This window comes from Myroides sp. NP-2, from assembly GCF_014145665.1.
Classification (GTDB): domain Bacteria; phylum Bacteroidota; class Bacteroidia; order Flavobacteriales; family Flavobacteriaceae; genus Flavobacterium.
This window is the reverse complement of sequence record NZ_JACHTD010000004.1, coordinates 172,576-230,246: the sequence shown is the minus strand read 5'-3', so window position 1 is coordinate 230,246 and position 57,671 is coordinate 172,576. Positions and strand designations below refer to the sequence as shown.

Genomic DNA, 57,671 nt, shown 5'->3' with positions numbered 1-57,671 from the left:
ATCGCACCATTGGTAGAGATTAATATTTTGTTGTAGGATTCACCAAAAAAGCAAAAATCAAATCCAAGCTCAATGCTGTTCGACCATTCATCATCTATGGTTAGGTCGACCATATCTCCTCCCACAAAAGGAAAAGGCGGATTATAGTCGATAGCAACTACGTCATAGGCATTGGTTTTCTTGCTAGTAAAGTAATTTGCACTTTATTTTTTGGTTACAGGTCCTTGCTCACAAATTAGATAGGTGTCGCTTTCGTGATTAGGCATTCCCTCAATTCCTCCTTCCAATTCAATACAAACAGGCGGTACAAAATAAGAATACAAAATAGGTCCGACCCATATTGCTTTATCCTCTTCGTCTACACCCTCACAAATAGCGCGAACATAGTAAACAAAGTACTGTCCTTCTTCCACATTTTCGAGTACTAAGGATGGTTCTCCTTCAACAAGTATACCGGTAGTAGTTGCATCAGGTCCTGGACTTCCTTGCTGTGTTGTAAACACCTCCCATTTGGTTTCGCTTCCTTGTGGTGTCCAAGACAAACGCATATTGTTGGTATAGCTCACTCGCTCGGCTCTGGGATTTTTTACACTGAGACAGGTCGAGGTAGCTAATCTAATATGATCAATTGCAGCAGGAGGTTGAGTTCCGTTTTGGTCGTCATTGATCCATTCAAAAACCAAGCGAATAGTTTCCCCTTGATTTTCGCGAACATCGACAACAGCAGTTGCTGTATTCCATCTGGAAGAATTGACATAATAGGATTGGCCTACTACGCTATTATCAGCATTTACAGGCAATAGTTCTCCTCCAGTTGGAATTGTTGTAATCGGAATTTTGAGTACGCGAAAATAATCTTTGGGATTATTTCTTGAAATTTCACCTGCAACCAACCAATCAAAAGACAGGGTTAATTCTTCGGCATCTGATGGAATAACAATATCGCGATACACATGAGAAATGGACATTTTTTGTGTGTCATAATTGTATGCTTGTCCTTGATTATTTGAAATATAAAGTGATCGAGTCCCTTGATTTGCTATGGCGGTTCCCCTCACCCAAGCGTTGGTTTGTCCTACATCAACACTCCAATCCATTCCCTCTTCAAAACCATCCGTATAGGGAAGTTCAACTGGGACCTGAGATGTAATAAAATTAATCGGATCAATCCAAAAACTAGCATTTCCTTCACTACAAGCAGAACGCACCCAAATATAGTAACGCGTATTTGCTTGTAAATCAGTCAAGGTAAATGGGCTGTTGACATTTGCATAAGTAGGTACTGTAGTTTCTGTTGGCACAGCTAGTGTGGTGGTGAGATAGACATCGTAAGCAGTAACGCCCACTGCAGGATCCCAACTAATTTCAGCGCTATTTTGTGTTATTTCGGTTGCGGCTGTTGCAAAAGGCTGTGGGCAATTGGTTGTTTTCACCACGAGATTATCAAGGGCTGCTGGTGGTTGATTTCCGCCATACTCTGCATTGACCCATTCAAAAACTAAACGCGCATTTTGTCCTGAGAAGGTTTGAATATCAGCGCGAATTTCTGAAGTCACAAAATCTCTAGCATCCGTAAAGCTTTGCTCTTGTCCCAATTGAATCTGACGCTCACCTCCTCTTAATTCACGACCAGCTAATGGAACGTAAGAAGTAGGCACAAGCCAAACTCTAAAATGGTCAATTCCCACTTCTCCAACATTCCTCCAATCAAATGCTACAGATAGATCTACTACACCATCGGGGATAATAAGGTCTTTATAAACATGAGACAGCTGTCGTTGAGTAAGAGTATAGTGATTACTCACCCCCTCATCATCAGAAATATACAGGGCATGGGTTCCCCCATGGTTAATTGCTTCTCCAATAATCCATTGATTGACTTCATCATTGCTCTTTCCCCACTGCGGATTATTTTCAAAATCTTCAGTATACGGCAGGGCAACGGGCAGCAGTGTAGTTCTAAAGGATATAGGTCCTGCCCATGCTGAAACAGCTAGGCCAGTTGCTGTTGTACATCTACTGCGCACATAAAGATCATACGCTGTATCGCTCTTTAAATCTTGTATGTTATAGTCGGACTGCTCAACCACTATACCTGTTTCGGGTAGCTCGTCTCCCATTGGTACAATAGCAAGCTCCCATTGCTGTGTTGCCTCAGCAGTCCAAGTTACGGTTGCCGAATTTTCATCCACCTCCTCTACACGGATATTGTGCGGTGTTTCACAAGTCGGTATATCTTCAATTCTCACCTTAGCAATTGCGACTTGTCCGCCTTGAGTACCTCCTGTCGGGATATGCCAAGCCACTGTAATATCACCAGTTAGCGGAATTCCTTCCTCATCTACAAGGGGAACAACCTCTTCAATAAAAGGTATCGTATTATAATCCGCAACAGGAACTAAAGTATGGGTAAATGCTGTGATTGCATTGCCTGAATTAGAATACATTACGCGAAACGGATCTCCTTCCCTATCTGAACCTGCTTTATATGAATATACAAGCTGTTGATTTCCTGTCAGTTTTACTGTAGGTGCAACCAACCAATCGTCGTTTTCTCCACTGCTATTCCCGCGGTCAATTATAGCAACAGGAAGTGCATAATCGGGGTTCAACCCACCATCTACCTGAATTTCAGTAAATTCCCAAGTTCCGTGTTCTTCATTATTTGCGACAATTGACCAACAATCTCGGGTTGCCGATTCGAAGGAAAAATTTTCTACAAAAGGCAGTTGATCAATAGTTCCACAATCGATAGCTACAATTGATAAGTTTCGCACTGCTGCTGGAACTGTACCAAACCCCTCTCCTTGGTTGACCCATTCCAATACGATCTTAACGGGTTGACCTGCTAAAGCCCCTAGTTCAACTAGGGCATTTTCGCGTTGAACCATCCAACTATTTTCAAAATAAGGAAAGGAAGTAATCGTCATTCCTTGGCTATTCTCAGCTGTAATAGGTACATTGGCTGTTGGCACAAACGCTTGAGGAACGAGCCATACCTTGAGGTAATCTCTTCCATTAAATTCAAATGTAGTTTCGTCAAAAACACCATATCCCCCACTAACCCAGTCAAAATTCACTCGAATTTTGTTTACACCAATAGGCAGTTGAATACTTTTATACGCGTGGGAAACAGCAGCTTCATCATTGGTATAAGTAAATGCACTCTCCTCATTGCTTACATATAAACCAAGGTTGGGTTCGCCTTCCGCTAAAAATGCTGTAGGAAAGCCTACAAACCACTGATTTACAAGGGAATTAGAAAATACCCACCCCTCAGCATTATTTTCAAAATTATCTTCTAGAATAAAGGAACTTCTAAGCAACAGATTGGTTGTAAGTGAAGAAGTAGATTGAGTGACTTGAGGATGCTCTTGCTCTTGGGCCCACGACGTAAAAGAAGTAAAAGCTAAAGCAAAAATTGGTAAAACTACAAGTGCAAGACCTATCCAACGTATTCTTTTATTTAACATAATACATTTATTGTAATTAATACATATATAATACAAAAATATATAAAAGAAAAAGTATAAAAAACACGTAGTTTTAACACATTTAAACAAATGGTAAATATTTACCGATTAAAAAATAATTAATGAAACTATTGTTGGAAATTAAAAGAGAAATAAAAGATTGCGATTGATATTTAACACTCCTTCTTTTCGTTATAATACAATCATATTCAGCCATTTATTAAAAGTGTAAAGCTTGGATAGCAAAAAGTTGATTAGATGCGATTTTTTTCCTTCTCACAGGTCAAGTAAATAAAAAAGCTTGCGGGTATCCGCAAGCTTTATATACTGTATTAGATATTCTGTTTTGGCGTTGGATGAGCCTTCACTGCGTTACGGTTTGTTATTCGGCTTTTGACAAGATATTTCTTCAACAAAAAAACTATATTTTCGAAAAATCACCACTCACCATTAATAACTCAACTGCACCCAACCTGTTTTCAATTTACCGTGAGATACAATCACATAATAGTAGGTACCACTTGGCAATTGATTTCCAGCCTTATCTTTTCCGACAAATTGGTTGGTATAACCAAGACCGTGTGAATAGACTTCTGTACCGTTTCGGTTAAAAATCTGGATTTTAGCTACTCCGTGATTACTCAAGTCAAAGGAATCGTTTAGACCATCTCCATTGGGTGAAAAACCTTTAGGAACAGGACAATCTTCGAAATCAACGGTAAAACTACTTTCATCATAGCAGTACACGTCTTTATTTCCATTTCGCGTCACCATATAAATCGTCATAGGAACGATTACCTCATAGTTAGGTTCTAATTCGATTCCCATTTCATTTGGTTCGGTATAATACTTTGTTCCCTCTGGCAGAATAGGCAATCTAAATGCCTCACAAGCAAAGACTTTATCTTCGATGATAGGAGCAAAAACCTCTGGTAAAATCTCAATGCTCAGGGTAGATTCTCCATAACAGCCCTTTTCATCCTCTTTGTACACGTAAAGTGTATGTTGACCTACTTCGCTATAGCGCGCTCCTGCCTCATATTTAATACCGCCCCCGTAAGGTTCCGTATAGTAGGCTTCTCCCGCTGCTAGTGCAGGTAAAAGGGCTTCTTTACACTTGAAAATCGGTTGTATTTGCGTTGCTCCTAGCTGTTCGTTTATCCCAAGGGTAAAGGAAATGACTTTAGAACAGTGCGTCAGCTTATTGGTGATCTTCATAAAGATCGTATCAACATTTGGCGTCTGTGTTTCATATGTTGCATTTAGTTCATTTTCATCCGCATCGGCATCCGCTTGCGACTTGTAGTAGGCTACCTCATACTCTTCCGAATCTAAACCTGCTAAGACCACAGGGACATTCTCGTTTAAGTCATAGGTAAACGTAGATCCTGGTTTCTTGGCACAATCAAACAACGTCTTAGGCGTTGCAAATTCCATCGGCTCTTTTAAGAAAGCAAAGTCTTTCTTAATGACCATTTCTTCACCATTACAGTGTGCATACTTAATTACCCCACTATAGGTAACGGATTCCTCAATTGTAACTGCGATATCGGTTTGTGTAGAAAAAGGCTCGCCATTTTTCAACCACTCAAAACTAGCGATTGAAGGACCAGCTGGAGTAAAGCGCCAAGCTTCATTTTGCGCTACCCAATCCCCTGTATTTCTTCCAGGAGGTACATAAGCAACTGTACCATCTTGATTTTGAATACCAATTATGCCATTTGCATCATTGTGTCTGAACTCAGCATCTGGATCTATTACAGGTCTATTTTTTACATAAACTTCAATAATATTGGTGATTTCATACAACACAATTTGAGAGGTTTGCGTGCTTCCTTCGATATCATCTGGATCATAGCGCTGATCGTATAGCCCCAAATGATAGATATTAAACACTAAGGCACGGCAAGGATATTCTCCAATAATCTGGTAATTGATTGAAAAATCATCGGGTGAAGCCCCTGAGGTTGGATCGGGATTCAGATCTTGCATCACACCAAAAATAGCGTTTACAAAAGGAGCGTCGGCACCTTGAGCTTCAAAGGGCAATTCCTCATCGAAAGACCAGCTAGAACCTGAATTTGGTTCATAGCGTCCATCGGCTACTTCACCTTCAATACTAAAGCTGATGGCGCCGTTGGTATTGATCAATACTTTGTCATAGCTATTGCCAAAGAAGCAGAAATCAAAGCCTAAATCAATAATTTCAGACCAGTAATCATCAACCGTTAAATCTACTGCACCACCGCCAAAGAACGGGAATGGAGGGTCGTAATCAATTTGCTCTACCTCATATTGAGTGGTGGCTTTAATGTCGTAGTAGTCGGCTTTTAGTTCAATAGGATATGGATCTTCGCTACAAATAATATACTCCCCATCAACGGAAATATCAAGATCTATATCTTCAAGCGAAATACTCGCACATCCCGAAGGATAGAAAATACCGTAATCTACAGGGCCTATCCACCATCCTGAATTCGTATCCGAACAAATAGGACGTACAAATACTTTATAGAAATCACCTACTGGTACATTTTCAATGATGTAAGAAGGATCGCCTTCTACGACAATTCCCGTATCGCTAAGCGTTGGAAAAGGTTGACCACTTTCGATAATGAACACCTCCCATTTGGTTTGACCAGCTGCAGGGGTCCAAGTCACTTCAAAGTTTTCTGTATTTTCTATTCGAATCACTTGTACATCTTCGACATCCTGACAATTGTACTCTTTGATGGCTACATTGTCAACGATAGCAGGGGGTTGTCTTTCGCTAAAATCATTCTGAATCCACTCAAACACCAAGCGCATGTTTTGTCCGGCCCAAGGGGCAGCAGGAATAATATAGCGCTGTTGGGTAAAGTTTCTCTGTTGGAAAAACGGATTTGTAGGATCAATTTCAATGCGATTGGCAGCAGGCGTAATTAACGTACCCGCCGTAGGTGTAAAAGAGGCAGGAACAAGCCACACTCTCATGTAATCACTAGGTATTTCATCCCAAGTATCCCAGTCTATGGTTGTTTCACCATAAGCTTTCCACGTAAAAGAAAGTTCTAATTCTTGGGAGTTTGCAGGAATGATAACGTCTTTAAATGCGTGAATAGCTGCGCTTACCTCTCCATAATAGGTATTAGTAAGACCTTCGTCTTTGGTTACGTACAACGATCTGCTTCCAGAAGCGCTACTAGCATTTCCAGTTACCCATTTATGTTGCTCTTCAGTAGTGGTTTGGAAGTACACATCCCCTTCAAAATCTTCGATATACGGCAAAGAAACCGGTGGAATTTTTGGTATATTCACGGCTAGAGGGCCGATCCACATACTTTTTGTATCCTCGTCACAAGAGGTTCTCAGCCAAACGTAGTAAAAAGAGCCTTGGTTGACCTCCGTAAACACAAATGAGTTTCCTTCTGCTGTATGAGTGGGTATATCCGTATCCACAGCCACGGGTAATGGATTGGTTTTAATTATCAACTCGTAATCCTCTACATCGGTAACGGCTGTCCAACCAACGGTAAATTCGGTAGCTGTTGCACTTATTAAGTTTAAGTTTTGCGGTCGACTACAAAGCACTCTTCTCAAGTCGATATTGTCAATTGCCGCTGGAGGTTGAGTACCACTACTACCGTCATTAGTCCATTCAAAAACGAGGCGCAGTGTACTGCCTGCAAAAGGTGTCCCATCAAAAAAGATCACTTCATTGGCGAAGGTATTATTCATTTTATAATCGGATGCGCCAATAGGAAATACGCCATCTGCAAATTCATCAATAGGTTCATTAGGGAGGATTTGATAATCGGTAGATACAGCCCAAACCCTAAAATAATCACTAGGCCAAAATTGACCTTCGCCCATACAACGCCAGTCAAAACTCAATTGAAGTTCATTTACATCAGCCTCGATGTCAAAATCTTGATATGCGTAGGATTGAGTAGAAGTCCAATCGTCATCGTCTGTGGTATATTGATAAGTTACGCCAAGGTCATTGCTAATATACATGGCATGCGTACCGCCGTTATTCACTGCAGTACCAATATTCCATTTGTTGTCTTTTGTTCCGATGAAAACAAAGTTAGTCTCCCCTTCAAAATCTTCAGTAAAAGGCAAAGCAACGGGAATCATATTCGTTCTAAATCGAATAGGGCCTGTCCAATCAGAATGGGTCGTTCCCTCTTCCCCATCGCATATAGCGCGAACGTATATGTCGTATACTGTATTGCTGTTCAATTCGGTAAAAGTAAATGATGTCTCGTCTACCGAAGTACCCGAAGTAGGCATAGGGCTTCCTTCAGCTTGAGCAACCACTTCCCACTGTTCTTCTTGATACCCTTGTTCCCAATTCACTTGCACCCCAACAGCAGTGGGAGTAGACAGTTGAATATTTACAGGAGCAGGACAAGTCGGAACATCCTCAACAATTACATTGTCAATATATAAGCGCCAACCATCTACACCTCCAGGAGGAACGTGCCACGCGATAGTAACATCACCGTCAAAGAAATTGCCATTGGCATCTTTGAGGTAGATAATTTGCTCTTTATAGGTCACATTGTCGTACGCTTGTAGGGGTAATAATTCGTGTTCAAAGTTCTCAACCGCCGTACCCGATGTAGAGAGCATCACGCGAAAATCATTGGGTTCATCACTAGCTTCCACTTTGTAGTGATAGCGCAAGCGTTGATTGGCTGTTAAGGTGATGGTAGGCGAAATCATCCAATCGTCATTTTCACCATCTAAGCCATCTGTTGTCATTACAGCTACTTGATCGCCGACATAAGGCGTTGTAGTATCGTTCAAATCCCAGGTACTACCATCCTCATTATTGTTGATGACGGTCCAACAGGGTTTTGTTTCCGAATCACTTGCAAAGGTCTCGACAAAGGGCAATTGGGTAATGACTGCGCAATCTTCATCCTCAAAGAGTGCTTGCGTACGTACATTTCCCCCTATTGCTTCCTCACCAAAGAAAGGGAATGTTTGAATGACATAGCGTTGCATTTTACTAGCCCAATTGGACAATGCGGGAGATGCAAACACAAGAGATGGTATGACTAGTGCAGTCACTAAGACTCCACGTATTCGCGATTTCATTCTTTTCATAACTTTATGTTTATTTTCTACTGAATTTTAAAACTAAGTTAATATGTTTTCCAGTAAAAACAACACCAAAATCACATAGGAGTAACTAATTTAGCATCATTATGAATTAATAATCATATTTTTATCAAAAATTAAACGATATATTTTAAATTTAAATTCTTTAAATAAGTATAAAAATTTAATTTTTAACATAACAATAACAGTACGATTTTACCACTATATGGCACATTTGGCGGAAAAACATCTTAATATACTAAATAGGTTTCCCTGATTGCATATATTTTTCACATATTGAAAAAGAAAACAGAGGGACTAATTCGTATTAATAGTTACATTTGTTTTAAACGACAAAAAATGACAGAACAACAGCACGGCCAAACAGGCGTACAACGTAAACTTAAAGCTCGTCATCTCACCATGATTGCCATTGGAGGATGTATTGGAACAGGGCTATTTATGGCAAGTGGAGAAGCTATTCAACAAGCAGGTCCAGGAGGGGCTGTATTGGCCTATGGAGCCATTGGTGTAATGGTTTATTTCTTGATGACTTCTTTAGGGGAAATGGCAACCTATCTACCCGTATCTGGTTCATTTAGCACCTATGCTTCTCGATTTGTCGACCCATCATTGGGCTATGCTTTGGGGTGGAATTATTGGTTTAACTGGGTCATTACAGTAGCTGTAGACGTTTCTATTGCCGCATTGGTCATCTCGTATTGGGAACCGATGAATATTCTTCCGCCTTGGGCTTGGAGCTTGTGTTTCTTTTTTGTCATTTTAGGTCTGAATACCTTATCCGTCAAGGCCTATGGCGAATCCGAATACTGGTTTGCCTTTATAAAGGTGGTCACCGTTATCGTCTTTTTAGCTGTAGGATTGCTGACTATTTTTGGGATCCTCGGTGGAGAATACATCGGCTTTACCAACTTTACCCTAGGGGACGCCCCTTTCCTAGGCGATGGGTTTTCTGGCAAGTTTTTGACTGTACTAGGAGTCTTCCTCATTGCGGGATTCTCTTTTCAGGGTACTGAGCTAATCGGCATTACAGCAGGTGAGTCAGAACATCCAGAGAAAAACATCCCCAAAGCAATTAAACAAGTATTTTGGAGAATTCTCATTTTCTACATTCTGTCTATTTTTGTAATTGGATTAATCATTCCTTATACTAGTCCACAACTCTTGGGCGCCGATATTACGGAAATTGCCAAATCGCCCTTTACACTAGTCTTTGAAAAAGCACACTGGGCTTTTGCTGCCGCCTTGATGAATGCGGTTATTTTAACCTCAATCTTATCAGCTGGAAATTCGGGTATGTACGCTTCTACGCGTATGCTTTATGCCATGGGAAAAGACGGTATGGCACATCGCTCTTTTGGCCGAACGAATAAACAAGGAGTACCCATCCTAGCCCTATTGGCAACAGCATTGATTGTACTACTCATTTTTATTATTCAATCCGTTACACCTCAAGCCGTTGACTTTATTCTTGCTGCTTCAGGACTTACCGGCTTCATCGCTTGGTTGGGAATTGCCATTAGCCATTACCGCTTCCGAAGAGCCTACGTCGCTCAAGGATATGACACCCAAAAACTAGTCTACCGCGCCAAACTCTTCCCCTTTGGTCCTATCTTCGCTTTCGTCCTCTGCTTATTTGTAATCATCGGACAGGATAGCCAAATGATATTTGAAGGAATTGTCGATTGGAAAGGAATACTAATTACCTATATGGGTATTCCCTTTTTCTTGTTCTTCTACTTCTTCCACAAATTCAAGTATAAAACCAAAGTAATTCCACTTAAAGAAGTCGATTTAAGGCAATAACCTGTTCGTTCTGCGGTTTGTAGAGTACAAACCGCAGAACGAACAAGTAAACTATTAACCGTAAACTCAACCCTATTTCTCGTGATTGACAATAAGAAAGATCAACTCTTCTTTACTTTTTGATTCGCTAAACACCTCTTCGTGAAAGTGGGTCAACTTGTTTAGTAATTGATTCAACATCTTCTTTTCTGTCCCTTTTAAACTACCGTTAACGACTTGAGAAATCTTCTGTATGTCGTCCATATTGGTTTCTAGTTCTTGTCGACCTAGGGAGGTGATCTCAACAATTTTACTCCTTTTGTCTACTTCTGAATCTTTTTGACTAACAAAATTCAACTCAATCAGTCGATTGATAATTTGCATACCTGTTGCTTTTTCTTGGGTACTCTTGCGGATGAGTTCCATCTTGGTCATTTCACCATGCCTCCATAAATTCATTAAAAAGATATGATTATCTGGTAGGGCAAGAGGTGTATCTGTCAAAAGCGATCGCCAATACGTTTTGCTGTAATTGGCCAACTTAAAAAACGATAGCACAATATGTTGATCTGTATTTTCTGTGGATGCCTCTAAGCCAAGCTCTTGATCTTCTTCCTGTACTTTTTTATCTCGAATCCATTGTTTAAACCCCATTATGGTTGGTGCATAAATAGAAGTAAATTCTTCTTTCATCTCCTTTTCAAACTCAAAAAGAAGGTGCATAAAATCAATTAATAGTTTGTGGTTCATTTTAACAGTAAAGGATAAATAGTATAAAAATCAACAGGATTGCTTGTATCAAATATAATAATTTAAAATTCCCATCGATTTTAGTGTATTTTCAGCGTTTAAAAAAATCCCTCTTATTTTTAACAATACTTATTTCTTTTCACAGCGAAATAAGTAGTATTCTTTCTTTCTTGTTCTCAATATGAGAATATTTGCCTAATAGAATATTTTTGCTCATCCGTGCATTTAGAAGTAAATCTTCTAAGATAAATCTATTTTTAGCACTTTAAACGCATTGAAATACGGAATGATGTTGCCACTTCTCTATACGTCTAACACAACCACCACGACAAGCACACAAACTTATTGGTCAGAAAAGAGAAAAGCCCTACCTTAGTGACCATTAAAAATAATCACACAATAGAATGAAAAAAATACAACTACTTGCCCTAGCTTTTCTTACAGGTAATTTACTTTTTGCCCAGCGCAATCTTACCATGCAAGAAGCTACCTTAGGCCAGTACACTTCTTTTGCTCCAGAGCGATTAACCCAACCGAGCTGGAAGGATGCCCAAGCGTTCACTCACTTAAATGCTAAGCGAGACAGCTTGTTGATCCGTACACAAGCGGTAAATTGGACGCCTTCATTTTTGTTTAGTGTTGCTCATTTACAAGCTGCACTAACGTCTTCAATTTCTGAGGCGAGCTTTCAATTGACATCTTTTCCTAGTGATTTAGCTTGGAAAAACGAAAACACATTGACTTTTTCTGTCCTAGATACGGCTAGAAAGTTTCGATGGTTGTTTCACTACAACACCCAGGATCAACAAGTTAGCTTGATTCATAAAATTCCAGTACACGGACAAGAATACAGTTTATCGCGCAACAAAGAATATGTAGCGTGGTTAACGGATAACAATATTGAAATTGCAGACAAAAAAGGGCAGATCACAGCTGTTACACAAGATACAGATGCTGCTATTGTCAATGGTAGTTCGAATACACACCGCAATGAATTTGGCATAAACAAAGGCATGTGGTGGAGTCCAAAACAAGAGCAATTGTTGTACTACAGAAACGATCAGTCACAAGTTACAGATTATCCATTAGTACAATGGGATCCACGTGTAGCAGAGAACAAAAACATCAAATATCCGATGGCGGGTATGGAAAATGAACGTGTTTCTCTAGTGATTTACGACGTTTATACGCAGAACAAAATTACGTTAGCCACAGGCGATCAAGATCAGTTTTTAACGATGGTAACTTGGGATCCATCGGGGAATTACGTTTATGTAGGGGTGTTAAACCGCGAGCAGAATCACCTGAAGCTCAACAAGTATAACGCAGCAACAGGAGCGTTAGAAGCGACATTATTTGAAGAGAAATCAACGACTTATACAGAGCCTTCTCAAGGATTGGTTTTCAATCCTGAAGACAATAAATCTTTTGTTTATTTATCTGAAAAAGACGGATACCGCCAAATGTATTTGTATTCAACAACGGGTAAATTAATCAAGACCTTGGGTCATGAATCGGTGATTGTTTCTGATCTTATAGGATTTGATGCAGAGGGAAAAAACATATACTATACGGGAGTCACTAACCAAGGGTTAGATCGACAAGTTTTTAAAGTGAACCTCAAAAAAGGAAAGACAGAGCAGCTTACCTCTCGTTCAGGTACGCATGAGGCGTTGTTCAACACGGACAAAAGCATATTCCTCGATTCATTTAACAGCTATGACGTTCCCAATCGCGTGTCTTTGGTTCAAACTTCTAATCAAAAAGAGGTAGAAATACTACAGGCAAAGGATCCATACCAAGGGGTGATTACGATGCCTAAAACAGAAATTCTTAGCCTGACAGCAGCTGATGGAAAAACGCCATTAAATGCTCGTATGATCTACCCTACTAATTTCGATGCAACTAAAACATATCCTGTGATGGTATATGTTTATGGGGGTCCACATGCGCAATTAATTACCAATACATGGTTAGAAGGGTCTTCGTTATTCTTCCACTATATGGCACAACAAGGCTATATTGTTTTTACGGTAGACAACAGAGGTAGTTTTAACAGAGGAAAAGATTTTGAGCATGTAATTCACCGTCAATTGGGTCAAAATGAAATGGCTGATCAAATGGTTGGTGTGAAGTACTTACAAACACTTCCCTATGTCGATCAATCGAAAATCGGTGTGTATGGATGGAGTTATGGAGGTTTTATGACCACATCCTTATCGGTTAACTATCCTTCTGTATTTAAAGTAGGCGTTGCAGGTGGTCCTGTTATGGATTGGAAGATGTACGAAATTATGTATGGGGAGCGCTATATGGATACGCCAAAAGAAAATCCGGAAGGATATGAGCGCACTAGCTTGTTAAACAAAGCGTCAAAACTAGACAACAAATTATTACTTATTCACGGGGCACAGGATCCGGTTGTGGTTCAGCAACATTCTATGCTGTTTATAGAAGCGTGTATCAAAGCAAATAAACAAGTGGATTACTTCTTGTATCCAAACCACGAACACAATGTGAGAGGATTGGATCGCGTGCATTTAAACACTAAAATTGCGCAGTACTTCTTTGATTACTTGGCTAAACCAAGGCCATAAACGATCAAAATAAACAACTATATAAGAGGGTGTCCCAAAAGGGCACTCTTTTTTTTTACCGTCCTATGAACCCGTTATCGTCGGTACAACAACGCTGTACTTCCATAGTGACTGCATAGTGACTCTATAAAAAAGCCTTGTTTTACTAGAGTCACTATGGACTCACTATGGACTCAGTATGGACTCACCACGCACCATTCCACTCACCACGCACCATTCCACTCACCACTTACCATTCACCACTCACCACTTACCACTCACCACTCACCACTTACCACTCACCACTTACCACTTACCACTCACCACTCACCACTTACCACTCACCACTCACCACTCACCATTACCACTCACCACGCACCACTCACCATTCACCACTCACCATTCACCACTCACATCCTGTTCACTTTTATTTTTTACAAAATAGCCTGTATAAAAAAATTTATACAGGCTTGACAAACTAAAAAAACGCATCAATTCTTATTCATAGGAATAAGCAATTTTATTTTTATCGATTAACACAGAAACATCTCTAAGGAGGAGGCTTGCATGGCGACTAATTGTTGACTCGTATAGAGAAGCTGAAACACTGTTTCATCCTCTACGCGTCCGATTGACGCTTCAGCGGAGTCACTATACTCTTCCAACAATTCTTCCAAACTATCGACATCGGCGTAGTACAAGGCATTGAGCCACACAATGTGTCCCTTCCATTTTCCTTTAGTAATTTCTGCATATTGATTTCCTAGGTGATCTTGTGCGAAAACGAACAAGTAATCAGACAGCACGCAGTCTTCGTTGCGTTCAATAATATCAAGCGTCTCGTCTAAGCCATCGAGGGTGTACCAAACCACCACGCCTTCAAGAGCTTCTAAAGACTCTGACGTGATCCCTGATTGCATAAGGCTATGTCTTGTGTTGCCCTGGCTTTGTACCAACAACAACTTGCGCATCTCTTCGGAAAAGCCAAATCGCACTTGCAATTTATTAACCTCTTTTCCTGAGGGAATTGTCACCCCTACTTCTACAAAAAAACTATGCTTGTTATACTGTTCCATATGCTTTCTTTTGATATACTAAATTTCAGCAAAAAAACAACACCACCAACAGTCACCCAATAAGATAACTTTTTGGTAACACCACAGCAACACTGAACTAGAAGCTACTTATATATTATATTTTGGATTTGCTCGATAAAAGCAGAAGGAGACATTCCTTTGATTCGCTTAAAAGTAATGGTAAAACGACTGTGAGAGGCAAAACCGCATAAGTCTGCCAAATAGCTAATTTTGTACTTGAGCATTTCGGGATTTTTCTGGAGTAACTCAACAATATAATCAATGCGCAATGTATTGATATAGCTGGAAAAATCTTGTTGTTTATGGTGTTTAATGACGTAGGACAGATAGCGGTGATTAACGCCTATTTGACTAGCGAGTTTACTCAAAGAAATTTCGTGTTTTAAAAACCCCTTGTGATACTCAAAGGATGCAATTCCACTGAGGATGAGTTCTTCCATCTCTTTGGAAATATAGTTGTAATCGATGCCTATGTCGTTATTTTCGGGTGCCAACTCCCCTTTCCATTCTACTACTTCTACAACAGCAGTTGAAACAGGAACTGCCTGGGTTTTGGGATTTCGTTTAAGCAGCTGACGTCTGTGATATAGCGAATAGGATAAAAAAAGTAGGATGCCACCAACAATTGACAAGCTATAGTAGACGTAATTAGTATACGCTAAGGTGAGTTCCCCTTCTTTCTCATAATAAGACGCTACCAAGTAATTGGCAATTTTAGCTTGTACTTGGAGTTCTTGTTCGACGAGTTGGATATACTTTTCATTGTAGTTCACGTACATTTCTCTATCTTCTCTCTGTTTGGCATACTCTTTTAGCGTGGCAAAAACTTGTTTTTTTAGGGAGAGAAAACCAGATTGTTCGGCAACATCAATGGCGTTGTTCAAAAAAAGTAAGGATGTTTCATAATCTTGGCTTTTGAGATAGGATTCGCCTAAATTCCTGTAAATAAACCCCTTCAATGGGCTTTGTGGATTATTGGAGCCTTGTAATTCAGCTAGAGCGAGATTCAACGTTTTTACGGCAAGGTCTAAGTTTCCCAATTGAATATAGTTGTCCCCAATTAATTGATCCGTAGTTGCTAGATAAAAGAAGCGCTGTTGTGGGTGTTCTACTTTTTCAAATTCGCGTCTTCCTTGTGTTAACGCTGTGATGGCTTCACTAAATTGGGCACTGTTCATGTAGTAGTACGCCTGTTCTTGCAGTAAATTTCCATTTAATACAGCCAATTCTAACGGATCTTTGACTTTCTTAGACCAATGCTTGGCCTTTACCAAAGCGAGCTTACCTAAGCTCTCTATACCATTTTCTCGATACAAGGTGGACAAAGTGCCTTGTATTCTCGCTTTTAAAATTATGTGTTGGGCGTTTACTGCAAAGCTATCCGCCTTTTGGAGCGTTGCAATGGCCTTATCGCGCAGACCGTATTGCCGCAGTAAAGAGGCTTTTAATAGATAGACCTCTATTACTTGCGCAGGCGTACTTGTCAATTGCTCTAAATCAGAAATTTGCATTAAAACCTCTTGAGGCGTGGAAGTCAAAGCTACTGTTTTTACATGCGCATAGAGGCTATCAAATGAAGTGTTTTGAGTGTAGCCAGAAACCGTAATCAGAATACAAAATATTATTCTAAAGTTCATTAAATTGTAATTTTATACTCAATTCCATAAATAGGAAGTGCTTATATTTATTATAATAGAAATGTATATACCGTACTATCTTGCTATAGGTTCTGCGTTTCTCTGCGCTATGCAGGACGAGTTCTACATATAGAGCAACTCAAAAAAGCCTATGTAAAAACATAGGCTGAATATCAAACACAAATATAGTAACTCAAAAATCAAATTGGGGACCTGATTCTAATTTTAATAAACGATTTATTACCTATATTCTAAATGTGCTTTCAATCTGACTCATAAATTTGTTATTTACTAACAATAAAATACTTGCAGTCTTTTCATTTACAAATATTTAACATTTATTTCTTAAATTAAAAAAAAACTCTTTACGAATTGCGTAATACAACAAGGGTAACATAAACTAAAACACTGTATATCAAAAAATTAAAACACATTATTTTTTTAGTTCATTAGTGTTCATTCCTCTTACTTTTGCTGTTCTTATTCTTGGCATTGAAAACAAATGTCAGTGTATACTTTTCTTATTTGACGGTATTTAAGGGCACTATCTCTTGTTTGTTTATTCATTTTTAACACGAATATACACACCTACTCTATACTAATCGCAATAAATAATTCGTTATATAAAAAATACTACACAAATAATTGCTTATATTTAAGAGAAAAACAAAAATCCATTGCTATGAAAAATTTAGAATTAACCCCACCCATTGAATTGTTCTTGAATCTCGATGATCCTATCGTCCTTCAAGTATTCGCTATTTACAACCACAATTCGAAAATCGCTCCTTTATTTCTCACCCGAGATGAGTGCAATCACCTGAGTATGTTATACAACGAGCAGTTGTTAAAGGTGTTAGAGAAGAACAAGAACCAGATGCAAGCTTCAACGGGTTCAATTGAACATTTATACTTCAAACAAGAGGCTTTTATACGAGATGATGAAACCTTAAAAAACGTTGACTTACCTTCAGTAAACTATTTGCTCATTGAGCTCAAAAAGGAAGATCAACGAGTGAAACTATTAAAAAAAGTAACGGATAAGCAGTTGATTGAGGGAAGAAAACACAGCCTTAATGCTACGGCTTCCCCCATCATTAAGCAGCGAAACGTGTTGGATTTAACGCCAAAGATACACGCAATTTCTATTGGGGATTACACATTTATCACCTAATAAGTAGGCATTAGAATAAGGGCCTAGTGCCTTTATTCTAATTTCTATCGGCATAAACCGTCCAACTTTTTGAACCCTCATGGAATAAGATCTCTAGTTTGCGAGTATCCAACCGAATGTAGTTGGTGTCTATAGCATTTAAATTGATGAGAATTTTAGACTTATTTTCTTCAAATACCACTTTAGAAATGGTTGGTATTGAACCAGAAAACACAAAAGACGTTTTAGGGCCAATTTTAATCACGTCAATACTGGCGGTATCACATTGAATATTTTGATCCTGATCCTCAAATACAGCTACTCCTTGATATCGACCGACAAAAAAAGGAGCTTCGGTAATTTCTCGTCTTGATCCCCAATTGAATACAATTAAAAAGAGGAAAATACCAATTCCCAGCCAATCTAGTATTATATAAGTTCTCTTTGTGATACGCATTGTTTTATTTACTTTAATAAACAAACACAAATAGTGTACTAAATTTATCTTTTTATATAATTTTTAACGTTTTTTATCCAATTTAAAAGCATTGGGTATAATTATACTCGGACTTAAAAATAAATAAAATGCAAAAGCAAACGCTTTTTTTATAACTATATTTACATTATATTCGAGTTTCATACTAATAGTAGTAAAAAGTAGTTTTAAAATTATTTTTTTTACATATATCGATTACACCTAGTACGCAGTGGTCTTTTTATCTTTTATCATCGAGGGTAAAAAAGCAGGCGGTTTTACCTAAAACGAACAACAAATGCAAAAAAAAGAAGTCAAACCAAAAGAGAACAAAGAAGAATCAGCTAAAAAAGCTAGAAAAGTTTCTTCTGGTCCGATACGAGACAAGTCGAGAACCATGAACAAAATGATTGCAGCTGTAGGAAAAGTATTGCAAAAAAAGGGCTACACAGGACTGACAGCACCGAATATTGCAAAGGTTGCTGGTGTAGATAAGAAATTGGTATGGACGTATTTTGGTGGGGTAGATAATCTAGTAGAAGAATACATCAATCAAAAGGACTTTTTTAGAAGTACAGCCAATAAGGATTTACAGCAATTGTTGCAAAATCCAGACAAATTGACCAAAGACGATATCAACGATCTTTTACAAAATCAATTTGAAACGCTATTGAACGATCGTTCCTTACAGCGCATTATTCATTGGGAGATTGGCGAACACAATGAGACACTGAGAAAAATAGCGGATGCACGAGAAGAATTAGGTGAAAATTTATTTGCTAAGGTGATTCCTTACTTCGAGCATTCATCGGTTGATATCAGAGCGCGTTTAGCCCTTGTGATCAGCGGTATTTACTATCTTTCCTTACACGCAAAAAACAATGGAAGTAATTTTTGTGGCATTGACATCAATACAGAAGAAGGAAAAGCACAGATTTCTAACTCTATTCAGGAGCTAATCTTTGATGCCTATAGCAAGGTAAACAAATAGCATAAAGGATCTATATACGCGTATATAGATCCTTTATTTATGCTTATTCTTGGTCCATTGCCTTCTTGACTTCTTCTTGAATCGCTTCCCATTTTTTGGTAAGCTCTGCACTAATCTTAGCGCCTTTATTTTTTAGTTTCTTGAGTTTGAATCCATACAATACACTAAACACACCCAAGGTTAAAATGGAGAACGCCGTCCAATACACAATGGTAAAGGCACCCGCTTCGATATTAGTCATCATAAAAATTGCAAAAAGCAACCCTAAGATTCCAAACAGTACTAAAGAGGAAATTCCCTTTACACCATATCGGTTTAGCTCTACAGCCATGCTCAAACTACGCACAGAACGGAAGAGTAAAACACATCCTACATAGATAGGTAACACCTGGAGGGTAATTGCAGGTTGACTGAGTAAAATAAGACCCAAAACTACATCGACAATACCAGAGAATAAAATCCAACCCCAACCGTCTAATTCTTTTCTATTACTCAAGGCAAACGCTATTTCAGCAATCCCTGCGAAAAAGAAAAGCCAACTAAACAACAAGGCTAACGATAGATAAGACGCAATTGGCGTCATCATAATAAAAACTCCAGCTACAATAAACACTACCCCTAAAATGACAGGGAGATACCAGTGTTTTACATTTTGCTTGATACGATTTAAAATAATACTACTCATATATTCTTTTCTTTTAAAGATACAACTTTATCGCAGGATGTAAAGTTTTTTCACTTCTATTTCGTTATATTTTTTAAAAAAAGTAAATTATTAGCATTAATTTCTCTTAAATAGCCGTGAGATCAGTTTACAGTTGACGGTTTACAGTTGACGGTCATACAACAAAAAACCCCTCTATTTTACTAGATGGGGTTTAGCTTGTAGGCTGCTAAAACAGCCTCTATATCTCCTGTAAAAGGCACTACTCTTTTTTTGCTTTTGACTTAATGAAAATCATACAAATAGCCGTAGTGATCACGCCCATCATCAAGGACATTAAAAACCCTTGTTTGGCGTAATTGCCATAGTTAAAATAACTAGCGGCATCTTGTTCTGTTTCATAAAAGCCCAATTCTACCGATCGCTTGATGACGTTAGGAAAGAAATCAGGGGTGATAACATAAGAAGTAATCCATTGGGTAAGTGGGCTTAGAATTGCAATGACCAAAGACAGCACTACGCCTGAAAGCATTCCTTCACTATAGGTCATATCGCCATCATAGTAGTTTTTCTTTTTATCTTTCAATGCCAAAACCATTACAATAATAGCTGGAATCGCAAACAAATTGGTCAGGTACAAATGGTAATCGAGGTAGGTATCGTGCAAACCACCTATTTTTTCTACTAGCATCCACAGTAATCCTACGAGGGAAAAGATGATACCCCACTTTATTTCAATGCTGATTTTATTCATTGCTTCTTTCGGTCTAGTTGTTTTTACTTCTTGCTTTTTGTTCCCATTTCCAAGCGCTATCCAACATATCGTCTAACGTTTTTGTAGGTTTCCAACCTAGTATACGTTGAATTTTATCGGTATTAGCCCATGCTTTATCGACATCACCTGGGCGGCGATCTACTATTTTGTAGTTAATTTTCTTTCCGCTCACGCGTTCAAACGAATGAACCAGCTCCAAAACAGAGTAACCTTGGCCATTTCCAACGTTAAACGCTTCTACTTGTTCTTGATTTTTTCCTTGGATAAGGTATTCCATAGCGCGAACATGAGCGTCGGCTAGATCCACCACGTGAATATAGTCGCGGACACAGGTTCCGTCAGGGGTATCGTAATCTTGACCATAGATGGATAAATACTCGCGTATACCCACGGCTGTTTGTGTAATATAAGGGATTAAATTATAAGGAACACCCAACGGTGATTCTCCAATATGCCCAGATTCATGTGCGCCAATAGGGTTGAAATAACGCAATAAAACGGTTTGTAGTGGGTACACTTTTGACAAATCAGCAATGATTTCCTCTCCTATTTGTTTGGTATTGCCATAAGGAGAAAGTGCTGATTTAATAGATTCCTCTTCCGTGATGGGCATGATTTCCCCTTGTCCATATACGGTACAAGAAGAGCTAAATAAGAACTTATCAATCCCGTACTGTTGTAGGGCTGACAATACATTAATCAAAGAGAACAAATTATTTTCGTAGTACATTAGGGGCTTAGCCATACTCTCTCCTACCGCTTTAGAGGCAGCAAAATGAATAACTCCCGCTAGATCTGTCTGTTGATCAAAAAAAGCAAATACAGCTTGCTTGTCTCTCAGATCGATTTGGTGAAATTCAGGTTTACGTCCTGTAATTGCGTAAATACCGTCCATCACTTCTAAAGAAGCGTTGGACAAGTCATCGATAATAATAACTTCATATCCTTTTTGCTGTAGCGCTACAACCGTGTGAGAACCTATAAATCCTAGTCCACCTGTTACTAGTACTTTCATGTGATACATTTAATATAATGGATCAAAGATAACGGAATTTAATCATTTTTATTTTCAAATTTTGATAGAAAGGACAAATAATAGGCGTTCAATTAGCTTTTATGGACACGAAAAATAGGAGCTCCTGTGCTTTTGAACAGCAGCTAGTTGTATTGAGAGGTTTTTTGAGGAAGAGGCAAGCTGTAGCTGCTTGAGTTTAGATATGAAAGGCTACATCTGGCGGAATTGTGGTAATCAATAGTAGAAAAAAAAGGATTAAAAATCGCCATTGCCCAAATAAAGTGTTGTCCAAATCAACAAAGTGTGGAAGTTTGAGATTAAAAAGGGGCTCTCAGGCCAGTAAAATCGCGTGGCATGCATATTGCATTACGATTAGTGACATAAATAATGATTGGTAGACTGCTCGTCTATCTCCTTTATTTTAGGGATATCCAAAAGTCCCTCTTCCTTAAAAACTCAAAATTATGAAAGCAAACAACGTCCCCAACTTGATAGGTTCAGATCGTGAATCTACCCAAGATATGAATAAGAAAAAGCGTTTTAGTTTAACGGACTATTTCGTTTTGGCCCTTACATTTACTTTGTTATTTAGCAGTGTAATTATACTTTATCATTTTCAGCCCTATTTTGCCAATATTCAACTGAAGCGTTTAGAAGGTTTTGGCGGGCAGCTCTTCTTTAGTATTAGTATGGGTTTACTAGCGGTACAAATTTTGTTCTTGCTGTATATCTTCTATCAATACTTTAAGTACAAGCCGGTAGCACCGGTATCAGATGAAGAATTGCCAAGTTGTACGGTTCTTGTTCCGGCTTATAACGAAGGTCGTTTAGTTTACGATACCCTACTGAGTTTGGCGCAAAGTGATTATCCTGCGGATAAATTGGAGATTATTTCCTTTGATGATGGCAGTAAAGACGACACTTGGGAGTGGATGCAAAAAGCCAAAGCTGTATTGGGTTCTCGAGTGACCATCTACCAACAGCCCAAAAACATGGGGAAAAGACATGCCCTTTACCGCGGTTTTAAGCTGGGAAAAGGCGAGGTTTTTGTTACGGTTGACAGTGATTCAATAGTTAAGACAGACACCTTGAGACAGCTTGTTAGCCCCTTTGTAAACAATGAACTATGTGGGGCCGTTGGCGGTAATGTACTTGTTCTCAACACCGAAGAGGGGATTATTCCCAAGATGCTCAATGTGAGCTTTGTATTCAGTTTCGAATTTATTCGTTCGGCTCAAAGTGCGTTGAATACAGTGCTGTGTACGCCAGGTGCCTTAGCGGCTTACCGCAGAGAGGCGGTGATGAACTGTTTAGAGCAATGGATCACTCAAACCTTTATGGGGAATCCTTCCGATATTGGGGAAGATCGCGCCATGACGAATATGATACTAAAACAAGGCTATCACGTATTATTTCAAAAGAATGCATATGTCTTGACAGATACACCGAATAGCTTCAAAGGATTGTACAAAATGTTCATCCGTTGGGAGCGAAGCAATGTGCGAGAAAACATTATGATGAGTAAATTTGCCTTTACTAAGTTTAGAAAAGGTTCTACCCTTGGGCCGCGTATTTTACTGTTAAACCAGTGGCTTAAAGTAATCTTCGCCTATCCCATGATGATGTTGATGTTGTATCTCATCCTTAGTTATCCGATTATGTTTGTTAGCAGTGCTTTAGCGGGGATTTTAATTTTCTCCTCGATTCAAGTGATCTTCTATGCAAATAAGTACACAATAAAAGATTCATTTTGGGCTTATACGTATAGCATTTTTTATACGTTCACCCTATTTTGGATTACGCCCTATGCGATTGCAACAGCCAATCGACGTGGTTGGTTAACCCGAACACTTCCTACTAAATAGTAGATTACCATAATGTTGATAAAAACGAGTTATAGTTTCCTATAGCTCGTTTTTTATTTCATTTTCTTCTTTTAATCGAATAGCCAAAATTTCACCCGTTGCGCAAAGGATATCATTTGCAGTTAACGCAAGGTCAACCCATACCTTTCTTCCTTCTATGCTTCTCAATTTTCCTTTGATCACCAAGGTTTCTCCCATGGGTGTCATTGCCTTAAAGTCTACTTTTAAGGATGCAGTAACACAGCGCACTCCTAGTGGTTGTTCTAGCGGGAGCCCCTCTGCCATACAGATAAAGGCAGCAGCAGATCCTGTTCCATGGCAATCGAGCAAGGAGGCGATCAGTCCACCATACACACTTCCCGGCAAAGCAGTATATTGAGCCTCTGGCGTAAAGTGAGCTATGGTTTCTTCTTTTCCCTCTACATAGGTTTTCAGTTGATGTCCCCCAGAATTTAATGTACCACACCCATAACAATGGGCTAAGTTTTCTGGATACAATTCTTGAATTGCTTTTTTCATATTGCTGTATTTTTTAGTTGACGTATTGTTTTAGCCCTATATAGTGGGCAATCTAATTTCGCGCTTACACGAATTATGGCTTGGTTGTTTCTACAATGGCTTTATACAAGCTATAGGCTCGTTGAAAGTCTCCTTGTTCGACGTATTGATCGGCTTGTTGCATCACTAACTCTGCTTGTGTTGACATTCGCTCTGCCATAGTATTGGCTTGTTCTTTATAGGTTTGCTTACTCGTACGGAATCCAGCAATCTCGACTATACCCTCTGCATTTACATAAAGATATTCAAACTCATTGAGGTAAGCTAGGGCTAGGTCCCATTTTTGATCTTCAATAAAGGTATGTAGTCGATGTAAGAGTTCATGAGGATAACTCGCTTCGACCAGAGAAACTACAGAGGCTAAGTTCCAATCTTTGTACTTCTTTTGTTTAAACGTCATGTGATTGGGATATAGGTCCTCTCGGGTGGTATAGGTTTTCTCGACGTATTGCACAAAATCTTCTTGTAGATCCGCTGGTAGTTGAGTCAGTTGCGCTTTTAGTGCTCGTTTCTTAAACACGGGTTTACAACTCCCCCACACTTCGGGTTTGCACTGAAAAGTAAGGTGGACAACCGTCATGCGTTGATCAAACAAAATCAGGTATGACAACGGCATGGTAGCCCCGTGTTTCTGACTACAGTAAAACAACGGAATAAAAATAGCTTGCTTCCATTCAAAATTTTTAAACCAAACTGATTCGCTGTAAAACATCAACATGGAAGATTCAAAACGCGGATGTTCGTAAACAAAGGTGGTATCGACCAGATCATTTTTCAGTTTTAAGCTAATAGAAGAAGGCAAACCTACATAGTCAAATGCTCTTTTACTGTCGTAATTATTACAAGCCGCACTTACTTTAATGTAGAGGCTGCTGTCACCATCTTCATCTAACCACATTTTTACAGCTGTAACCTCATCTTGGTTGAGCGATTGGGCGAAAGACAACAACGGACATGCTATCCAAAACAACAAACTAGCGATTTTACTCCTGTTTCTCGAACTAAACTTTTGCATCATAGAAAACAAATTACTAACAATATAAAACGGTTGTAAACCAATAAGCGTATAAAAATATACTATTTTCAAATATTAACTTGAAGTTTTGTATTCTAATCAACGCTAATTTTATACAAAAAACACATATTCTATTAATAGTATAAAATATAAAATTTAAAATTTCTTAAAAAATCCCTTTAATAGGCAGTTTTTATTATAATAAATAACTTATATTAGAGCTCTATAAAATATAAGACTAAAAAAGTTATTCAATGAAAAGAAAAAAACGTATTTTACTGGTTGCCACCCTAGCACTGACAAGTACAGTTTTTGCACAAGGCAACGTTAGAACCATCAACAATCAATTCTCTTCTCTATTTAATAAATCTTCGAATTACCAAAATTATAAAATTGTAGATAAACAGAGCTTACTTGATCTTCAACAAAATGTAGAAGATTCGATTAGCAACTACAAAGGAAAGATCGCTGAGGGTCAGTCGCTTGTGTTACAGCATCAAAAAGAACTAGCCGATGTGAGTCAGAAATTGGAAACTGCGGAGCAAGAGTTAAAGACCTCCCTTGCCAAAGAGGAGAACTTTGAATTTTTGGGTATAGCGGCTAATAAAAATACGTTTCAGACTGTAATTTTGCTTCTTTTTGCTTTGCTATTGGCCATGGCAGGTGTTTTTTACTACCGCTTTAAAAAATCGAATGTAGATACGAAAGATGCACTGAACAAGTTACGGGATACGGATGAAGAATTTGAAGAGTTCCGCAAATTATCTTTAGAAAGAGAGCAAAAAATCAGAAGACAGCTCCAAGATGAGATCAATAAAAACAAAGCTGAATAGTCTGTGGCAATAGGTTATCAGCTAAAAAAAGTCGTAAAGCACTAACTTTACGACTTTTTTTTATGTTTTATTCTTCGTGAAATGCGATGATTGGCACGTGTTTGTGGTAACTTAATTTTTTGGTCATACTGGAAGTAAACAACTTGTCTAAGAAACTTCTATTGCGCTTCACCGATACTAAAAGATCGATATTTTCTCTGTCTAAGAAGGTGAAAATTTCTTTTTCTACGTCTTTTCCTTCTACTAAGGTAAATGTAATTGGATGTCCGTCGTAGTACTCTAACCAGCTTTCTACCACTTCTTGGTTTACTTTTTCCACGTCTTCAATCACGTGAATACACTTGATAATTGCATCGTAACCTTTTGCAATTTTCACTAGTTTATCCAGTACAATTTTATCGCTTGTATTGAATAAGGTAGAGAAAGCGATGGAATTAATTCCGTTGAAAACGGCGTCATGTGGTACACTTAAAACTGGGGCTTTTAGGGAATTGATTGCATTTATAGTGTTCGAACCTAATAATTTTCTATCCCAACCGGAATTTCCATTGGTTCCCATTACGACCAAATCAATCTCCTCTTCTTCTACTCTTTTCTTTAGGATGGTATTCAAGAATCCTTCTTCTAAAATAAAGTGCATAGGCACGTGATCTAAATTGTTTTCTTTGGCAATATCGCGAATGAATGGAACTTGATCTTTAAAGTTTTCAAAGTTGCTCAATTCGATTGATTTATAGACATCTTGAACCATGACAGGATTTGCAGTTGCAGAAATAACGGGCATTTCATATGCATGCAGTACATAAAGGGTTGCGTTTTGACTGTCTGCCATTTTCAATGCATAAATTAAAGCGTTATTTGCTGTTTCCGAAAAGTCCGTCGGGAATAGTATTTTTTTCATAGTAGCGTATATTTTGATTTCTATAAAGATAAACAATTAAGCTTAGGTTTTCAGTTTCTAATCGTCAAAAAAAAGGGTCTTTTTCTTTTCTTTTTTTCTACATCCTTCCTCTTCTACCCGCTCTACACTGGCAACTAGCTGTTGATTGCCCGGGCTAATCTTCCTTCTTGAGATTGGGCAATATGTATTATCTTTGTATCTTATTATAGATGTATACCATGATATTACAAGATACTATTGTCGCTTTAGCAACTCCTTCGGGTGCGGGTGCCATTGCCATCATACGCGTATCGGGAAAAGACGCCATTACCTTAGTTAACGGTATCTTTAAATCGATCAAAAACAAAGATTTAACCAAACAAAAGACGCATACTTTACACCTGGGACATGTGGTGGATGGGGATCGCATCCTCGATCAGGTGTTGATTTCCGTTTTTAAGGGTCCGAACTCCTATACGGGAGAGGATACTATTGAGATTTCATGCCACGGTTCGACTTTTATTCAACAACAGATCATCCAACTTTGTCTCCGCAAGGGAGCGAAAATGGCACAAGCGGGTGAATTTACGATGCGCGCTTTTTTAAATGGTAAACTCGACCTATCGCAAGCGGAAGCAGTGGCGGATCTAATTGCGTCGGACAACGAGGCAAGTCACCAAATTGCCATGCAACAAATGCGCGGGGGATTCTCCAACGAAATTGCCTTGCTACGTGAACAACTCCTCAACTTCGCTTCGCTTATCGAACTCGAACTCGACTTCTCGGAAGAAGATGTGGAATTCGCTGATCGTACCCAATTTAAAGCGCTTGTGGAACGCATCGAATTTGTACTGAAACGATTAATCGATTCTTTCGCCGTCGGAAATGTTATTAAAAACGGAATCCCTGTTGCTATTGTCGGTGAACCTAACGTGGGTAAATCTACCTTGCTAAACGCCCTCCTCAATGAGGAACGCGCCATCGTTTCTGATATCGCAGGTACTACACGCGATACGATTGAGGACGAGTTGGTGATCGACGGCATCGGGTTTCGATTCATCGATACCGCCGGAATTCGCGAGACGAAAGACGTAGTGGAAAGTATCGGTATTCAGAAGACCTTTGAGAAAATCGAAGCAGCTCAAGTCGTGATTTACCTCATCGACGGCGGAAAAGTAACGCATCAATCGATTGAACAAATTAATGTTGAACTGGAAAAACTCAAAAATAAATACCCTCTCAAACCTCTACTAGTCGTTTGTAACAAACAAGACTTGCTCTCTACGGAACAAATTGCCTTGTTTGAATCTAAAATAGACGACTTAATGTTCATGTCTGCCAAAGCTAATCTCGGTATCGAAGCGTTGAAACAAGCCCTGCTGAGCTTCGTCAATACAGGTGCACTGCGCAATAATGAGACGATTGTTACCAATGCACGCCACTACGACTCCCTCCTCAAAGCACTTGAGGAAATCGAAAAGGTGAAATGGGGACTGCAAACGAATTTATCCGCCGACCTCATGGCAATCGATATCCGCCAAGCACTCTACTTCTTTGGTGAAATCACTGGCCAGGTTACAAATGATGAACTACTGGGAAATATTTTTGCTAATTTTTGTATCGGTAAATAAGTTACGTTTCCGATGTTAAGATATACTTTCTTTTAGTTGACTATCAGTAAATTAATACTGATAGTCTTTGCTCTTAGGTTCTTTTGTTGTTATATTTGTCATTATTAAATCATCGCATATTATGCGTTTTTAAAATGACTCATCGATAAATGAAAGTTTTACTAAGAGAACGACTACTACCCAGTGGTAAGATCAACCTTTCTATTGAATATTATAAGGGTACGATACTACAACCTAATGGTAAACGCAAAACCGTTAGAGATTATGAAAACTTAAAACTCTTTTTACACGGCGAACCAAAAAATGCTAGTGAAAGAAAAGAGAATAAAGAAACTATGGCTCTTGCCAAACAGATTTTAGCCATTAGAGAAGCTGAAGTTTATCAAGGTCGTTATGAGTTGAAAAATTCGACTAAAGGTAAAAAACCTTTTTTAGATTACTTTCAAGAAAAAACTGAGGAGAAATCTGATAGTCCCAAAAACTACGGCAATTGGACAGCTACCCTAATTCATCTAAAGCGATGCATCTCCCCTAACACTATCTTTGATGATATTGATGAGAAGTTTATAAAACGAGTGCGTACTTATTTTGACAAGGAAGCCCGTACTAAGAGTGATCTCCCTTTATCACTAAACTCTAAATATTCCTACTTCAACAAGTTTAAGGCCTGCTTGCGTGCAGCCTTTGATGAGGGCTATTTAGCTCTAAATTATGCAGCTAAAATCAAGTCATTTGAACAGGCTGAGAGCCAACGAGAATATCTGACATTTAATGAAGTACAACAATTAGCCAATACGGAATGCAAGTATGAAGTTTTAAAACGCGCGTTCTTGTTTTCTTGTCTTACTGGTTTGCGATGGTCAGATATCCACAACATGACCTGGTCTGAAGTTCGCGATGAAGATGATTCAAGTCGGGTAAACTTCAGACAAGAAAAAACCGATGGCGTTGAGTATCTTTACATTTCTACTCAAGCTAGAGAGCTATTAGGAGAACGCAAAGGCAATCGAGATCGGGTATTTATTGGCTTGCGGTATTCAGCTGTTTATAACAACGCTATTGTGCTGTGGTGCAATAAGGCTGGGATATCCAAGCATATCACGTTCCACAGTGCAAGGCATACTAATGCGGTACTCTTATTGGAGAACGGTGCGGATATCTATACTGTATCTAAACGCTTAGGACATCGTGAAATACGCACTACTGCTATCTATGCTAAGATTGTAGATGAGAAAATGAAAGAAGCTTCTAATTTAATTCCTGAACTAAGTTTTTAAGAATATGTATAAACGTGTAAATCTACTTGGCGCAACAATTGTATTACTCTTAGTAAGTTTTTCAATTCTTTCAACGTATTACTTGATTGGATACATATCTTATATTGCTATTATGTCAATTCTATGGCTATATTTTATGGGAAAACTAGGGGTAAATTACTTCAATCATTTCTATGACACAAAACTAGAAAGAGTAAATACTAAGACTAAATTTTTAGATGACAAAGTTCAGAGATTTCGTGTTTTCTTTTACGCATTTTTTAGTCCTCTAGCAATTGTTATTTTCCTCTTATTTACTCGTGTTCAAGTTATACATGATTGGTATGAGCCACTCTATACTAGCTTACTTTTTATTGCATTCTTATGGTGTATATGGTTTTTAAATTTCACTTGGAGTCAGAACTTTCTAAATAAATTTCAAACACCATGCTTAGACGATCCGTCTATATCTCATTTGGAAATGAGTAAGGCCAAGATTGTTTTAACTGAAGAGGATAATAAACATATTTGTCCTGATTTCTCAGCTATAATTTATATGGGGTTCAAGAAAAAAAACATACTTGGTAACGAAATAAATCAAGAAGGTTTTAAGAGACAATTCTTGGTTAATCCTATACAGCTACGGATGGATAATGTTTCTTTATATCATCTACACAAAGCGTTAAAACAAGCTGAAGTAATAAAAATTAGTTTAAAAAAATTTGTTACTTTTTTTATAAATGAGAAAGGTGAAATATATGATTATGATACTGTTAAAAATGGTTCAGCAATACAGACACCTAAATATCAACAACTAATCAGTGATATTTCCGCTAAATTATAATTACCAAACACTTTAAATTCATTACTTTTTCAAAAGTAACTTGATTGTAATACCTTCTAATACCTTCATTTGCTACAATATAACCATATAAAAGAAAGCTTATGAAAACGATGGAAAGCAAAGACGTAAGAAAGGAAAATGTAGTTCAATTACAACAAATATTACTTCAAACAATTGAAGAGTTTAGTGCATTTAAAAACCAAATTATTCACCAACAAAGAGAACTAAAAGAAGCTATAGGACTGAATATGATTCAGCAGAAAGAAATGCTTAATGTACAAGAGCTATCAGAATATATAGGTATGTCAACATCTAGTATCTATAAGCTTGTGTACAATAATAAAATTCCAAATTATAAGCCAAATGGGAAAATATTATACTTTGATCGTGAAGAAATAAATACTTGGTTACGACAAAATAAAAGCCAATCTATATCTCAGATACAACAACAGGCCTTAGACTATTCTTTCAAAAACAGAAAAAAATAAAGCGTTCAAAATTGCCCTTTGAACGCTTCAGATTACTATTGTCTGATTTTTTAATCAAATCCTTATAGTGCAAATATAAGGATTATAATCTACTATTTATTATGAACTTAGATTCTGCCGAATTTATTCGTGTGGGTACAGCTTATTATGCCATAATCGAACGACCTACGCTCAATAAAACAACTGAAAAAGTTATGCTTCCTTGGAACAAGGAAACTATTGTAAATGATTTTGGAAAAGACTTTATTTCCAATATTAAGAAATATTACGGTTTCTGTTGTATCCCTCAACATATAAACTACAGTAGAGAGATAGCTGACTTCTACAACATCTACCACCCTATAGACTACCAAGTACAACGATCTATTGATGACTTGTCTTTCATAGAAAATAAACTAAAATATACGTTAGATTTTATACGTCACATTTTCGGAGAACAATACCACTTAGGTCTTGACTATTTTAAAATTCTATTAGAATACCCGACTCAGATTTTACCCGTACTTGTATTAGTTTCTAAAGCAAGAGAAACAGGTAAATCAACAATGCTTAAATACCTTCGAAAGGTCTTTTCTTTTAATGCTACTTACATCAATGCAGAATCTTTTGTAAACAACTTTAACTCAGATTTAGATGGTAAATTGTTAGTTCTCATTGATGAAGTAGTTACTGATAATCAACAAATTACTGAACGCATCAAGTTTTTAAGTACAGCTGATAGAAACAAGATTGAAAGAAAAGGTAGAGATAAAGAAGAAGTAGAATCTTTTTACAAATTTGTCATGACAAGTAATTTTGAAGATTCGTTCATGAAGATAGACAAAGAAGAAATACGTTTTTGGGTGCGTAAAATACCACAGATAGAAAAGAACCCTGATTTCTTAGACTTACTTTTTAAAGAAATTCCTGATTTTCTTAATTATTTACACACTATCCCCTACTCAACAACTAAGAAAACTCGTATGTGGTTTACTCCTGAGCAGATACGTACGGAGGCTTTAGTAAAACTAATGAATTCGGACAAAAATAAGTTACAGGACGAGGTATTAAAATTGCTACGTGAAATTACAGAAAGATTTGAAGATGATAAAATATGTCTAACTCCAATGGAAACATGTACCATGATTAAGAAATTAAATAAGAGAAGTAATATCGAAGCAAATGATGTTAGAACTATTTTCAAGAATTGGGGTTTTTCTCCATCTAGTAATTCGAATAAATACTCTGGATATGACTACCAATCCTATGGAGAAATAACAAGATTAGATAGAAAAGGACGCTATTATGAAATTGAGTTGAGCAAAATATCGCATTTTTTTGATGACAATGATGACAGGTAGTATACTTTATTCAAAATCAACAAGTTATACGTCATCAAAACCGTCATCAAAACTGTCATCAAATTTACTTTGATGACAGTTTTAAAAGCAGTTTGATGATTGATGACAATTTGATGACAGCTTATTAATTTAAATATCAATAAGTTACAAGCCTCTGTCATCAATCATCAAAAAATCAGTAAAATTTAAGTCACGCAGAATTATGACATGCAATGAAGCAAAAAAAATAAGTTTAGCGTCTATTTTGGAAAAAATAGGAACTAAAAAAGTCAAACAGACTAATCGGGAAGCTTGGTACCTAAGTCCGTTCAGAAACGAAGCAACAGCATCTTTCAAAGTAGACCTTTTAAAGAATCTTTGGTATGATCACGGAGAAGGAAAAGGCGGAAACGTTTTAGATTTTGTAATGAGATATTATAAGTGTGAATTAAAAGAAGCACTACAAATTTTGGATGATGAATCTTTTTCTTTTCACCAGTCTACTTTTCAAGACGATGCTATTGAAAAAGAAAAGAATTACGAAATAAGAGCAATTAAGCCTCTAACGAATACGCAGCTTATCAATTATATACAAAGCAGGGGTATCAGTCTTAAAATGGCTAGAAAATACTGTGTAGAACTTCATTATAGCCTTAACGATAAAAAATACTTTGGAATAGGTTTTAAAAACGTGTTAGAAGGTATTGAAATTAGAAATAGATATTTCAAAGGTTGCTTAGGCACCAAGAGTATTACACTAATTGAAAACAACTGTAATCAAGTTATTTTATTTGAAGGTTGGATCGATTTTCTAAGTCTACTTATGCTATATCCAAAAATAGAAAACAGATTTAATTATATTATTTTAAACAGCACTTCTCAAAAGGAAACAGTACCTGAATTAGACAGCAATTACGAGAGAATTTATTTGTGTTTTGACAATGATAACACAGGAAATGAAACCACAATTTACTTTCAAAAAAAGTATAAAAATCACACCAAAGACATTCGTTATCTATTCAAAAATCACAAAGACGTGAATGACTATTTAATCAATAAAAATAGGGACTAACAATCATATCTATAGGAATTACTAACGGGTGGGTAATATAAGCAAGAGGGTACTGCGATAAACCGCAGTACATTAGTCAACCACCTGTATACTAAATATTTATAACTAATAAGAACTTATGCAAAAACTATTTTATGTATACAAAAAGACATAACTATCATTTAATCAATTAGTTTACATACGTATTTTGTATACAAGAATTTATTTTGTAAAAATACTTAAATGAATAAAAACACAATAACTATTTCAAATTCAATAAATTACACGCATGCAGGATTTTAAAGACACTTCAATTAGGATTAAAGGTTCAACTAAGAACAAATTAGATAAGATTTGTCGAGAATATCAATATAAAAAGATCAACGAATGTGTAGTAGATATGATTGACTTTTTTATTCAAAACGGTTTAAGTCCGAAGTCAAATATCAACCTAAACATTCAATCTAGTATAGACAAAATAAATCGAGATTTTATCAATAGAGATGATAGTTTTCGAAAGTGGTTTGGCGATTTATATCACAAAAAAATTGACCGATTAATGAAGCAAAATGATACTATTGCTTCTGAGGTAGATGTTCTATTACATATAGCTAAAGACAAACTTCTAAACGAATTGCGAGAGGAAATTGCACAAGAAAAAGCTATTGAAGAAAAAAAAGAAAGTAATCATTCACCTAGTATTAAAGATGATTACTTTGAAGTATTGCAAAGAAAAGAACTCTTGCTCAAAAAAGAAAAGGAGACTCAAGCCCTTCTAAAAATCAAGCTAAAAAACCTGCTTGATAAAGCAGAGAAAAAAACAGGTTTTAGTACTTCATTCGTCATCAAATTAAGCAAGAATGAATACGATGATCTCAAAAAAATCAGCTTATAACCACATCATCAAAGGATCAATCCACTTATAAATCAGTATAAAATCCTTTTAAAGCATTGATGATTAAATTCTTCATTGGCACACCTTCTTTTGCAGCTTTCATCTTTAGATTCTCTCTTAATGATTTTGGAATATAACAATTTAATGGAACCTCGGGTTCTTTGGACAAGGATTCTCTTTTTAAAGACTCTAACTGTCCGAAAGTATCAAATAAATTTTTGGTCATAGTTGTATAAATTTGAATTAATGATTTAATTAAACTAAATTTTTCAGCGCTGAAATACCATTACACAGCTAAAAACACCTAGCTATTGCATAATATATAGAAGTAAAAGTTTGTTGAAAATTGGAACTCCAAAATCGTTTGTTTTATCACACTAATTTATTCGGGAGATCTACTCTAATAACGACAAGTGCAAATGTAAGAATACAATACTTAAAATACTCTTCCTTTCACAAGCTAAATTAATTTTATTGCTATTAACCACAATAAGTTTCCTCTTTAAGAAACTTACAGCTAACTTAGTACTCTAAATCACAAGACTATGAAAACATATCCTTTAGATCAACTCATCGATGAACAAATAGGTCCTATTGGAACACCTAAGCGCGACTTGTTTGAATCTAAAATTCAATTTGAATTAATAGGTGCCAAAATTAAAATCCTCCGCAAACAAAAAGGGTTAACTCAAGCTCAACTGGGTGAATTGGTTGGGGTTCAAAAAGCGCAAATATCTAAAATAGAAAAGAGCACCGCGAATGTAAAGATTGTTACTGTATTTAAAGTATTGAATGCTTTGGGGGCTAAGTTGACTTGGGAGGTTGAATTACCTTAATATCCAATTGCACTAATTACTTCTAAAAACTAATCCTTTTCCTTTTTACTCAGATATTATAGGTGATTACTAAAGGAATATAGTTTCTTTTGTTTTCCTTTTGTATCTTTACTTTTTAATATTTTTAACAAATTTAAATGACTAAAAAAGTCCAAACAAAAAGTACAGAAGAAATCCTTTGGGATTCAGCAAATAAATTACGTGGTTCTGTAGAACCTTCCGAATATAAACACGTTGTATTAAGTCTAATTTTCTTGAAGTTTGCAAATGATAAATTCCTTAAACGCAGACAAGAACTCATTAACGAACACAAAGAAACTTTTTTAGAAATTCCTGAATTTTACCAAGCAGATAATGTCTTTTATTTACCTGAAGAATCTCGTTGGACCTATATCATTGAAAATGCCAAACAAGAAGATATTACCTTAAAAATTGATTCAGCCTTAAAAACAATTGAAAAAACAAATAAATCTTTAGAAGGCGCCTTGCCCGACAACTATTTTTCAAGACTAGGATTGGATCAATCCAAATTCTCCGCCTTATTGGATACCATCAACAATATTGATACGCTGAAAGATGAAGCTCAGGATATTGTGGGGCGTGTGTACGAATACTTTTTAAGCAAGTTTGCGATTGCCGAAGGAAAAGGAAAAGGAGAATTCTATACACCTAAGTCGATTGTAAACTTAATTGCTGAAATGATTGAGCCTTACAAAGGAAAAATCTATGACCCTTCTTGTGGCTCAGGTGGTATGTTTGTACAATCATTAAAATTTATTGAAAAACACCGAGGAAACAAGAAAGACATCTCGATTTACGGACAAGAGTTAACCAATACTACTTTTAAGCTGGCGAAGATGAACTTGGCCATTCGCGGTATTTCTGCCAATTTAGGAAACAAAGCGGCCGATACGTTTGGAGACGATCAGCACAAGGAATTGAAAGCCGATTACATCATGGCGAATCCACCTTTTAACTTAAAAGATTGGCGTGCTGAGAACGAATTAACTGACGATCCGCGTTGGGCAGGTTATGAAGTACCTCCAAAATCCAATGCCAACTATGCGTGGATTCTAAATATGATTAGCAAACTGTCTCAAAACGGAGTAGCTGGTTTTATCTTGGCGAATGGTGCACTTTCGGGTGGTGGTGAAGAATACAAAATCCGTAAACAAATCATTGAAAACGATTTGGTAGAAGCCATTGTGATTTTACCTCAAGATATGTTCTATTCTACGAATATTTCGGTAACCCTTTGGATATTGAATCGCAATAAAAACGAACGTACGGTTGAAGTAAACGATGGCATCAAAAATTACCGTAAACGCGAGGATGAAGTGTTGTTTATGGACTTGCGCCAAAAAGGAGAGCCGTTTGAAAAGAAATTCATTCAGTTTGCTGAAGCTGATATTGAACAAATTGCATCTACCTATCACAATTGGCAACAAAAGGATTGGGAAACAACCTATGCAAATGAGCCTGAATATTGTTATTCTGCTACAAAAGAAGAAATCCGTAAGAAAGACTATTCTTTAGTACCAAGTAAATACATTGAATTTGTCAACCGTGATGAATCCTTGGATTATGATGCGCAAATGCAAGCTTTACAAAGTGATTTGAAAGCGTTGTTTGCTCAAGAAACCGAATTGAAAGAACAAGTAGCAAACGTATTTAAATCGTTGGGCTATGAGTTATAAAAGAATTGGAGATTTAATACAATTAGTGGATATAAGAAATGAAAATTTAAGCATTACTAATCTTGTTGGTTTAACAATAAATAAAAAATTCATACCATCAGTAGCTAATACGATTGGTACAGATATGAGTAAATATAAAATTATTCGTAAAAATCAGTTTGCTTGTAGTACAATGCAAGTTCGTAGAGATAAAAAAATGCCCATTGCTTTATTAAAGGATTTTGATGAAGCAATTATTTCACAAGCTTATCCTGTATTTGAAGTTGTAGATAAAAATATAGTTTTACCAGACTATGTAATGCTTTGGTTTACTCGTTCTGAATTTGATAGAGAAGCTTGTTTTCATGCTGTTGGTGGTGTAAGAGGAAGTTTAGAATGGGAGGATTTTTGTACAATGGAACTACCCATTCCATCCATCGAAAAGCAACGTGAAATTGTGGCACAATACGAAGCCATAACCAACAAAATAAAAGTCAACGAAGCCATTTGCGAGAAATTAGAAGTCACTGCACAAGCTTTGTACAAACAATGGTTTGTCGATTTTGAATTCCCGAATGAAGAAGGACAATCCTATAAATCTTCTGGCGGAAAAATGATTTTCAACGAAGAACTTGAAAAGGAAATTCCTGAGGATTGGGAAGTTGGTACTCTTGGAGATATCTGTGAATTTATTGATGGAGATAGAGGGGTAAACTATCCTAACGGTTCTGATTTCACAGCGGAGGGGTTTTGTTTATTTCTTAATGCGGGTAATGTTACAAAAAAAGGATTTGATTTCAACGTATGTAGCTTTATTACAGAACAGAAAGATAATCAACTAAGAAAAGGTAAATTAAAAAGAGGTGATATAATTATAACATCTCGAGGAACAGTAGGTAATATTGCTTTTTACTCTGATTTTATTGTATATAATAATATTAGAATTAATTCAGGGATGTTAATATTAAGACCGCAAATAAAAGAGAGCTTTATATATTCTCTTTTAAGATCATATGAATTTATGAAGTTGATTGCTAATTATATATCAGGATCAGCAGTACCACAATTACCAATCAAAGATTTAAGTGTAATTAGCATTTTAAAAGCAAGTGAAGTAATAATGAATAATTTTTCTGAACAGGTAGAAAAGATATACAATATTATGGATTCAATTAACAACCAAAACCAAAAACTCACTCAACTCCAAAGATTGTTGTTGTCTCGTTTAGCAACGTTGGAGGGGTAAGCAAAACTAAAATACTATTAACCAAAGGAAAACTATAAATTATGAATTACTCAGATTGGTTTAAGGTTGATTTACATATTCATACGGATTATAGTAAAAAAACTAAAACGAATGATTATCAAGGCAATTTTGATGTTGATGTCTTGAAGAAAAAATTAATAGAGAATGATGTTAAATTATTTTCTATGACTGATCATAATATTATAAATGTTGAAGCTTACAAAAGATATATAAGCAATTTCAAGGATGGGGATCCAAAACTATTAATAGGCTGCGAATTCGATATCGAAGTTCCTGAATCACATAAAACAATAACATATCATAGTGTTATTATTTTTGAAAATGATAGTGTTGAAGATGTAGAATTAATCTCAAAAAAAATTGAAGATTTATATGCACGCAAAAGCTCCGTTATTACAGATCGTAAAATAACTATTGATGAATTATATGAGCTTTTTAATTCCTATAACTTCTTCTTCATCCCGCATGCAGGAAATACAAAAAGTATTTTAGATCCTTATAAGGGATATGATATGAAGCTTTGTCAACAGATGGTGTTGTTGATGCCTAGTGCATTTGAAAAAGTAAAAGAAGCAGTTAGACAACATTATAATGAAGGGTTTGATTTATTAAAAACCTTTGATTTTCAAGAGAGAGATGATATACCTTATATTAATTTTTCAGATAATCACAATTGTTATAAATACCCTTGTACCAATAAAGATGGAGATAATCACGAGTTTTATTGTATAAAAGGGCAACCTACATTTGAGTCTATAAGATTTGCATTTATAGATCCTAAATCAAGAATTAAAAAATATTGTGATGTTGAAGTACTCAAACGTTCAGATAATTACATACATAGTTTACAATTGGACAATCATTCAATAATAAACAATACAACCTTAAATTTTAGTCCTAATCTTAATGTTATAATTGGAGGGCGTTCAAGTGGTAAAAGTTTGTTGTTTAATATACTTGGTAGTAAGATTGGGAATGCAAAAAATGAGTTAGATAAGAAATACAAACTTGATACTTCTGAAATCAAAATTAAAAGTTTCTTAGATGTAAATTATAAAGATACAATTTCATATAATCCACATGAAGTTATATATATAAATCAAGGTGATATTGTAAACTATTTCGAAAATAATTCATTGATAGAATTAATAAAGGAGTCAGGAAAGGAAGAAGATTATAGAACAGCTCTTGTTTTTTTTAAAGGAGAAAAAAACAACCTTTATCAATTAATTGAAAAATTAATTGATCTGTATGGAGAATTGATTGACAATTTAAATTCTAATTATGTTTTATATAACAAGGATATAGAAGCAATTTTTGATTCTAGCTATTTCATTAAACAAATTATTTCTCTTGAAAATAAAAACATCTCCTTTAATATATCTAATAAAATATTAGAAAATTTATTAAATGGCATTGAAGATTTTAAAAATAATGAAAATTGGAAACTAGAAAATACTGAATTAGAATTAACAAATAAGTTTCTAGAATTAGTACAATTAAAAAAGAGAGAATTTGAAAGTGTAACAGAGGTTTATTGTAAAAAAATAGATTTAATTAATCAAACAAACGAAACTATCACTGCAAAAAACGCAAATCTAAATCTAAAAAGCCGTGAAAAGGAAGCTTCAAATCAAAGATTAGTGAATCTAAATTCAAATATTAATAGTTTGTTTAATCTGTTAAATCGTTTTCAAGCTCATTGCCTTCTAATAGAAGAGTATAGATACAATTTTTCTAAATCTGTACAAATTAGCAATAATGTAGATGTTGTTTTAGAATTAGAAAATATCGAAAATGTAAAAGATAAAATTTTAGAAGGTTTGGTTTTAAATAATTCTAGTAAAAGCTTGTATAACACACTATTAGATCTTGCAAAAGATAAGATTAAGATTAAAAACTTAAACCCAAATTCTGTTGAAAATTTCCGAAAAAAGATAAACACTCAATTAAAACAAATATTTGAATATTTTGATAAACCAATTGAATTTTTAAAATATTCAGAAGGTGGATCATCGAAAAATAATTCTCCAGGATATAATTCTGAAAAATATTTAGAAACTATTTTAAAAAATGGAAATGCTAAAATTATTTTCATAGATCAACCAGAAGACAATTTAGGTAATCGTTTTATAACAGATAATTTAATTGATATTATAAGAGAATTGAAATTTCAAAAACAAATTTTCTTAGTTACACACAATCCATCTATTGTAGTATATGGAGATGCTGAAAATATCATTATGTGTAACAATGATGAGCGAAAAATAACTTATCAGCAATTCGTATTGGAAGATAAAACTCATCAAAAAGAAATTTGTGAAGTGCTAGATGGAGGTCATTATATATTTGATCAACGTTCAAGAAAATATAATATTAAAAAATTATTACAATCTTAAAATTATGAGTTCTATCATTATTAAACATAACATTCAAACAGAAAAAATTAATATATCGTTTGATACACAGAATGGTTCTTTATCTTTTCCAGAAGTTGAAATAGATATAAAAACTGATATAGATTTTAATGAATTATTAATTAAACTGACAGAGTTTATTGAACTTAATAAATCTATTGATTATGAATTTATAGATGAGTTTAAGCTGTTAGATAATTCTTCAAAAATTAAATTAATTAAGGAAACCTTAGAGGAAATTTATAATAATTACAATAATCATATAATTATTGACAATACGATTGAAGAAAAAGCTGTTGATGATAAAGAAGACGATTTACCATTTTAACCAATGAAATACACCGAACCACAATTAGAGCAAGCTTTTATCAGCCTACTACAAACAGAAGGCTATCGCTATATCAACGGAAAGGAGTTCAAAAGAACATCTCACCAAGACATATTGATAAAAGAAGATTTACGCCAATTTCTACTCCATCGTTATACTGATTTAGATGACATCGAAGCGGAATCTATTATACATGAAATAGCTTTTCAATCGGCTTCTACTTTGTATGAATCCAATAAATACATCTGTAAATTATTGGCGGATGGATTAATCTTTAAACGCAATAATCCAGCAAAGAAAGATTTACACATTCGCTATATTGATATAGAAAATGTACAAGCAAATGATTTCAAAATAGTCAATCAGTTAGAAATTCAAGGTTCGGAATTGCGTATTCCAGATTTGATTGTGTACATTAATGGTATTCCTGTGGTGGTTTTTGAGTTTAAAACAGCTATTAAGGAAGATGTTACCATTCACGATGCTTATATACAACTAACCACACGTTATCGTCGAGATATTCCAGACCTGATGAAGTACAATGTGTTTTGTATCATTTCTGATGGCGTTAACAACAAAGCTGGTACACTATTCTCTCCTTACGAATTTTATTATGGCTGGAACAAAATTACAGGCGAAGAACAAAAGGCATTATCAGGTATTGACACCACAACTTCCATCGTACATGGGATGATGAATCACAATAGATTGGTCGATATTATTCATCATTTTGTATTGTTTCCTGATACGACTAAACAAGAAGTGAAGATTTTGAGTCGCTATCCACAATATTACGCTGCTAAAAAATTGTACCAAAATATTTTAATCCATCGCAAACCAGAAGGAGATGGTAAAGGTGGAACGTACTTTGGGGCAACGGGCTGTGGTAAAAGTTATACGATGCTATACTTAACGCGTCTATTAATGCGCTCAACTGATTTTGCAAGCCCAACGATTATCATTATTTCGGATCGAACCGATTTAGACGATCAATTATCCAAAGATTTTACCAATGCCAAAGATTTTATTGGCGATGCCAACATCATCAATATTGAATCGAGAGCAGATTTAAGACATCGCTTACGAGGTATTGAAAGCGGTGGTGTGTATTTAACTACGGTTCAAAAGTTTGTCGAAGATGCAGAGATTTTGTCCGATCGTACCAACATCATTTGTATTTCGGATGAAGCTCATCGTTCGCAAGTGAACTTAGATTTAAAAGTTAAAATTGACCAAGAAAAAGGAATAACAAAATCCTATGGTTTTGCCAAATATTTACACGATTCTTTACCTAATGCAACCTACGTTGGTTTTACAGGGACCCCTATTGACAAGACTTTAGAGGTTTTTGGTGATGTAGTTGATCAATATACCATGTTTGAATCAGTCCATGATGAAATCACGGTTCGTTTGGTCTATGAAGGTCGTGCGGCAAAAGTGAATTTAGATTACAGTAAAGTTCAAGAGATTGAACAATACTACGAAAATGCAGTTGCAGAAGGCGCTTCTGAATATCATGTGGAAGCCAGCCAAAAAGCCATTGCAAAAATGGAAGTAGTATTAGGTGATACCGATCGCATTCAAGCAATTGCAAAAGATTTTGTTACACATTACGAAAATCGCATAGAAGAAAATGCTACCGTTGCAGGCAAGGTAATGTTTGTTTGTGCCTCTCGCGGAATTGCCTATAAATTGTATCAAGCCATTTTAGCACTGCGACCTGAATGGGAAGACATTATCTTACCCGAAGGTTTAAGCGAGAAAGAACAAACGGAAATCAAACCGATTGAGCGTCTTAAAATGGTAATGACACGCAATAAGGATGATGAAAAAGCTTTATGGAACTTATTGGGTAACAAAGAAGAGCGTAAAGAATTAGATCGTCAGTTCAAGAAAATTAAATCAAACTTCAAAATAGCCCTTGTCGTAGATATGTGGTTAACAGGATTTGATGTGCCGTTTTTGGATACCATATACATTGATAAACCGCTGCAAACCCATAATTTAATACAAACAATTTCACGTGTTAACCGAAAATACGAGGGAAAAGATCGAGGTTTGGTTGTCGATTATATCGGAATTAAAAAGAATTTGAATCATGCACTAGGTATGTTTAACAATCAAACTGCCAATGATGATTTTGAAGATATTTCAAAAGCCGAAATTATTGTTCGCGATCAAATCGATATGTTGCGTCAGTTTTTCTATAATTTTGATACTACTTTGTATTATCACGGCAATCCTGTAGAGCGATTACAATGTTTGAATAAAGCATCGGAATGGGTATTACAGACAGAGGATTCGGAAAAATTCTTTGTTAATATCACCAAAAAACTGAAATCCGCATATAATTTAGTAAGTGGTTCCGAATTATTTACCCCAAAAGAAGTAGATGAAATTCATTTCTATTTTGCGGTAAAATCAATTGTGGTGAAATTGACCAAAGGTGAAGCTCCTGATACGGCTCAAATGAATGCTAAAGTGGCAAGATTAGTTGAAGAGGCTATTATTTCGGAAGGCGTCGAAGAGATTTTTAAACTCGATGACAATAAAGCAAATGCTATTGATTTGTTCAATGATAAGTTTATTGAGAAAATTTCTAATCTAGAATTACCAAACACTAAGATTAAAATTTTAGAACGCTTATTAAAACAAACCATTAGCGATTTTAAAAAAGTTAATAAAGTTAAAGGACAGGATTTTTCCGAAAGATTACAATCAATCATTAATCGTTATAACGAACGCAGCGAGGGTGATATTTTAGACTATGAAGGCATTCAGTTTGATACAGCTGAACAAATGTTAAATTTAATTATTAAACTTCGCGTTGAAATAGATTCATTCCAAGATTTAGGTATTGATTATGAAGAAAAAGCTTTTTACGACATTCTGGATATGATCTGCAAACAATATGGTTTTGAATTCGATAACGATAAAATGCTAGAGTTAGCCCGAGAAATAAAAATAATAGTAGAAAACACCGCAAAATATCCCGATTGGAGTGATCGAGACGATATCAAAGCGCAATTGAAAATGGATATTATTGTAAAACTTCACGAGTTTGGCTACCCTCCTATTACCCAAGAAGATGTGTACAAAAATGTATTAGAACAAGCTGAAAATTTTAAGAAGAATCGATAATGGAAGAATTAGAGAAAAAAGCATGGAAAGAAGCATTGGAATATGCCTTTGAACAAGGTGATAAAAATCCGTGGGACAAGAGTCAAAATTATAGAGATTATGCGATAGAGCATGCAGGTAAATTATATCCGAATAAAATTATCTATAATTATGCTTTAGATTTTCTTTCAACTAATTATCAAACCATTTACGAAAATGAAAACAAGAATAATCCTGGTGTTGGAAAAAAGATGAATACTTACTTGGAAAGCAAAGGAGCTAATGCAATAACTCTAAATCAAGCGATAGACTCCAATGTGAATTATTGGCTCTATCAACCAGGTGAAAATGCACGTCTTTGGAATGAATTTTATGAGAAATCTATTATTGGACTAGGCTGGGATGATTTAGGTGATTTATCCTTATATCAATCAAAAGACGATGTTGTTAAAGAGCTCCAAGCGATATACCAAACAGAATCTTCTAAAAAGAATGACGCAACAGCCAATTGGGATTTTTTCCAAAACATGCAAATTGGCGATATTGTACTAATAAAGAAAGGCAAGCGAAAACTTTTAGGATATGGTGAAATTTTATCTGATTATATTTTTGATGCTGAACGTGAGGAATATACGAGTATTAGAAAGGTAAAATGGATCAAAAAGGGTGAATGGGATATAGATTTCGATTTAGTTTTAAAAACACTAACGATAATAACAGATTATAACTCTGATGTTTTAAAAGGACAAAAATACTACCAATACCTACTATCAATCATGAATGGCAATATAAATAGAGTGAATTCTAAGCGAATAAACCTCATTAAATACAAAAAACAAATTATTCTCCAAGGTCCTCCAGGCACTGGGAAAACAAGAGAAGCCAAATTGATAGCTAAAGAAATGCTGAACTTGCAAGATGTAAAAGACTTAGAAGGAAACGATCAATTTAAATTAATACAGTTTCACCCTAGTTATACCTACGAAGATTTCGTAAGAGGAATCGTATCCAAACCTAACGAAGATGGAGATGGAATTATATATGAGGCAGAGAATAAATTATTAGCTGACTTTGCTCAAAAAGCATTAGATAATTATATCGAATCTAATAAAACAAATGTAGTTGTTCATGAAGACAGTTCTATCTTTGAGGCTTTTATTGAAAATATTAAAGATGAGCTAGCTCAAAACGAACATCATAAATATGATATAACTGAAGCTGTTTATCTTTTTTCAGCAGACGAAACACGTTTTAAATACAAAGGAGATAATTGGGTTGCGCATAGCAAGGGTTTAAACATGAAGTTTTCAGAATTAAAGAAAATTATTGATTCAGGAGCAACCGAACGTCAAGATATTAAGAAAATGACAGATGTTGAAGAATTAACTCGTCAGCATGCAACTTATTTTATTAAGATTGTTGAAAAATACTATACTTTCAAACAAACATTTAAAGAATCTATTCCTCTTCAACATAGTACTGAATTAAAGAACTATGTGTTACTAATTGATGAAATCAATCGAGCTAACCTTTCCTCTGTCTTAGGTGAATTAATTTATGCTTTAGAATATCGTGGAGAAGCGGTTGAGAGTATGTATGCAGTTGATAATGATAACAAATTAGTATTACCTCCAAACCTATACATTATAGGAACAATGAATACAGCTGATAGATCCGTTGGTCATATTGATTATGCGATTCGCAGAAGATTTGCTTTTGTGGATGTGTTACCTCAAGATTTATCCAATGATGAAAACATTATATTCGATTCTCAATTATTTGGGCAAGTAGCTCTACTTTTTGACTCCAATCTATCTCCTGAATTTGAGAAGAAAGATGTGCAATTAGGGCATTCGTATTTTATTGATAAAACTAAAGAAGGTGGTTCAATGGATATTCGTTTAGAATACGAAATTAAACCAATTTTGTTTGAGTACATAAAAGATGGTGTTCTAATTGGAGAAGATATCGAAAAACTAATTGAAGATTTAGAACAGTCTATATAATGGGAATACGTTTATCAGAACATCAATCTTTTTTTATCCGATTGAAGCAATCGGATATGGAAATCTCCGATAATATAGATGAGATATCACTTTTAGATGTTGATTTTGAGAAATGTAATGCTATTACTTCTAAATCATTTAACAATAGTAGTTATCGCTTTCTTTTTAAGAAAAAAGAAGATGCTTACGAAATAAAAGCAGATTATTGTATTGGTATTGATTGGTTGGGCAAAACGGGGAAATTCATTTATGTGGAGCCTAAAGTTAATAATAGAAGCATTCAATCCTTTAAACAAGAACTAGACAATGAAGACAGTAGCTTATCTATTGAAGAATCACATTTTCTAAATAAACCCTATGAATTAGATTACTTAAGCATGTTATTACAGGTAACATCAGTGACAGAAAGCAATTGTGAAGTTAAAGATTTGGTTCAAATTGATTGGGATAGCCAACAAATTGCAATAGAACAAAAAGATGATAAACTAACTCCTTTTTTAATCATTCATTTTTTACAGACATTAAAAACAATTGTAAAAAAAGGTTTAAAAAAGAGCTATTATAAAATTCAAGAAAACCTAAATAATCGAGTAAAAGGTAAAATAGTAGTAGGGCAACATATTAAACAAAATGTTTTTAAAAATAGATTAACTTCAACTTTTTGTGAATATCAAGTATTTGGCGAAGACCATTTAGAAAATCGTTTTTTAAAGAAAGTATTAAAGTTTGTGATAAGTTATGTAGAGAACAACAAGTTACTACTTTCTCATAATTATAATTTGATTCAACAAACAGTTGACTATTGTAGACCTACTTTTGAATTAATTTCAGACAATATTAAAGAGACAGAATTAAAACACATTAAATACAATCCGTTTTATAGTGAGTATAAAGATGCATTGCAAATTGGAAGTTACATTTTAAAGCGATTCGCTTACAACATAACACAAACATCACAACAAAAAGTAACAACACCTCCTTTTTGGATTGATATGCCTAGATTGTTTGAATTATATGTATTTAGTAAAATGATTGAGCAAAATACTTCATCAAAAAAAGAGATACATTATCAATTAAGTACACATGGTAATGCTTTAGATATATTGGTTTCTCATTTAGACTTTCAAATGGTGATTGATGCTAAATACAAATTACATTATAATAACGGTCATTTACATCAAGATATTCGACAAGTTGCAGGATACGCTCGTTTAAAGAAGGTAAGAGAAAAACTAAAAATTACAGATGACAGGAATATTGACTGTTTAATTATCTATCCAGATATTGAAAAAGGAGAAGCTGATCTATCATTAGAAAATATTAACCTTAAAAAGCAAGAAATCAAGGCGTACCACAAAGTTTTTAAATTGGGAGTAAAATTACCTTGGATAGAGAATTAGATTCTTACCTTTTAAAGTTACTTAAAAAAAATCATCTTAAGATTACTCATCACATCTGCATCACATAACTTGCATAACTAATTGTAAATCAACAGATATAAGATATTGTATCGGGAAAATACCCTCTCCCACACGAGTGGTATACGCTTTTAGTACACCATAAATCTCGCCTATTTTGGTTGGTGAAACCCCCAATCCAGTACAAGCACCTCCAGCAATTGTACTCGAAGACGTCACATAGGGATACGTCCCGTGATCAATATCTAACATGCTGGCTTGAGCTCCTTCTGCCAACACTTTTTTTCCTTCGTTTAAGGCTTGATTCACATACAATTCCGTATCAACAATCGACAGTTTTTTTACAAACGCTACAGCTGATAGGAACTCCTCTACCAAATCCTCATACGCAGGCAAGGTACAACCGAAAGCCTCTAGTTCGCGATAGTGGCGCTGTGTAATAGAACGGAAATCTGCCTCAAATTGAGCGCTATATACATCACCTACACGCAAATTCTGACGTAAGATCTTATGGGCATAAGCGGGAGCAATTCCATTTTTTGTTGTTCCAATTGTGCGATAATCTGGATTTTCTTCGTAAACGATATCAAAATACTTGTGGGTGGGAAGAACCAAATGCGCCTTGGCCGAGATCATCAAGCGCTCTGATACATTTAAAGTCGGATCAAGCCTACACAATACAGCTAACTCTTCTTGCAATTGAATTGGATTAACCACAACACCCGTCCCAATAACATTGAGGGTCTGGGGATAAAAAACACCTGATGGCAATAATTTCAACGTTACTTTTTGCTTGTGGTAATAGATGCTATGACCAGCATTTGCACCTCCATTAAAACGCGCAATTACGTCATACCTACTGCAAATGTGATCAATGAATTTGCCTTTTCCTTCATCTCCCCATTGGAGTCCAACTAAAATATCCATATGCCTCTTGTTTATTGTTTTGAATGTTAAACAACAAAAATAAGCTGGCTAATGAAGGGGGCAATTGTCAAATGACAAAAAAGGAAATACTGTTCTATTTTACAATAAAACACTATAGACCAGCACGTTTAGAACTGATCAACGACAATTTAAGGTGTACATTGATCAAATTTAACGCGTAAATACTCGTCAAATACTTGAGTTTTTACACGTGTTTCTCGCAAAGAATCGGCCATTACAAGTTCCAAAGACGGCTTAGCTACCTCTTTCTTCAAGTCATTTGCTCTAGTGCTCATAAAAACAATGAGAGCTAATACTCCTACAACAAATCCGATTGTAAACTTCATGTACTTTGCAATTTAGTAGCGCCTAATGTAGGAAAAAAAAAGACAAAAGAAAAGTTTTAATCCTAGTCCTGGCCTATTAGAACTATATAGTTATTATTTACAATCCCATTATTCACTATATCGTTTTTTAAGGAGGGGTCAACCATGAACTGATTCACTGTTTGCCATATATAATAAACAACTATTTTTCTACAATCTTATCTACTATTCAAATCAGTTCATCCCAAACCTTCCATTTCTTCTAAAGGTGGTATAGCTCTTGTTCAGTCTGCTTGGATGTTTTTTTCTCTTTTTTAACGACTAAGATCCCTCCTGAATAAAAGGATTTTTATCCTTCTTATTTAGCGATGATAGGGACATATGCTAGTTGTACACGTACGAAAAAGAAACAACTAATACTGCTAACCTCTTGAACATGAACAAATACATTTCAACTACCACCCACCAACCGCGATATATCTTATTTATCGCACCTATACTCCTATTGTGCGCTATTGCCCTGCTGCTGTATCATTGGGATGCACTTTCGGTAAAAGGGTATATCTACATACAGAAAGAATGGTTTTATTTTATCAATGCCTACTTAAAAGAACATCCACAAATGATCTTCAACTTAACACAAATTGGAGATGCCATGATATTTCTATCTTTTCTGACGTTTTTACTGCGTTATGCTCCAAAAATATGGGAATCCATTATCACGGCTTTACTAATTTCTATGCTGTTAACCCTTTCATTAAAAGAGAGCTTTTCCATTCCTAGACCAGCCAAAATATTTGATTATAAAACTTTTACCATAATTGGCGAAAAATTAATAGGTTCTACTAGTTGTCCCTCTGGTCATTCGATTACTATTTTTACGATCCTGACAGTCTTGTTATTTACCCTTGTTCCCAAAAATGCAAGCTACCGCCTTCCCTATTTCATTTGTGCGATAAGCATGGGGTTGCTCTTTGCCTTTACACGTGTTGCCGTTGGAGCCCATTACCCCTTAGATGTGATCATTGGTTGCATATTGGGCTATTTATCAGGACTTCTAGGAGTATGTATTACTCAAAAATACACCTTATGGCCCTGGATCCACCAAAAAAAATATTATCCCCTTTTGCTGCTTTTATTGCTTTGTTGTAGCATCGCCCTCATCGTGCGGATTCTCCAGGACAACCTATTCATATACTATTGTGCGCTAGTGAGCGTAACCTATTCCTCTTATAAAATTGCAAAAGTCTATGTTCAAAAATAAACCTACAACCTCACTGATTGCCCTTTGGATGAGTGGACTCAACACCTTGTTGTTTCACTTTGCATTCTTTGATTTCGCCTATCAACAGCTTACATCTGGGATAGTCACCCGGCTACTACTCCTCCTTAGTTTAGTTGTGGTTATGCTTACAGCTAACTTTTTTGCTTTCTACTTGTTGTTCTCCCTCTCCCGTCGAATGGGTAAAATCGTACTCTCCCTCTTTTTTCTACTGAACGCTGTAGCGGTTTACTTTGTTCACACCTATCACATTCTTGTAGATGAAAGTATGATTTCCAATGTATTAAACACTAATTTAGAGGAATCTAGCAGTTTTTTCTCATGGAAACTTGTGTTATACACACTCCTCTTAGGGGGCATACCTAGTTTTTTGCTCTTTAAACTGAAAACTAAAAAAGAAAAACTACAAACCATACTTTGGCGCAGTGGTACGGCTCTGACAATCCTGCTGTTGATGGTGTTCATCAATGCCAAAAACATCCTTTGGATAGACAAGCATTCTAAGCAATTGGGGGGCTTGGCAATGCCTTGGTCCTACGTAGTCAACACCGCTTTGCATTACGCACATCAAGCGCAAAAAAACAAGAAAGAAATTCAATTACCCGATGCGAAGAACAGGCAAAACGCCATAGATGACCCGCAAAAAGCAGTAGTTATCTTAGTTATTGGCGAATCCGCAAGACGTCAAAACTTTTCTCTTTATGGGTACGCCAAAAATACGAATCCCTTGCTTTCTCAAACAGAAAATATCTATCCCTTTAAAGCCAATTCGTCTGCTACCTATACAACAGCAGGGGTAAAAAGCATTTTGGACTACAAGGATACGGATGATTTATACGAAATCTTACCCAACTATTTGTACCGCAATCAGGTGGATGTTATTTGGAAAACGACCAATTGGGGAGAACCGCCCCTCCACATTCTCAACTACCAAAACAAAGAAACCTTGATACGAAATTGCAGTAATGATGCCTGTGCATATGATGAAGTACTCCTAACTGGATTAAAGGAAGATATTGCAGGCAGTACAAAAGATAAAATACTACTTGTCTTACACAGCAGTACAAGCCATGGTCCGACCTATAGCAGCAAATATCCTCCCTCTTTTGAAGTTTTTAAACCCGTATGCAATAGTGTTGAGCTGGCTAACTGTTCACAAGAAGAACTAATCAACGCCTATGACAACACAATTGTGTATACAGACTATATACTCCACCGGGTAATTGAAGTTCTCAAAGACTTTCCCGACTACAAGCGCAGCCTGATTTTTGTATCCGATCACGGTGAATCATTGGGAGAAAACAGCCTGTATATGCATGGATTGCCCCTGCATATAGCCCCTAAAGAACAGTATGAAATTCCCTTTATCGTTTGGGTAGGCGACGCCAATCAAAAAGTAAAACCCTATTCCCAGCTTTCTCAACATCACGTCTTTCACAGTGTCCTACATTTTTCAAACCTTGAAAGCCCAATATACGACGAGCAGATGAATATTTTTGAATAAGTACAACTCCCTTCTATTTCAGTGGACCGCGATTTGTGAATTGTGATCAAAGCCTAGCGACCTTAGGTCAAAGAAGATTGGTCTATTACTCAAACTGAAGGTTCTTTGCTGCATCAATATAAATGTAAAACATGAAAGCAACTATCTTTAGTTTGTGTGCTTGTACGCTGGCATTATGCAGTTTAGACGCTTCAGCACAAAAAGCACAACATCCCTTTCGCTTAGGGGTGAAAGTTTCCTCTAATCACGCCAATATCGCGGGTAACTTAAAAAACTTGAGTACCTCTAGTGCACAAGGATTTTCTGCGGGGATTACCACGCAGTACCACTTCGACCGGCTTTTTATTCAGACGGACTTATTGTATAGCGAATCAAAATCGCCCGTGGAACACGCGTTTGTTCATCGAGCAAAATGGAAGAGTATCGATATTCCCATTGCCCTAGGCTATACGCTTTTGGACGTACAAAAAGTTAAAGTACACGTTTTAGCAGGAGGAATTTACAGTCAGATCATAGACGACCAGCTAAAGCTCACGGAAAACCTCGAACGATTTGACTATAGCCTCAATAAAAACAACGTAAAAGCGCAAATTGGCGCTGGCGTAACCGTGGGAGATTTTGTTGTAGAGCTAAAATATTCTCGCAGTTTAAACAACCTTTCAAAAGATATTAAATCCAAATCTAATCATTTACAAATAGGTCTAAGTTATATGTTCTTATAGTCGATGCACTATAGGGAATGGTTCTAAATTAAGTTTATGGTAGAGGCGAATAGGTATTCACCTCTACCATTTGTCAATTTATACCCACCAGTGGTCAAATTACACGTCCGTGAATCAAACGATTATCATTTATTTACCTTTGTAGTTTAAATACGATCGATCTCATGCATCCAACGATAAATATAACGAAACACAAAAGGTTGTTTTTTATTCTTTTTTGGTCTATAATCGCCCTTTCTGTATGGCCGTTTGTTCACGCCCATAATCGTCCGCTTTACTGGCTATTGCAATGTGCAGTGATGATGCTCTGTTTCATCAGCATCTCACATTACTTGAGCGATGTCGCCTTGCCTAAAGCCCTAAAAGAAGGAAAAATGAAGCGTTTTATTGTCTTATTCTTTGTGGGTATATTAGTTCTCAACGCATTGATGTCACTGTGCTTTACACTATTTCCCTACTTTATTGATGATACGGCAATGTTAGCTGACATGCAAGCCTCTTCATGGAGAGAGTACTACGTACATCGCCTATTTAGTTCTTTTCCCTCAGCCATGGCCGTTGTTACAACAACCTGTGGTATACGCTTCTATGAAGAACACTACAAAATCGAACAACTCAATGCCAAGTTGAAACAAGAACACCTAGAAGCCCAAATCAAACTACTTCAGGATCAAATCAACCCTCATTTGATGTTTAACGTCCTCAATCACATTCACATTCTCATGCAAAACAACGTTGAACTCGCGTCAACTGTTTTACTAAAATTCTCCGATATTTTGCGTTATCAGCTGTATGAATGCAACCAAAAACAGGTATTCCTTCATCAGGAAATGCGCTATTTACAAGATTTAGTCGCCATCGAACAAGTGCGCTGGCAAGACGAATTAGCCGTTACATGCACGTGGGAAATTGACAATAGACAGCTGAAAATTGTGCCTTTACTGTTGGTTCCCTTGATTGAAAATGCCTTTAAACATGTCTCCCGCTTACCCCATCAACAAGGCTATGTGCGCATGAGCTGTATCGAAAAACAAAATGTCTTACATTTGGATATTGAAAATTCGTACAACCCTCGTTTTAAACGAGAAAAACAACAAGGTGGCATCGGCATTGCCAATATTACTGAACGGCTAAAAATTCAATATCCCGATCAACACTTTTTAACCATTACAACAGGTGAAGACAACTACGCGGTTTCACTTCAAATTAATTTAAATCACGCCCATGCTAACACCTAAAAGCCCCCATTTGCTCAACTGTTTAGTCATTGACGATGAGCCTTTAGCCCGACGATCTATCGTCGATTACATTGCCAAAGTTGATTTCTTATCAACCAAAGCCTCTTGCGGATCAGCACTTGAAGCTCAGGAACTAATTAGCAATGAAAAGTTCGATTTACTCTTCCTAGACATCAATATGCCCTATTTATCAGGCATTGACTTCTTAGAATCAATTAGCAACCCGCCCTTAGTAATTTTCACAACTGCCTATTCTGAACACGCCTTGGATGGTTATCGCTTGCAAATCGTGGATTACCTCTTAAAACCTATTGGGTTCAAACGATTTTATCAAGCAGCTTTAAAAGCCAAAGAACTATACGAGCTCAAAAACCAAAACAAAGAAGAAGTCGGACTCGCCGACAGCACAATGTTTATAAAACACGAAGATAGCTTTGTCAAAATTCAATGGCCCGATATTTTCTACATTGAAGCCATGCAAAATTACGTGAAAATACACACCCATCAGAAGAGTTATGTCATTCACCAAACCATGGTAGCTTTGGAAGAATTACTTCCCAAAGAACACTTCTTCCGCATACACAAATCGTATTTGATTAACGTCAATCACATTTGTTCAATTTCAGGGAATAGGGTTTTGATTAACAACACCCAACTGCCTTTAGCTCGACTTCGAAAAGAAGCTTTACTCAACGATATTATCTACAAGAATTTACTGAGTAAATAAGACCAAAAGGGCTATTTTAAAGCAATATACCTTTACTTTAAAATAGCCCTTTTACTCCTTGTATTTCAATACTTCACTTACAAACTCCACCTCAACTTAACAGCTCCATAAAACGTAGTAGTAAATCGGGGATCTGCTTCTTTCTTCTCCTTAAAAATATTCTTTATTTTTCGTTCATTAAAAGAAAACGAGCGTACCAACGAACTACCTGTAGTTAGTGATAGAGTGAGGTTTTTGTTAAACTTGAACTCCGGTCGGAATCCCGCGACAATCTGCTGAAATCCCAACAAAATATCTTTGTCGTCTTTCTTAATGTTAGCAGTCATCCCTTGTAAATCGACTGCTACTTTCAGATCGACGATTTCACTTACTTTATAACCAAATTCCGCCCCTTGAGGGAAAGCAACGCGAACGAAGAAATCACCATGGGTTTCCCAACTAAAATAGATTCCAGGCAAGACCATAGGAACACCAAAGCTATTCGTTAAGACTGGACCAACCCCCAAAGCGACATTGTCGTTAAAGTGTTTGATAAAAAATACACCGCCTTGACCTAAAATTGCTTCAGACCTAATTTCTTTTCGATCAGCATAAACCCCTACAGTTCCCATCATTAATAAAGACCACGAGTCACTAATCGATCGGAAGTGTTTAAATCCAATCTGGGCATTTAACAATTCCGTGGGAAACAAATCTTCCTCATAACGCCTATGCTGCATCTTGGCATAGGCCCCTTGTGCAACGAAAGACCATGTGCGCGGTTTACCCCTGTGATCCATACGCGTAGACAACGGTATTTCAATATTTAATTCTACGCGTCTAAAATCTGTTTGTGCGGGAGTTTTCACACTGTCTATAGGTCTGACATAATTGGAAAAGGGAACGTAATCCACCTTAAACTCCCCTCTTAAATGATCCTGTGCGTGTAGCGATAAACCACACAAAATCAGCATACAGTACATTATAAATACAGCTGTTTTCATATTTGTTATTTTGGTGCAAAACAACTCTAAAACCAAAGCTAAAGCCACATTCTTTTGACCAATGGTAGTATTTTGTTGATGACTAGATGGTTGAGCATTTACCATAAAACTAGATTCTTCACTAAATATTGCTTACATTTGGTCTATTAACTATCACATATACTAACCACTCAACTAGTCCACATGAAAAGGCTTTGGAACTTAGAAATTCGATTAGATCAAACGGCTGAAAAACCAATTTACTTGCAAATTGCAGATGCAATTATTGAGGCGATCCAACAAGGCAGGCTCCACAAAGGAGATATATTACCTAGTACGAGGACCTTAGCGAGTACAATAGGTGTGAACCGCAATACCATTGTGAAAGCGCTGAGTGTACTTTTAGATGAAGAATGGCTCATATCGCTAGAGCGCAAAGGGATTTACATCGCGCAAACCATGCCGCAAGTGCGTCCGCAAAAACCTAAGCAAGCGAGTCCAACAGCTGCGGATGCTCCTTTTCAGCATCCAGCTCCACTAGTTTTTGACAATGGTTATCCCGATAGTAAGATTGTTCCAATAAAGGAATTAGCACGTGCCTATCGACAAATTTTTAATCGAAATGCCAAATGGCAAATGATGGGGTATGCCAATGCAGAAGGAGATCCACGATTCATACAGCATATCGCTCATATGCTCAACCATCAAAGAGGGATGCAGGTCAAAGAAGATCGCGTTTGTATAACCCGAGGGGGGCAAATGGCAATTTACTTAATTGCTCAGTGTTTACTCCAAAAAGGAGATGCTATTTTAGTAGAAAACCCAGGATATCAATCGGCATGGCAAGCCTTTGAACGCGCAGGCGCTACATTAATCCCCATTGAAGTAGATGCCGAAGGAATCTCTACCACAGCCCTGCGACAACAGTTGGAAAATAACCCCAATATAAAGGCCGTGTACCTCACCCCTCACCATCAATTTCCAACAACCGTTACCTTGAGTTTACAAAGGCGATTGGAGCTTATCCAACTCGCCAATACCTATAATTTTACAGTTATTGAGGACGATTACGACAATGAATTTCACTATACCTATCGCCCCGTACTTCCCTTGTGTAGCTATACTGAATTGCAAAACTATGTGTATATAGGCACACTGAGTAAAGTCGTAGCACCAGCTTTGCGCATTGGCTTTTTAGTTAGCAGTCAGCTTGCGCTTATTGAAGCGATTACACAATTGAGAAAAATCATTGACATTCAAGGCGATCGCATTATGGAACAAGCCGTACTTCAATTAATTGAAGACGGCATGCTAAGAAAACATATTAAAAAAGCGACAAGTTTATACAAAGAGAAAAGAGAGGCTATGCTTGAATTTATCCAGCGCTACATGGGTGATACTGTTACGTATACAATTCCCGATGGCGGCTTGGCTTTTTGGCTCAAGCCCAACAAATCCGTAGACTATACACGTCTGTTACAACAACTAAAAGAAAGAGGCGTCCAATTGGTCAATCCCAATGATTATTATAGGGCTCCGACTTCTTCCGATGGCTTGCGATTGAGTTTTGGCACCCTTTCTATCGATGAATTAGAAAGAGGTGTTCGAATCATAGGAGAATGTCTTAGAGCCCAATAGTCAAAGGTCTACATCTACTCTTGCCATTTCGCCAATGGGGTGACGCCTCCTTGCACTTTATCTCCTAGTTTTACCTCAACCTTACAGCTGATAGGTAGTAGTAAATCTACACGTGAGCCGAACTTGATGAATCCCATTTGATCCGTCTGTTCTACAACCGTCTTAGGCGTCAAGTAATTGACAATGCGGTTGGCCAAAGCCCCAGCAATTTGTTTGGCTAATACTTCCTGGCCATTTTTATGTCGATAGACCACGCTATGTCTTTCGTTTTCCGTAGATGATTTTGGATGCCAGGCTACTAAGTGTTTCCCCTTGTGATACTGACTGTACACTACTTCCCCTTGGATGGGATTTAAGTTGACATGCACATTGAACACACTCATAAATACAGACACCTGTAACCGCTTTTCTGTGAAATACTCATCTGCCTCTACTTCTTCTATCACAACGACCGTTCCGTCGCAAGGTGCAACTATACACCCCTCATCCTTGGTCATTACTCGGGAAGGAATGCGAAAAAAGAAAATGACTAACCCCCATAACCCTAGGGTTATCAACAAAACCAATACTTTTACAAGCACTAACTTCTCGCTAATTAAATAATAAGCCCCTCCGTTAACTAGGAGTAAAACGATACTCGCTATCGCAATGGATCCTCTTCCTTCTTTGTGTATTTTCATGCTATTCCCGTTTTAAGTAATCGCCATCTCCATCTTTGCTGCATTCAATTAAAAAAATGACACCATTGAATAGGCGCAGCAAAAGACAAGATGGTTGTAAAAAATTAAGATGATATTGTTTGTTTGGAGGTTCTGGTTGGATTCGAACCAACCTACTAACTCTTGCGGAGTTAGGCCTACCACTCGGCCACAGAACCATGTTTTGATTTATTGTATCGGTTACTACTCACCACTTACTACTCACCATTCACTAATTCGAGGTTCTGGTTGGATTCGAACCAACCTACTAACTCTTGCGGAATTAGGCCTACCACTCAGCCACAGAACCATGTTTTGATTTATTATATTCGGTTAACCACTTACCACTCACCACTTACCACTTACCACTCACCACTCACCTCTCACCACTTACTACTTACTACTCACCACTTACCACTCACCATTCACTAATTCGAGGTT

Annotated in this window: 44 protein-coding genes and 3 tRNA genes (1 of these 47 running past the window's edge); 27 read left to right on the top strand and 20 right to left on the bottom strand. The window is 36.4% G+C overall.

Annotation, left to right across the window (positions count from 1 at the left end; genetic code table 11):
- Window positions 1-203 precede the first annotated feature (203 nt).
- The gene (locus tag H4K35_RS15755) at window positions 204-3,473 is read right to left on the bottom strand and encodes a fibronectin type III domain-containing protein (protein WP_255492376.1); all 3,270 of its coding nucleotides are present in this window, start codon (window positions 3,471-3,473) and stop codon (window positions 204-206) included.
- Between the two features lie 450 nt (window positions 3,474-3,923).
- A complete protein-coding gene (locus H4K35_RS06130; protein WP_182626500.1) occupies window positions 3,924-8,570 on the bottom strand; it encodes a choice-of-anchor J domain-containing protein in 4,647 nt (1,548 codons plus the stop codon).
- A 354-nt stretch (window positions 8,571-8,924) separates the two neighbouring features.
- On the opposite strand from H4K35_RS06130, the gene H4K35_RS06125 reads away from it, so the two are divergent.
- Window positions 8,925-10,391, top strand: coding sequence for an amino acid permease (locus tag H4K35_RS06125; RefSeq protein ID WP_182626499.1), 1,467 nt, complete (start codon window positions 8,925-8,927; stop codon window positions 10,389-10,391).
- Between the two features lie 72 nt (window positions 10,392-10,463).
- Here H4K35_RS06125 and H4K35_RS06120 read toward each other — a convergent pair whose 3' ends face one another.
- Window positions 10,464-11,120 (bottom strand): MarR family winged helix-turn-helix transcriptional regulator, encoded by a 657-nt coding sequence (locus H4K35_RS06120; RefSeq protein ID WP_182626498.1) that lies wholly within the window; start codon window positions 11,118-11,120, stop codon window positions 10,464-10,466.
- A 404-nt stretch (window positions 11,121-11,524) separates the two neighbouring features.
- Here H4K35_RS06120 and H4K35_RS06115 point away from each other — a divergent pair, with 404 nt between their 5' ends.
- A complete protein-coding gene (locus tag H4K35_RS06115) occupies window positions 11,525-13,717 on the top strand; it encodes a DPP IV N-terminal domain-containing protein (protein ID WP_182626497.1) in 2,193 nt (730 codons plus the stop codon).
- A 512-nt stretch (window positions 13,718-14,229) separates the two neighbouring features.
- On the opposite strand, the gene H4K35_RS06110 is transcribed toward H4K35_RS06115, so the two are convergent.
- Together H4K35_RS06110 and H4K35_RS06105 are read right to left on the bottom strand one after the other, a co-directional pair.
- Entirely contained in the window at window positions 14,230-14,772 is a 543-nt protein-coding gene (locus tag H4K35_RS06110) for a hypothetical protein (RefSeq protein WP_182626496.1), read from the bottom strand.
- Between the two features lie 104 nt (window positions 14,773-14,876).
- Window positions 14,877-16,430, bottom strand: a complete 1,554-nt coding sequence (locus tag H4K35_RS06105; protein ID WP_182626495.1) for a helix-turn-helix domain-containing protein — start codon at window positions 16,428-16,430, stop codon at window positions 14,877-14,879.
- A gap of 682 nt (window positions 16,431-17,112) precedes the next feature.
- On the opposite strand from H4K35_RS06105, the gene H4K35_RS06100 reads away from it, so the two are divergent.
- Window positions 17,113-17,604: a hypothetical protein gene (locus H4K35_RS06100; RefSeq protein ID WP_182626494.1), complete on the top strand. Its 492-nt coding sequence runs from the start codon at window positions 17,113-17,115 to the stop codon at window positions 17,602-17,604.
- A 37-nt stretch (window positions 17,605-17,641) separates the two neighbouring features.
- Here H4K35_RS06100 and H4K35_RS06095 read toward each other — a convergent pair whose 3' ends face one another.
- Window positions 17,642-18,040, bottom strand: a complete 399-nt coding sequence (locus tag H4K35_RS06095; RefSeq protein ID WP_182626493.1) for a hypothetical protein — start codon at window positions 18,038-18,040, stop codon at window positions 17,642-17,644.
- 316 nt (window positions 18,041-18,356) lie between these two features.
- Between H4K35_RS06095 and H4K35_RS06090 the strand changes: the two genes are divergently transcribed.
- Window positions 18,357-19,049, top strand: coding sequence for a TetR/AcrR family transcriptional regulator (locus H4K35_RS06090; RefSeq protein ID WP_182626492.1), 693 nt, complete (start codon window positions 18,357-18,359; stop codon window positions 19,047-19,049).
- Between the two features lie 43 nt (window positions 19,050-19,092).
- On the opposite strand, the gene H4K35_RS06085 is transcribed toward H4K35_RS06090, so the two are convergent.
- From H4K35_RS06085 to galE, 3 genes are all read right to left on the bottom strand, one after another.
- Window positions 19,093-19,734, bottom strand: coding sequence for an HdeD family acid-resistance protein (locus H4K35_RS06085; protein WP_182626491.1), 642 nt, complete (start codon window positions 19,732-19,734; stop codon window positions 19,093-19,095).
- Window positions 19,735-19,975: 241 nt separating this feature from the next.
- Window positions 19,976-20,467, bottom strand: coding sequence for a DUF4199 domain-containing protein (locus H4K35_RS06080; protein ID WP_182626490.1), 492 nt, complete (start codon window positions 20,465-20,467; stop codon window positions 19,976-19,978).
- A 13-nt stretch (window positions 20,468-20,480) separates the two neighbouring features.
- Window positions 20,481-21,503, bottom strand: coding sequence for a UDP-glucose 4-epimerase GalE (galE, locus tag H4K35_RS06075; protein ID WP_182626489.1), 1,023 nt, complete (start codon window positions 21,501-21,503; stop codon window positions 20,481-20,483).
- Between the two features lie 464 nt (window positions 21,504-21,967).
- Between galE and H4K35_RS06070 the strand changes: the two genes are divergently transcribed.
- Window positions 21,968-23,368: a glycosyltransferase family 2 protein gene (locus H4K35_RS06070; RefSeq protein WP_182626488.1), complete on the top strand. Its 1,401-nt coding sequence runs from the start codon at window positions 21,968-21,970 to the stop codon at window positions 23,366-23,368.
- Window positions 23,369-23,407: 39 nt separating this feature from the next.
- Here the strand turns inward: H4K35_RS06070 and H4K35_RS06065 are convergent, their stop codons facing one another.
- A complete protein-coding gene (locus tag H4K35_RS06065; RefSeq protein WP_182626487.1) occupies window positions 23,408-23,887 on the bottom strand; it encodes a PaaI family thioesterase in 480 nt (159 codons plus the stop codon).
- A gap of 73 nt (window positions 23,888-23,960) precedes the next feature.
- Window positions 23,961-24,944: a hypothetical protein gene (locus tag H4K35_RS06060; RefSeq protein WP_182626486.1), complete on the bottom strand. Its 984-nt coding sequence runs from the start codon at window positions 24,942-24,944 to the stop codon at window positions 23,961-23,963.
- A 251-nt stretch (window positions 24,945-25,195) separates the two neighbouring features.
- Between H4K35_RS06060 and H4K35_RS06055 the strand changes: the two genes are divergently transcribed.
- Entirely contained in the window at window positions 25,196-25,774 is a 579-nt protein-coding gene (locus H4K35_RS06055; RefSeq protein ID WP_182626485.1) for a hypothetical protein, read from the top strand.
- 67 nt (window positions 25,775-25,841) lie between these two features.
- On the opposite strand, the gene H4K35_RS06050 is transcribed toward H4K35_RS06055, so the two are convergent.
- Complete coding sequence (locus H4K35_RS06050) at window positions 25,842-26,675, bottom strand: universal stress protein (RefSeq protein WP_182626484.1); 834 nt, start codon at window positions 26,673-26,675, stop codon at window positions 25,842-25,844.
- Between the two features lie 218 nt (window positions 26,676-26,893).
- Here H4K35_RS06050 and mnmE point away from each other — a divergent pair, with 218 nt between their 5' ends.
- From mnmE to H4K35_RS06015, 7 genes are all read left to right on the top strand, one after another.
- Entirely contained in the window at window positions 26,894-28,285 is a 1,392-nt protein-coding gene (mnmE, locus tag H4K35_RS06045) for a tRNA uridine-5-carboxymethylaminomethyl(34) synthesis GTPase MnmE (protein WP_182626483.1), read from the top strand.
- Window positions 28,286-28,434: 149 nt separating this feature from the next.
- The gene (locus H4K35_RS06040; RefSeq protein WP_182626482.1) at window positions 28,435-29,562 is read left to right on the top strand and encodes a site-specific integrase; all 1,128 of its coding nucleotides are present in this window, start codon (window positions 28,435-28,437) and stop codon (window positions 29,560-29,562) included.
- Window positions 29,563-29,566: 4 nt separating this feature from the next.
- Complete coding sequence (locus H4K35_RS06035) at window positions 29,567-30,385, top strand: hypothetical protein (protein ID WP_182626481.1); 819 nt, start codon at window positions 29,567-29,569, stop codon at window positions 30,383-30,385.
- 101 nt (window positions 30,386-30,486) lie between these two features.
- A complete protein-coding gene (locus H4K35_RS06030) occupies window positions 30,487-30,873 on the top strand; it encodes an AlpA family transcriptional regulator (protein ID WP_182626480.1) in 387 nt (128 codons plus the stop codon).
- 101 nt (window positions 30,874-30,974) lie between these two features.
- Window positions 30,975-32,213 (top strand): primase-helicase family protein, encoded by a 1,239-nt coding sequence (locus tag H4K35_RS06025; RefSeq protein WP_182626479.1) that lies wholly within the window; start codon window positions 30,975-30,977, stop codon window positions 32,211-32,213.
- 244 nt (window positions 32,214-32,457) lie between these two features.
- Window positions 32,458-33,264 (top strand): toprim domain-containing protein, encoded by an 807-nt coding sequence (locus tag H4K35_RS06020; protein ID WP_255492375.1) that lies wholly within the window; start codon window positions 32,458-32,460, stop codon window positions 33,262-33,264.
- A gap of 268 nt (window positions 33,265-33,532) precedes the next feature.
- Window positions 33,533-34,138 carry a BfmA/BtgA family mobilization protein gene (locus H4K35_RS06015; protein WP_182626477.1) on the top strand — a complete coding sequence of 202 codons (606 nt, stop codon included), beginning with the start codon at window positions 33,533-33,535 and terminating at the stop codon, window positions 34,136-34,138.
- Between the two features lie 25 nt (window positions 34,139-34,163).
- On the opposite strand, the gene H4K35_RS06010 is transcribed toward H4K35_RS06015, so the two are convergent.
- On the bottom strand, window positions 34,164-34,364 hold the full coding sequence (locus H4K35_RS06010) for a hypothetical protein (protein ID WP_182626476.1): 201 nt from the start codon (window positions 34,362-34,364) through the stop codon (window positions 34,164-34,166).
- Between the two features lie 319 nt (window positions 34,365-34,683).
- Between H4K35_RS06010 and H4K35_RS06005 the strand changes: the two genes are divergently transcribed.
- From H4K35_RS06005 to H4K35_RS05970, 8 genes are all read left to right on the top strand, one after another.
- The gene (locus H4K35_RS06005) at window positions 34,684-34,974 is read left to right on the top strand and encodes a helix-turn-helix domain-containing protein (protein WP_182626475.1); all 291 of its coding nucleotides are present in this window, start codon (window positions 34,684-34,686) and stop codon (window positions 34,972-34,974) included.
- Between the two features lie 137 nt (window positions 34,975-35,111).
- On the top strand, window positions 35,112-36,671 hold the full coding sequence (locus H4K35_RS06000; RefSeq protein ID WP_182626474.1) for a type I restriction-modification system subunit M: 1,560 nt from the start codon (window positions 35,112-35,114) through the stop codon (window positions 36,669-36,671).
- The gene (locus tag H4K35_RS05995; protein WP_182626473.1) at window positions 36,661-37,896 is read left to right on the top strand and encodes a restriction endonuclease subunit S; all 1,236 of its coding nucleotides are present in this window, start codon (window positions 36,661-36,663) and stop codon (window positions 37,894-37,896) included. Before H4K35_RS06000 ends, H4K35_RS05995 begins: the two co-directional genes overlap by 11 nt.
- A gap of 41 nt (window positions 37,897-37,937) precedes the next feature.
- Window positions 37,938-40,316, top strand: coding sequence for a PHP domain-containing protein (locus H4K35_RS05990; RefSeq protein ID WP_182626472.1), 2,379 nt, complete (start codon window positions 37,938-37,940; stop codon window positions 40,314-40,316).
- Between the two features lie 4 nt (window positions 40,317-40,320).
- Window positions 40,321-40,662 carry a hypothetical protein gene (locus H4K35_RS05985; RefSeq protein ID WP_182626471.1) on the top strand — a complete coding sequence of 114 codons (342 nt, stop codon included), beginning with the start codon at window positions 40,321-40,323 and terminating at the stop codon, window positions 40,660-40,662.
- A gap of 3 nt (window positions 40,663-40,665) precedes the next feature.
- A complete protein-coding gene (locus H4K35_RS05980) occupies window positions 40,666-43,803 on the top strand; it encodes a type I restriction endonuclease subunit R (protein WP_182626470.1) in 3,138 nt (1,045 codons plus the stop codon).
- A complete protein-coding gene (locus H4K35_RS05975; protein WP_255492374.1) occupies window positions 43,803-45,788 on the top strand; it encodes an McrB family protein in 1,986 nt (661 codons plus the stop codon). Before H4K35_RS05980 ends, H4K35_RS05975 begins: the two co-directional genes overlap by 1 nt.
- Entirely contained in the window at window positions 45,788-47,188 is a 1,401-nt protein-coding gene (locus H4K35_RS05970; protein ID WP_182626469.1) for a restriction endonuclease, read from the top strand. The genes H4K35_RS05975 and H4K35_RS05970 overlap by 1 nt, the downstream gene beginning before the upstream one ends.
- A 60-nt stretch (window positions 47,189-47,248) precedes the next feature.
- On the opposite strand, the gene H4K35_RS05965 is transcribed toward H4K35_RS05970, so the two are convergent.
- Entirely contained in the window at window positions 47,249-48,133 is an 885-nt protein-coding gene (locus H4K35_RS05965; protein WP_182626468.1) for an adenylosuccinate synthetase, read from the bottom strand.
- Between the two features lie 149 nt (window positions 48,134-48,282).
- A complete protein-coding gene (locus H4K35_RS05960; protein WP_182626467.1) occupies window positions 48,283-48,480 on the bottom strand; it encodes a hypothetical protein in 198 nt (65 codons plus the stop codon).
- A gap of 415 nt (window positions 48,481-48,895) precedes the next feature.
- On the opposite strand from H4K35_RS05960, the gene H4K35_RS05955 reads away from it, so the two are divergent.
- The 5 genes from H4K35_RS05955 (at window position 48,896) to H4K35_RS05935 (ending at window position 53,932) form a co-directional block, all read left to right on the top strand.
- Window positions 48,896-49,723 carry a phosphatase PAP2 family protein gene (locus H4K35_RS05955; protein WP_182626466.1) on the top strand — a complete coding sequence of 276 codons (828 nt, stop codon included), beginning with the start codon at window positions 48,896-48,898 and terminating at the stop codon, window positions 49,721-49,723.
- Entirely contained in the window at window positions 49,710-51,245 is a 1,536-nt protein-coding gene (gene eptA, locus H4K35_RS05950) for a phosphoethanolamine--lipid A transferase EptA (RefSeq protein ID WP_182626465.1), read from the top strand. Before H4K35_RS05955 ends, eptA begins: the two co-directional genes overlap by 14 nt.
- 131 nt (window positions 51,246-51,376) lie before the next feature.
- Window positions 51,377-51,967: a porin family protein gene (locus H4K35_RS05945; protein WP_182626464.1), complete on the top strand. Its 591-nt coding sequence runs from the start codon at window positions 51,377-51,379 to the stop codon at window positions 51,965-51,967.
- A gap of 200 nt (window positions 51,968-52,167) precedes the next feature.
- Entirely contained in the window at window positions 52,168-53,205 is a 1,038-nt protein-coding gene (locus H4K35_RS05940) for a sensor histidine kinase (RefSeq protein WP_255492373.1), read from the top strand.
- Window positions 53,192-53,932, top strand: a complete 741-nt coding sequence (locus H4K35_RS05935) for a LytTR family DNA-binding domain-containing protein (RefSeq protein WP_182626462.1) — start codon at window positions 53,192-53,194, stop codon at window positions 53,930-53,932. Before H4K35_RS05940 ends, H4K35_RS05935 begins: the two co-directional genes overlap by 14 nt.
- A 77-nt stretch (window positions 53,933-54,009) precedes the next feature.
- Here the strand turns inward: H4K35_RS05935 and H4K35_RS05930 are convergent, their stop codons facing one another.
- Complete coding sequence (locus tag H4K35_RS05930; protein WP_182626461.1) at window positions 54,010-54,915, bottom strand: DUF6268 family outer membrane beta-barrel protein; 906 nt, start codon at window positions 54,913-54,915, stop codon at window positions 54,010-54,012.
- Window positions 54,916-55,098: 183 nt separating this feature from the next.
- Between H4K35_RS05930 and H4K35_RS05925 the strand changes: the two genes are divergently transcribed.
- The gene (locus H4K35_RS05925) at window positions 55,099-56,532 is read left to right on the top strand and encodes a PLP-dependent aminotransferase family protein (RefSeq protein WP_182626460.1); all 1,434 of its coding nucleotides are present in this window, start codon (window positions 55,099-55,101) and stop codon (window positions 56,530-56,532) included.
- A gap of 14 nt (window positions 56,533-56,546) precedes the next feature.
- Here H4K35_RS05925 and H4K35_RS05920 read toward each other — a convergent pair whose 3' ends face one another.
- The 4 genes from H4K35_RS05920 to H4K35_RS05905 all read right to left on the bottom strand — a co-directional run.
- On the bottom strand, window positions 56,547-57,212 hold the full coding sequence (locus H4K35_RS05920) for a phosphatidylserine decarboxylase family protein (RefSeq protein ID WP_182626459.1): 666 nt from the start codon (window positions 57,210-57,212) through the stop codon (window positions 56,547-56,549).
- Window positions 57,213-57,336: 124 nt separating this feature from the next.
- A tRNA-Cys gene (locus tag H4K35_RS05915) sits at window positions 57,337-57,409 on the bottom strand.
- A gap of 61 nt (window positions 57,410-57,470) precedes the next feature.
- Window positions 57,471-57,540 (bottom strand) — tRNA-Cys (locus tag H4K35_RS05910).
- Window positions 57,541-57,666: 126 nt separating this feature from the next.
- Window positions 57,667-57,671, bottom strand: a tRNA-Cys gene (locus H4K35_RS05905); it runs 65 nt beyond the window's last position.

Bases quoted from the DNA above. Each gene is read 5' to 3' on its own strand.
- H4K35_RS06060 (WP_182626486.1), bottom strand. From the start codon at position 24,944: ATGATGCAAAAGTTTAGTTCGAGAAACAGGAGTAAAATCGCTAGTTTG.
- H4K35_RS06035 (WP_182626481.1), top strand. From the start codon at position 29,567: ATGTATAAACGTGTAAATCTACTTGGCGCAACAATTGTATTACTCTTA.
- H4K35_RS06070 (WP_182626488.1), top strand. From the start codon at position 21,968: ATGAAAGCAAACAACGTCCCCAACTTGATAGGTTCAGATCGTGAATCT.
- eptA (WP_182626465.1), top strand. From the start codon at position 49,710: ATGTTCAAAAATAAACCTACAACCTCACTGATTGCCCTTTGGATGAGT.
- H4K35_RS06065 (WP_182626487.1), bottom strand. From the start codon at position 23,887: ATGAAAAAAGCAATTCAAGAATTGTATCCAGAAAACTTAGCCCATTGT.
- H4K35_RS06085 (WP_182626491.1), bottom strand. From the start codon at position 19,734: ATGAGTAGTATTATTTTAAATCGTATCAAGCAAAATGTAAAACACTGG.
- mnmE (WP_182626483.1), top strand. From the start codon at position 26,894: ATGATATTACAAGATACTATTGTCGCTTTAGCAACTCCTTCGGGTGCG.
- H4K35_RS05955 (WP_182626466.1), top strand. From the start codon at position 48,896: ATGAACAAATACATTTCAACTACCACCCACCAACCGCGATATATCTTA.
- H4K35_RS06115 (WP_182626497.1), top strand. From the start codon at position 11,525: ATGAAAAAAATACAACTACTTGCCCTAGCTTTTCTTACAGGTAATTTA.
- H4K35_RS05925 (WP_182626460.1), top strand. From the start codon at position 55,099: ATGAAAAGGCTTTGGAACTTAGAAATTCGATTAGATCAAACGGCTGAA.
- H4K35_RS06100 (WP_182626494.1), top strand. From the start codon at position 17,113: ATGAAAAATTTAGAATTAACCCCACCCATTGAATTGTTCTTGAATCTC.
- H4K35_RS05980 (WP_182626470.1), top strand. From the start codon at position 40,666: ATGAAATACACCGAACCACAATTAGAGCAAGCTTTTATCAGCCTACTA.
- H4K35_RS05975 (WP_255492374.1), top strand. From the start codon at position 43,803: ATGGAAGAATTAGAGAAAAAAGCATGGAAAGAAGCATTGGAATATGCC.
- H4K35_RS15755 (WP_255492376.1), bottom strand. From the start codon at position 3,473: ATGTTAAATAAAAGAATACGTTGGATAGGTCTTGCACTTGTAGTTTTA.
- H4K35_RS06040 (WP_182626482.1), top strand. From the start codon at position 28,435: ATGAAAGTTTTACTAAGAGAACGACTACTACCCAGTGGTAAGATCAAC.
- H4K35_RS05960 (WP_182626467.1), bottom strand. From the start codon at position 48,480: ATGAAGTTTACAATCGGATTTGTTGTAGGAGTATTAGCTCTCATTGTT.
- galE (WP_182626489.1), bottom strand. From the start codon at position 21,503: ATGAAAGTACTAGTAACAGGTGGACTAGGATTTATAGGTTCTCACACG.
- H4K35_RS05935 (WP_182626462.1), top strand. From the start codon at position 53,192: ATGCTAACACCTAAAAGCCCCCATTTGCTCAACTGTTTAGTCATTGAC.
- H4K35_RS06120 (WP_182626498.1), bottom strand. From the start codon at position 11,120: ATGAACCACAAACTATTAATTGATTTTATGCACCTTCTTTTTGAGTTT.
- H4K35_RS06025 (WP_182626479.1), top strand. From the start codon at position 30,975: ATGAACTTAGATTCTGCCGAATTTATTCGTGTGGGTACAGCTTATTAT.
- H4K35_RS06110 (WP_182626496.1), bottom strand. From the start codon at position 14,772: ATGGAACAGTATAACAAGCATAGTTTTTTTGTAGAAGTAGGGGTGACA.
- H4K35_RS06095 (WP_182626493.1), bottom strand. From the start codon at position 18,040: ATGCGTATCACAAAGAGAACTTATATAATACTAGATTGGCTGGGAATT.
- H4K35_RS05995 (WP_182626473.1), top strand. From the start codon at position 36,661: ATGAGTTATAAAAGAATTGGAGATTTAATACAATTAGTGGATATAAGA.
- H4K35_RS05920 (WP_182626459.1), bottom strand. From the start codon at position 57,212: ATGAAAATACACAAAGAAGGAAGAGGATCCATTGCGATAGCGAGTATC.
- H4K35_RS06105 (WP_182626495.1), bottom strand. From the start codon at position 16,430: ATGAACTTTAGAATAATATTTTGTATTCTGATTACGGTTTCTGGCTAC.
- H4K35_RS06080 (WP_182626490.1), bottom strand. From the start codon at position 20,467: ATGAATAAAATCAGCATTGAAATAAAGTGGGGTATCATCTTTTCCCTC.
- H4K35_RS05970 (WP_182626469.1), top strand. From the start codon at position 45,788: ATGGGAATACGTTTATCAGAACATCAATCTTTTTTTATCCGATTGAAG.
- H4K35_RS06090 (WP_182626492.1), top strand. From the start codon at position 18,357: ATGCAAAAAAAAGAAGTCAAACCAAAAGAGAACAAAGAAGAATCAGCT.
- H4K35_RS06130 (WP_182626500.1), bottom strand. From the start codon at position 8,570: ATGAAAAGAATGAAATCGCGAATACGTGGAGTCTTAGTGACTGCACTA.
- H4K35_RS06015 (WP_182626477.1), top strand. From the start codon at position 33,533: ATGCAGGATTTTAAAGACACTTCAATTAGGATTAAAGGTTCAACTAAG.
- H4K35_RS06050 (WP_182626484.1), bottom strand. From the start codon at position 26,675: ATGAAAAAAATACTATTCCCGACGGACTTTTCGGAAACAGCAAATAAC.
- H4K35_RS06000 (WP_182626474.1), top strand. From the start codon at position 35,112: ATGACTAAAAAAGTCCAAACAAAAAGTACAGAAGAAATCCTTTGGGAT.
- H4K35_RS05945 (WP_182626464.1), top strand. From the start codon at position 51,377: ATGAAAGCAACTATCTTTAGTTTGTGTGCTTGTACGCTGGCATTATGC.
- H4K35_RS06030 (WP_182626480.1), top strand. From the start codon at position 30,487: ATGAAAACGATGGAAAGCAAAGACGTAAGAAAGGAAAATGTAGTTCAA.
- H4K35_RS06055 (WP_182626485.1), top strand. From the start codon at position 25,196: ATGAAAAGAAAAAAACGTATTTTACTGGTTGCCACCCTAGCACTGACA.
- H4K35_RS06125 (WP_182626499.1), top strand. From the start codon at position 8,925: ATGACAGAACAACAGCACGGCCAAACAGGCGTACAACGTAAACTTAAA.
- H4K35_RS05930 (WP_182626461.1), bottom strand. From the start codon at position 54,915: ATGAAAACAGCTGTATTTATAATGTACTGTATGCTGATTTTGTGTGGT.
- H4K35_RS05965 (WP_182626468.1), bottom strand. From the start codon at position 48,133: ATGGATATTTTAGTTGGACTCCAATGGGGAGATGAAGGAAAAGGCAAA.
- H4K35_RS06005 (WP_182626475.1), top strand. From the start codon at position 34,684: ATGAAAACATATCCTTTAGATCAACTCATCGATGAACAAATAGGTCCT.
- H4K35_RS05990 (WP_182626472.1), top strand. From the start codon at position 37,938: ATGAATTACTCAGATTGGTTTAAGGTTGATTTACATATTCATACGGAT.
- H4K35_RS05985 (WP_182626471.1), top strand. From the start codon at position 40,321: ATGAGTTCTATCATTATTAAACATAACATTCAAACAGAAAAAATTAAT.
- H4K35_RS06010 (WP_182626476.1), bottom strand. From the start codon at position 34,364: ATGACCAAAAATTTATTTGATACTTTCGGACAGTTAGAGTCTTTAAAA.